Annotated in this window: 50 protein-coding genes and 1 pseudogene; 33 read left to right on the top strand and 18 right to left on the bottom strand. The window is 59.9% G+C overall.

All coding sequences use genetic code 11. The features are described 5' to 3' along the window. Window positions 1-110 precede the first annotated feature (110 nt). Window positions 111-1124, bottom strand: coding sequence for an RHS repeat-associated core domain-containing protein (locus QLG10_RS22525; RefSeq protein WP_282488052.1), 1014 nt, complete (start codon window positions 1122-1124; stop codon window positions 111-113). Window positions 1125-1639: 515 nt separating this feature from the next. Then, a complete protein-coding gene (locus QLG10_RS22520) occupies window positions 1640-2344 on the bottom strand; it encodes a transposase (RefSeq protein WP_110746165.1) in 705 nt (234 codons plus the stop codon). Window positions 2345-2564: 220 nt separating this feature from the next. On the opposite strand from QLG10_RS22520, the pseudogene QLG10_RS22515 reads away from it, so the two are divergent. Further along, window positions 2565-2726 (top strand): annotated as a pseudogene (locus tag QLG10_RS22515) (flagellar biosynthetic protein FlhB); the annotation flags it as partial. A 15-nt stretch (window positions 2727-2741) separates the two neighbouring features. On the opposite strand, the gene QLG10_RS22510 reads toward QLG10_RS22515, so the two are convergent. Next, window positions 2742-3833, bottom strand: a complete 1092-nt coding sequence (locus QLG10_RS22510; protein ID WP_110746167.1) for an RHS repeat-associated core domain-containing protein — start codon at window positions 3831-3833, stop codon at window positions 2742-2744. 357 nt (window positions 3834-4190) lie between these two features. On the opposite strand from QLG10_RS22510, the gene flhA reads away from it, so the two are divergent. The 15 genes from flhA (at window position 4191) to QLG10_RS22435 (ending at window position 19306) form a co-directional block, all read left to right on the top strand. After that, complete coding sequence (flhA, locus tag QLG10_RS22505) at window positions 4191-6320, top strand: flagellar biosynthesis protein FlhA (protein WP_033043326.1); 2130 nt, start codon at window positions 4191-4193, stop codon at window positions 6318-6320. A gap of 11 nt (window positions 6321-6331) precedes the next feature. After that, window positions 6332-7663 carry a flagellar biosynthesis protein FlhF gene (flhF, locus tag QLG10_RS22500; RefSeq protein WP_110746171.1) on the top strand — a complete coding sequence of 444 codons (1332 nt, stop codon included), beginning with the start codon at window positions 6332-6334 and terminating at the stop codon, window positions 7661-7663. Window positions 7664-7779: 116 nt separating this feature from the next. After that, window positions 7780-8610 (top strand): flagellar synthesis regulator FleN, encoded by an 831-nt coding sequence (fleN, locus tag QLG10_RS22495; RefSeq protein WP_007975361.1) that lies wholly within the window; start codon window positions 7780-7782, stop codon window positions 8608-8610. After that, on the top strand, window positions 8607-9347 hold the full coding sequence (gene fliA / locus QLG10_RS22490; RefSeq protein WP_008001745.1) for an RNA polymerase sigma factor FliA: 741 nt from the start codon (window positions 8607-8609) through the stop codon (window positions 9345-9347). The genes fleN and fliA overlap by 4 nt, the downstream gene beginning before the upstream one ends. Before the next feature lie 166 nt (window positions 9348-9513). Next, window positions 9514-9885, top strand: a complete 372-nt coding sequence (locus tag QLG10_RS22485) for a chemotaxis response regulator CheY (RefSeq protein ID WP_003183998.1) — start codon at window positions 9514-9516, stop codon at window positions 9883-9885. Window positions 9886-9904: 19 nt separating this feature from the next. Then, window positions 9905-10693, top strand: a complete 789-nt coding sequence (locus tag QLG10_RS22480; protein ID WP_110746173.1) for a protein phosphatase CheZ — start codon at window positions 9905-9907, stop codon at window positions 10691-10693. A 45-nt stretch (window positions 10694-10738) separates the two neighbouring features. Further along, on the top strand, window positions 10739-13003 hold the full coding sequence (locus tag QLG10_RS22475; protein ID WP_282488051.1) for a chemotaxis protein CheA: 2265 nt from the start codon (window positions 10739-10741) through the stop codon (window positions 13001-13003). Between the two features lie 51 nt (window positions 13004-13054). After that, the gene (locus tag QLG10_RS22470; RefSeq protein ID WP_248677035.1) at window positions 13055-14203 is read left to right on the top strand and encodes a chemotaxis response regulator protein-glutamate methylesterase; all 1149 of its coding nucleotides are present in this window, start codon (window positions 13055-13057) and stop codon (window positions 14201-14203) included. After that, window positions 14203-14943 (top strand): flagellar motor protein, encoded by a 741-nt coding sequence (locus tag QLG10_RS22465; RefSeq protein WP_282488050.1) that lies wholly within the window; start codon window positions 14203-14205, stop codon window positions 14941-14943. The genes QLG10_RS22470 and QLG10_RS22465 overlap by 1 nt, the downstream gene beginning before the upstream one ends. Window positions 14944-14958: 15 nt before the next feature. Next, window positions 14959-15849 (top strand): flagellar motor protein MotD, encoded by an 891-nt coding sequence (motD, locus tag QLG10_RS22460; protein WP_110746179.1) that lies wholly within the window; start codon window positions 14959-14961, stop codon window positions 15847-15849. Window positions 15850-15891: 42 nt separating this feature from the next. Further along, window positions 15892-16680, top strand: a complete 789-nt coding sequence (locus QLG10_RS22455) for a ParA family protein (RefSeq protein WP_046819343.1) — start codon at window positions 15892-15894, stop codon at window positions 16678-16680. Between the two features lie 117 nt (window positions 16681-16797). After that, window positions 16798-17721 carry a chemotaxis protein CheW gene (locus QLG10_RS22450; protein ID WP_282488049.1) on the top strand — a complete coding sequence of 308 codons (924 nt, stop codon included), beginning with the start codon at window positions 16798-16800 and terminating at the stop codon, window positions 17719-17721. A gap of 42 nt (window positions 17722-17763) precedes the next feature. Then, a complete protein-coding gene (locus QLG10_RS22445) occupies window positions 17764-18249 on the top strand; it encodes a chemotaxis protein CheW (RefSeq protein WP_007980742.1) in 486 nt (161 codons plus the stop codon). Further along, window positions 18250-18642 carry a DUF2802 domain-containing protein gene (locus QLG10_RS22440; RefSeq protein ID WP_020796980.1) on the top strand — a complete coding sequence of 131 codons (393 nt, stop codon included), beginning with the start codon at window positions 18250-18252 and terminating at the stop codon, window positions 18640-18642. A gap of 394 nt (window positions 18643-19036) precedes the next feature. Beyond that, window positions 19037-19306 carry a hypothetical protein gene (locus tag QLG10_RS22435; RefSeq protein WP_282488048.1) on the top strand — a complete coding sequence of 90 codons (270 nt, stop codon included), beginning with the start codon at window positions 19037-19039 and terminating at the stop codon, window positions 19304-19306. 64 nt (window positions 19307-19370) lie between these two features. Here the strand turns inward: QLG10_RS22435 and QLG10_RS22430 are convergent, their stop codons facing one another. Beyond that, a complete protein-coding gene (locus tag QLG10_RS22430; RefSeq protein ID WP_282488047.1) occupies window positions 19371-19700 on the bottom strand; it encodes an EscU/YscU/HrcU family type III secretion system export apparatus switch protein in 330 nt (109 codons plus the stop codon). Then, complete coding sequence (locus tag QLG10_RS22425) at window positions 19697-21265, bottom strand: flagellar hook-length control protein FliK (protein WP_282488046.1); 1569 nt, start codon at window positions 21263-21265, stop codon at window positions 19697-19699. The genes QLG10_RS22430 and QLG10_RS22425 overlap by 4 nt, the downstream gene beginning before the upstream one ends. Window positions 21266-21463: 198 nt before the next feature. On the opposite strand from QLG10_RS22425, the gene ccmA reads away from it, so the two are divergent. The 11 genes from ccmA to phnN all read left to right on the top strand — a co-directional run bounded on the left by ccmA (window position 21464) and on the right by phnN (window position 29446). Beyond that, entirely contained in the window at window positions 21464-22099 is a 636-nt protein-coding gene (ccmA, locus tag QLG10_RS22420) for a cytochrome c biogenesis heme-transporting ATPase CcmA (protein ID WP_110746188.1), read from the top strand. Continuing rightward, a complete protein-coding gene (gene ccmB / locus QLG10_RS22415) occupies window positions 22096-22764 on the top strand; it encodes a heme exporter protein CcmB (RefSeq protein WP_007980754.1) in 669 nt (222 codons plus the stop codon). The genes ccmA and ccmB overlap by 4 nt, the downstream gene beginning before the upstream one ends. A gap of 80 nt (window positions 22765-22844) precedes the next feature. Continuing rightward, on the top strand, window positions 22845-23600 hold the full coding sequence (locus QLG10_RS22410) for a heme ABC transporter permease (RefSeq protein WP_110746190.1): 756 nt from the start codon (window positions 22845-22847) through the stop codon (window positions 23598-23600). Beyond that, on the top strand, window positions 23597-23773 hold the full coding sequence (ccmD, locus tag QLG10_RS22405; protein ID WP_008055370.1) for a heme exporter protein CcmD: 177 nt from the start codon (window positions 23597-23599) through the stop codon (window positions 23771-23773). The genes QLG10_RS22410 and ccmD overlap by 4 nt, the downstream gene beginning before the upstream one ends. Beyond that, the gene (gene ccmE, locus QLG10_RS22400) at window positions 23770-24225 is read left to right on the top strand and encodes a cytochrome c maturation protein CcmE (protein ID WP_110746191.1); all 456 of its coding nucleotides are present in this window, start codon (window positions 23770-23772) and stop codon (window positions 24223-24225) included. The genes ccmD and ccmE overlap by 4 nt, the downstream gene beginning before the upstream one ends. A 3-nt stretch (window positions 24226-24228) precedes the next feature. Then, the gene (locus QLG10_RS22395; RefSeq protein WP_110746193.1) at window positions 24229-26217 is read left to right on the top strand and encodes a heme lyase CcmF/NrfE family subunit; all 1989 of its coding nucleotides are present in this window, start codon (window positions 24229-24231) and stop codon (window positions 26215-26217) included. Further along, a complete protein-coding gene (locus tag QLG10_RS22390; protein ID WP_110746194.1) occupies window positions 26214-26750 on the top strand; it encodes a DsbE family thiol:disulfide interchange protein in 537 nt (178 codons plus the stop codon). The genes QLG10_RS22395 and QLG10_RS22390 overlap by 4 nt, the downstream gene beginning before the upstream one ends. After that, entirely contained in the window at window positions 26747-27217 is a 471-nt protein-coding gene (locus QLG10_RS22385; RefSeq protein ID WP_110746197.1) for a cytochrome c-type biogenesis protein, read from the top strand. Before QLG10_RS22390 ends, QLG10_RS22385 begins: the two co-directional genes overlap by 4 nt. Continuing rightward, window positions 27214-28416: a c-type cytochrome biogenesis protein CcmI gene (ccmI, locus tag QLG10_RS22380; protein WP_110746199.1), complete on the top strand. Its 1203-nt coding sequence runs from the start codon at window positions 27214-27216 to the stop codon at window positions 28414-28416. The genes QLG10_RS22385 and ccmI overlap by 4 nt, the downstream gene beginning before the upstream one ends. A gap of 28 nt (window positions 28417-28444) precedes the next feature. Then, on the top strand, window positions 28445-28852 hold the full coding sequence (locus QLG10_RS22375) for a hypothetical protein (RefSeq protein ID WP_110746201.1): 408 nt from the start codon (window positions 28445-28447) through the stop codon (window positions 28850-28852). A 27-nt stretch (window positions 28853-28879) separates the two neighbouring features. Beyond that, window positions 28880-29446: a phosphonate metabolism protein/1,5-bisphosphokinase (PRPP-forming) PhnN gene (gene phnN, locus QLG10_RS22370; protein ID WP_282488045.1), complete on the top strand. Its 567-nt coding sequence runs from the start codon at window positions 28880-28882 to the stop codon at window positions 29444-29446. Between the two features lie 95 nt (window positions 29447-29541). On the opposite strand, the gene QLG10_RS22365 is transcribed toward phnN, so the two are convergent. Then, a complete protein-coding gene (locus QLG10_RS22365) occupies window positions 29542-30747 on the bottom strand; it encodes an MFS transporter (protein ID WP_282488044.1) in 1206 nt (401 codons plus the stop codon). 224 nt (window positions 30748-30971) lie between these two features. Here QLG10_RS22365 and QLG10_RS22360 point away from each other — a divergent pair, with 224 nt between their 5' ends. Then, the gene (locus tag QLG10_RS22360; protein ID WP_020797000.1) at window positions 30972-31415 is read left to right on the top strand and encodes a hypothetical protein; all 444 of its coding nucleotides are present in this window, start codon (window positions 30972-30974) and stop codon (window positions 31413-31415) included. A gap of 120 nt (window positions 31416-31535) precedes the next feature. On the opposite strand, the gene QLG10_RS22355 is transcribed toward QLG10_RS22360, so the two are convergent. The 8 genes from QLG10_RS22355 to gcl all read right to left on the bottom strand — a co-directional run bounded on the left by QLG10_RS22355 (window position 31536) and on the right by gcl (window position 41176). Beyond that, window positions 31536-32531, bottom strand: a complete 996-nt coding sequence (locus QLG10_RS22355) for a sulfate ABC transporter substrate-binding protein (RefSeq protein ID WP_282488043.1) — start codon at window positions 32529-32531, stop codon at window positions 31536-31538. Window positions 32532-32719: 188 nt separating this feature from the next. Further along, window positions 32720-33544, bottom strand: a complete 825-nt coding sequence (locus tag QLG10_RS22350) for an ion transporter (protein WP_282488042.1) — start codon at window positions 33542-33544, stop codon at window positions 32720-32722. A 21-nt stretch (window positions 33545-33565) separates the two neighbouring features. Continuing rightward, window positions 33566-34480 carry an urea transporter gene (locus QLG10_RS22345; RefSeq protein WP_188265348.1) on the bottom strand — a complete coding sequence of 305 codons (915 nt, stop codon included), beginning with the start codon at window positions 34478-34480 and terminating at the stop codon, window positions 33566-33568. Window positions 34481-34617: 137 nt separating this feature from the next. Continuing rightward, window positions 34618-36033: a pyruvate kinase gene (gene pyk, locus QLG10_RS22340; protein ID WP_110746210.1), complete on the bottom strand. Its 1416-nt coding sequence runs from the start codon at window positions 36031-36033 to the stop codon at window positions 34618-34620. Next, window positions 36023-37303: a glycerate kinase gene (locus QLG10_RS22335; protein WP_248677027.1), complete on the bottom strand. Its 1281-nt coding sequence runs from the start codon at window positions 37301-37303 to the stop codon at window positions 36023-36025. Before QLG10_RS22335 ends, pyk begins: the two co-directional genes overlap by 11 nt. Before the next feature lie 155 nt (window positions 37304-37458). Further along, on the bottom strand, window positions 37459-38352 hold the full coding sequence (locus QLG10_RS22330) for a 2-hydroxy-3-oxopropionate reductase (RefSeq protein ID WP_282488041.1): 894 nt from the start codon (window positions 38350-38352) through the stop codon (window positions 37459-37461). 131 nt (window positions 38353-38483) lie between these two features. After that, window positions 38484-39266 (bottom strand): hydroxypyruvate isomerase, encoded by a 783-nt coding sequence (gene hyi / locus QLG10_RS22325; RefSeq protein WP_008026777.1) that lies wholly within the window; start codon window positions 39264-39266, stop codon window positions 38484-38486. Between the two features lie 134 nt (window positions 39267-39400). Beyond that, a complete protein-coding gene (gene gcl, locus QLG10_RS22320) occupies window positions 39401-41176 on the bottom strand; it encodes a glyoxylate carboligase (RefSeq protein WP_020797010.1) in 1776 nt (591 codons plus the stop codon). A 268-nt stretch (window positions 41177-41444) separates the two neighbouring features. On the opposite strand from gcl, the gene QLG10_RS22315 reads away from it, so the two are divergent. Next, entirely contained in the window at window positions 41445-41885 is a 441-nt protein-coding gene (locus QLG10_RS22315; RefSeq protein WP_110746218.1) for a heme-binding protein, read from the top strand. A 187-nt stretch (window positions 41886-42072) separates the two neighbouring features. Then, window positions 42073-42531: a transposase gene (locus QLG10_RS22310; RefSeq protein WP_282488040.1), complete on the top strand. Its 459-nt coding sequence runs from the start codon at window positions 42073-42075 to the stop codon at window positions 42529-42531. Between the two features lie 123 nt (window positions 42532-42654). Here QLG10_RS22310 and QLG10_RS22305 read toward each other — a convergent pair whose 3' ends face one another. Continuing rightward, a complete protein-coding gene (locus QLG10_RS22305; RefSeq protein ID WP_033043606.1) occupies window positions 42655-43260 on the bottom strand; it encodes a TetR/AcrR family transcriptional regulator in 606 nt (201 codons plus the stop codon). Window positions 43261-43394: 134 nt separating this feature from the next. Here QLG10_RS22305 and QLG10_RS22300 point away from each other — a divergent pair, with 134 nt between their 5' ends. Further along, entirely contained in the window at window positions 43395-44309 is a 915-nt protein-coding gene (locus tag QLG10_RS22300; protein ID WP_282488039.1) for a DUF808 domain-containing protein, read from the top strand. A 107-nt stretch (window positions 44310-44416) separates the two neighbouring features. Here QLG10_RS22300 and QLG10_RS22295 read toward each other — a convergent pair whose 3' ends face one another. Beyond that, window positions 44417-45205 (bottom strand): VacJ family lipoprotein, encoded by a 789-nt coding sequence (locus tag QLG10_RS22295; RefSeq protein ID WP_282488038.1) that lies wholly within the window; start codon window positions 45203-45205, stop codon window positions 44417-44419. Further along, window positions 45198-46496 carry a hypothetical protein gene (locus QLG10_RS22290; protein WP_020797017.1) on the bottom strand — a complete coding sequence of 433 codons (1299 nt, stop codon included), beginning with the start codon at window positions 46494-46496 and terminating at the stop codon, window positions 45198-45200. The genes QLG10_RS22295 and QLG10_RS22290 overlap by 8 nt, the downstream gene beginning before the upstream one ends. 223 nt (window positions 46497-46719) lie before the next feature. Between QLG10_RS22290 and QLG10_RS22285 the strand changes: the two genes are divergently transcribed. Continuing rightward, window positions 46720-47088 (top strand): hypothetical protein, encoded by a 369-nt coding sequence (locus QLG10_RS22285; RefSeq protein ID WP_282488037.1) that lies wholly within the window; start codon window positions 46720-46722, stop codon window positions 47086-47088. A gap of 124 nt (window positions 47089-47212) precedes the next feature. On the opposite strand, the gene QLG10_RS22280 is transcribed toward QLG10_RS22285, so the two are convergent. Next, entirely contained in the window at window positions 47213-48808 is a 1596-nt protein-coding gene (locus QLG10_RS22280; protein ID WP_282488036.1) for a beta (1-6) glucans synthase, read from the bottom strand. 288 nt (window positions 48809-49096) lie between these two features. Here QLG10_RS22280 and QLG10_RS22275 point away from each other — a divergent pair, with 288 nt between their 5' ends. Continuing rightward, window positions 49097-49948, top strand: coding sequence for a glycine betaine ABC transporter substrate-binding protein (locus QLG10_RS22275; RefSeq protein WP_008061176.1), 852 nt, complete (start codon window positions 49097-49099; stop codon window positions 49946-49948). Window positions 49949-50018: the final 70 nt, after the last annotated feature.

Below are 50018 nucleotides of genomic sequence, written 5' to 3'. Positions count from 1 at the left end.
CCCCCCCCCCCCCCCCCCCCCCCCCCCCCCCCCCCCCCCCCCCCCCCCCCCCCCCTCTATTTTCTGTTTCAGACGATCGCGATAAACTGATGGATGGCTTTGTTTCAAGCCTAAACAAAATATTTCTTGCGAATGCGGGCCTGTTCAGTTTTGAGTGCGTCTATTTCAGGTGTGCTGACTGACTCAAGTCTTTTTCTATAGCTGGCAACTAACTCTCTATCTTTCATTGGTCTTGCCGCGTATTCGAAAATATGGAGTATATCGTTTCTGAGAAAGGGGGCGTGTTGAAGAGATTGCCTGGCTGCATACATTGACTCGAATAGGGGGGTATATCGTGCCCGGTCAATTGCCATGGCACTTTCACTCGCGGAAAGCAGGGGGTTTCCCACTGCATACGCAAGGGTTCTGTCTCGCAAGAACGTTGATATCAGCGCAGCCTCCTGTAGTTTTTCGATTTGTTCTCCTATTGCGCCTATTCGTGAATAAGCATTTTCCGCTAGTCGGGTGGGAACTATTGCCTTGGGTCGATAGTGATCAGATAGATAAATGGGGTGCATTCCCAATTGTCGCTGCAACCACTTGACTGCGGAATGTCCCGTCGAGTCGATCAAGTTGATGGGGTCTCCCATGCAATATGTATAGGCATTCAACCCGCCTTTACTAAACGGACTCAAGCTGTCCGGACTGTCAAATCGCATCAGCGCAGGGTTGAACGCCCGATAGCCATTCCCCAGCAAATAACATCGCGTCACCGGATCCGGCCGTTCGCCGTTAAAACCGAGAAGGCTGACTAACCCGCTTTCAGCAGAGCAGTGACCATAGGGCGAATAAGCGATGGGCTGCGGTGGCTGATTGGCCTTGACCGTCTGCAGCACCGAACGCTGCTGATCGGTGGCCATCAGCGTGGTGTCAGGTGCATCAACCCCACTTTGTTGTTGCGCCAACAACTGGTCGCCCTGCTGCATGATCGAATAGCGCATCGCACCCTGTATCTCGGTGGTCAGCCTGCTTTTGCAGTAGAAGGTTTGGTGAGCGGGGGTATCTGCCAGTGCATGACTGATCAGTCGATCGAGGGGGTCATAGTGGTAATGGCGGAGCACGGTTTCGCGCGGTGCTGATGTCATGGGCGGTTATCCCGGGTCCGAAGTGCGGTGGGTTCAGTATTGGCGCCTCTGCAACAGTTGGGAACTAGCAGAACTGATAGGTGAGTTGGGCTTTCGCGTTCGATTGGCTGATCAGCATTGTGTTTTTCAAGAAAATCGTTGGCAGTGCCGGCCTCTTCGCGAGCAGGCGCGCTCCCACATTCTTGATCGGTGTCGTATTGCCAGGGCCGATCCCCTGTGGGAGCGAGCCTGCTCGCGAAGACGGTCGTCCATGCGACTTGAATCTTTCCGGCCAATCCCTCTGTTTCAACCCCTTAGACCAAAAAAGGAAGAAAAAAGAAAGAAAAAAGGGGACAGATTTATTTAAAGAAAAAAGGGGACAAATTTATTTAAAGGCAGCAAGGTGGTTGCAGAAGTGAGGGGCGCATTGAAAAGAGCGGATTCTGACTGCCTCGCTAATTCTTGTTGAAATTTTTTAAAGGAAAAAGGGGACGGATTTATTTAAGAGTATTGAAAGGAGCGGATTCTGACCTTCGCTAATCTTTGTTGATATTTTTCGTGGGCCTGCCTCGACCTCGATCTATTATTCGAAGTCCTGTGATTTGCTCTATTTCGTCCACAAAGCGCGATGCTCCTGTCAGTTGTCCTCGTTGCAGTGCACTTCTAATTAGGTCCAGTTCTCCACTCGGAGCAACCTGCGCTACAAATTCTTTATAACGATCTCGTCGAGCGACTTCTGTTGTGCCAAGTGCTTCAAAGCATGGATCAACGTCCAGCCAATTATTTTCTGCTGGCTCTACTACGCGAAGACGATAGCTCGACCACGGATAGTTTTCCGCTCTCGACACAATAAGAGCTCTCACGGGGTTTAACTCAATGTATCGGCTACACGCTAGAAGGTAAGTGTCCGATTGAACGACGCTGGACTTGTAACGACTCTCCCATAGAGTGCCTGAGCGTCCTTCCAGCTTATTTCGATAACGAGTCATGCGAGCGGCGAGGGCTTTCATCAGTTGCCCTAAGCTTGCGGGCGTGTCGCCAGGTGAGAGCAAAAGATGGACATGATTGGTCATCAAACAATAGGCATAAACCCTCAAACCGAGGGCCTCTTTTAGCTCGCGCAGGTCTGCGAGATAGTACTCAAAATCACGGGCGTCAGCGAATACGACTTGCCGATTGTGGCCCCGCTGTACGACATGGTGGGGGTGGTTGGGCAATACTACGCGTCCGACTCTCGGCATATGTCCTCCTACGTCCTTTCGATGACGTCGAAAGCCTAGTCGTAGCGGAAAAAATAATCCGTGTTTGTTGTAAGCAAATCTATCCTTCTTTGTTGTGTATGGCGCTTAAATAGATCCGTCCCCTTTTCTCTCCCTTTTCTCTCTTTCTTAAATAAATCCGTCCCCTTTTCTTTCTCTCCTTTTCTTTCTTTTCTTTGAGAATCATCTGGCCGGCCTCCCCACCTCACGGATCTAGCAGGAAGTCTTTGGCGGCCTGCACCTCGCCGTCACCTAGGTATTGGCCTACGTCTATCAAATTCGCCAATACCGCGCGGGCAAGGGCAAGCGCCCGGATCCGCTCAAGAATGATCTGCCGATCCCGCCGGATTTGCGGCGGGATTAGGGCTCCATGTTTTAATTAATAATCCTTGCGAATGATGTTTGCGTTAAATGCAAGGTTGCTGGTGCTTCGGGACGAACTTGCAACTGGTAAGGCAGTCAAGTGTCCCTCCATAATTGCTGTGGGTAAATAAATTGTTTCTGTACTTCTCCACCTAGGTGAACTTGCAATGTGCTCCCGTCGCATTGAAATGACCTTGTTAAGCTGCGCAAGCCTGTCATCTCTCTCGTTGAGGGCTCTTATTTTAGCAAAAGAATTTTTGTCAACGGGGTCCATGTAATGCCCAAATGGTGGTGGGTCCATAACCTCCGAATAGGTCGGTGGAGGGTTTCTTCTCAGCGGATCCCATCCCACCATTGTATCGGTTGATGAGAATGAAGCACTTGAGGAAGGGGAATATGGCGGAGGTGGGGTAGACGGGGTAGATGGTGTAGATGCGGTGCTCAATGCAGGCGACGCCGGGGTATTTATCAGGGAATTTCGTGGTGCTGTCACGGTGGCCGGATTGGCTCTGGCGCTTCTCGAAGTGTTATTAAGTAAGCTTCGAACCGCATTTCTGCCCCACTTGAAAATATTAAAGTGCCCAGTAGGGTCACTTCCAAGAATCGGCTCTCCCAAACAATATAGGTATGAGTTGGCTCCCCCCTTTCCAAACGGGCTCAGGCTGTCTGGACTATTAAACCTCATCAAAACCGGATTAAACGCCCTATACCCATTCCCCAGCAGATAACGCCCGGTCACTAAATCCGGCCGTTCGCCATTGAAACCGAGCAGGCTGAGTAATCCGCTTTCACCAGTGCGGTGGCCGTAGGGCGTATAGGCAATGGGCGGTGTTGGATGATTGACCTCGACCGTCTGCAGAACCGAACGCTGCTGATCGGTGGCCAGGAGTGTGGTGGCAGGTGCATCTCCCTCACTTCGCCGTTGCGCCAACAACTGATCGCCATGCTGGACGATCGAGTAGCGCATCGCACCCTGGATTTCGGTGGCCAGTCTGCTTTTGCAGTAAAAACGCTGGCGCTCGGGGATGTCTGGCAATGTGTGATTGATCAGGCGATCAAGGGGATCGTAGCGGTAGTGACAAAGAATGGTTTCGCCCGGCGATGTCATGGGTGGTTGCTCCGAAGGTCCGAAGAGCGGGAGCTCAGTATTGGTGGCTTTGCGAGAGTTGGGTACTAGCAGAACTGATAGGCCGCCGGTGTAGGGCGGTTCGATTGGGCAATTGACCGAGCGTAAACCATCCGATCTGTGGAGTGCTTCTCGGACTGAAGATCAAAAGATCGCAGCCTTCGGCAGCTCCTACAGGGGATCGATGTACACCTGTAGGAGCTGCCGAAGGCTGCGATCTTTTTGCCTGCGAAAATCCCTGATTCAACCCTCCGCAAAAAGTTGGAAGGCTTCTTGCAATAGCCGCTTTGCGCCAGCTTCCGGCGTCAAAAGTTTGCTTCAAAGGAACGGGGAATACCGGTGGATCGCTCTCAGTTAATCAACAGTGCCCGCACGAACATGGCAGACCTCAGTCGAGGCAATCTGGGCGTGCCGCTGTTGCTGCTGGTGATGCTGGCGATGATGATGTTGCCAATGCCGCCGTTCCTGCTCGACGTGTTCTTCACGTTCAATATCGCGTTGTCGATCGTCGTCTTGCTGGTCTGCGTCTACGCCTTGCGACCGCTGGATTTTGCCGTGTTCCCGACCATCCTGCTGGTGGCGACGCTCTTGCGCCTGGCGCTCAACGTGGCGTCCACCCGAGTGGTGATGCTCCACGGCCAGGACGGCCACGCCGCCGCGGGTAAGGTGATCCAGGCCTTCGGCGAGGTGGTGATCGGCGGTAACTACGTGGTCGGTATCGTGGTGTTCGCCATCTTGATGATCATCAACTTCGTCGTGGTGACCAAGGGCGCCGGGCGTATTTCCGAGGTGAGCGCGCGGTTCACCCTCGACGCGATGCCCGGCAAGCAGATGGCCATCGACGCCGACCTCAACGCCGGCCTGATCGACCAGAACCAGGCCAAGGCACGGCGGTCGGAAGTGGCGCAGGAGGCCGAGTTCTATGGCTCGATGGACGGTGCCAGCAAGTTCGTGCGCGGTGACGCCATCGCCGGCCTGCTGATTCTGTTCATCAACCTGATCGGCGGCATGGCGGTCGGTATCTTCCAGCACAACATGACCTTCGCCGATGCCGGCAAGGTCTACGCCCTGTTGACCATCGGTGACGGTTTGGTGGCGCAATTGCCATCACTGTTGTTATCCACAGCGGCGGCGATCATGGTAACCCGTGCTTCGGGCTCCGAAGACATGGGCAAGCAGATCAATCGGCAGATGTTCGCCTCGCCCAAGGCGTTGGCGGTGTCGGCGGGCTTGATGGCGGTGATGGGGCTGGTGCCCGGCATGCCGCACTTTTCCTTCCTGTCCATGGCGGCCCTGGCCGCGGGCGGTGCGTACCTGTTCTGGAAAAAGCAGAACAGCGCCAAGGTGCAGGCCCTGCAGGAGGTCAAGCGCCAGCAGGAACTGTTGCCATCGCCGGCCCGCGCCCAGGAAACCAAGGAGTTGGGTTGGGATGACGTGACGCCGATCGACATGATTGGCCTGGAAGTGGGCTATCGCCTGATTCCGTTGGTGGACCGCAACCAGGGCGGGCAATTGCTGGCGCGGATCAAGGGCGTGCGCAAGAAGCTGTCCCAGGACCTGGGCTTTCTCATGCCGACGGTGCACATCCGCGACAACCTCGACCTGGCACCCAGCGCCTATCGCCTCACTCTGATGGGGGTGATCCTGGCCGAGGCGGAGATTTACCCGGATCGCGAACTGGCGATCAACCCGGGGCAGGTCTACGGCACGCTCAACGGCATTACCGCCAAAGATCCGGCTTTTGGCCTGGAGGCGGTGTGGATCGAAATCAGCCAGCGCGCCCAGGCGCAATCGCTTGGCTACACCGTGGTCGATGCCAGTACCGTGGTGGCCACGCACTTGAACCAGATCCTGTACAAGCACTCCAGCGAGCTGATCGGCCACGAAGAAGTCCAGCAACTCATGCAATTGCTGGCCAAAAACTCGCCGAAGCTGGCCGAAGAGCTGGTGCCGGGCGTGCTGTCACTGTCGCAATTGCTCAAGGTGTTGCAAGCGCTGTTGGCCGAACAGGTACCGGTACGCGACATTCGCAGCATTGCCGAAGCCATCGCGAACAATGCCAACAAGAGTCAAGATACCGCCGCGCTGGTCGCCGCGGTGCGTGTCGGCGTATCCCGTGCAATCGTGCAAAGCATTGTAGGCACTGACTCCGAGCTGCCAGTGATCACGCTGGAACCCAGGTTGGAACAAATATTGCTCAATAGTCTGCAGAAGGCGGGACAAGGCTCCGAGGAGGGTGTTTTGCTGGAGCCAAGCATGGCTGAGAAGCTGCAGCGCTCGTTGATCGATGCGGCGCAGCGGCAGGAGATGCAAGGTCAACCGGTGATTCTGCTGGTGGCCGGTCCGGTTCGCGCGATGCTCTCGCGATTTGGCCGGCTCGCAGTCCCGGGTTTGCATGTGTTGGCTTACCAGGAAATTCCTGACAACAAGCAAGTGACCATCGTTGCGACAGTAGGGCCCAACGGCTGAGGTAGTGATTCATGCAAGTTAAGCGTTTCTTCGCCGCCGATATGCGTCAGGCCATGAAGCTGGTTCGCGATGAGCTGGGCGCCGATGCCGCGATCATTGGCAACCGCCGCATCGCCGGTGGCGTCGAGATTACGGCTGCCCTGGATTACCAACTGTCGGCGCTGGCCCCGCGCGTTCCGAACATGGAACTCGAGGACGAGCTGCGCAAGACCCAGTCGCGCATCGTCAACGCCCAGGCCGAATTGAGCCTGCGAGGCGACGGCGAAGGCGATAGCGACAAGAGCACTAATCGCCAGTTGTTTGCCGGCCTGCCGCTGACGGCTGCCGAGCCGCTGATCGAACCGACCCTGGCCGAGCCGCGCCGTCCCGCGCCCACACCGGCCCCGGCGGCGACTATCGATACGCGGGTCTTCGACTCGATGCGTTCGGAGCTCAACAGCCTGCGCGAACTGATGGAAGTACAGCTCGGCTCCCTCGCCTGGAACCAGCTGCAGGGTAGCCGCCCGGACCAGGCGAACCTGTGGCGTCGCCTGCAGCGCATCGGCCTGTCCGGCCCGTTGTCGCGGGACCTGCTGGCGCTGGTCAGCGAAATTGAAGAACCCCGCCAGGCCTGGCGCATGTTGCTGGCGCACCTGGCGCGGATGATCGTCACGCCGGAAATGGAACCGCTGGAAGAGGGCGGCGTGATTGCCATGGTCGGCCCGGCCGGCATGGGCAAGACCACCACCCTGGCCAAGCTGGCGGCCCGTTATGTGCTCAAGTACGGCGCGCAGAACATTGCCCTGGTAAGCATGGACAGCTTTCGCATCGGTGCCCAGGAGCAGCTCAAGACCCTCGGGCGGATCCTCAATGTGCCGGTGACCCACGTCGATCCGAACCAGTCACTGGTCCAGGCGCTGGAGCCTTTGTTGCGCAAGCGCGTGGTGCTGATCGATACCGCCGGCCTGCAAGCCAGCGACCCGGCCCTGCGCATGCAGCTCGAAAGCCTGGCCGGTCGAGGCATCAAGTCAAAAAATTACCTGGTCCTGGCAACCACCAGCCAGAAACAGGTTCTAACCGCTGCTTATCACAGTTACAAGCGTTGCGGGCTCGCTGGCTGCATCCTGACTAAACTGGATGAAACGGCAAGTCTGGGCGAAGTGTTGAGTCTGGCCATCAGCCATGAATTGCCGGTGGCCTACCTGACCGATGGCCCGCGGATTCCAGATGATCTGCATCTGCCGCGTCGTCATCAACTGGTCAGTCGGGCCGTCAGCGTGCAAATGCAGGAAGAACCCAGCGAAGAGGCCATGGCTGACATGTTCGCTGATATCTACCACAGTCCGACCAAGCAGGTTGGCTGAGGTAACAATGAATAGTTTTTGTACCCTACATCGATGGCCTGCCATGCATTGTTCCGGTTGTGAACGCGCAGCCAGTTATGTGGCCCCGTCTATGCAGAACAAGGTAAAGAAATAACATGGGCAGCATGCATCCTGTACAGGTGATCGCGGTGACCGGCGGCAAAGGTGGCGTCGGCAAAACTAACGTGTCAGTGAACTTGTCCCTGGCTTTGGCTGAGCTTGGCCGGCGCGTCATGCTGCTGGACGCTGACCTTGGGCTGGCGAATGTCGACGTTCTGTTGGGGCTGACACCCAAACGTACCCTGGCCGACGTGATTGAAGGCCGCTGTGAATTGCGCGACGTGCTGTTGCAGGGCCCCGGTGGTATCCGCATCGTCCCGGCGGCGTCCGGTACCCAGAGCATGGTTCACTTGAGCCCTGCCCAGCACGCCGGCCTGATCCAGGCCTTCAGCGACATTGGCGACAATCTCGACGTGCTGGTGATCGACACCGCTGCGGGCATTGGCGAGTCGGTGGTCAGCTTCGTGCGCGCGGCCCAGGAAGTGTTGCTGGTGGTCTGCGACGAGCCGACCTCGATCACTGACGCCTACGCGTTGATCAAGTTGCTCAACCGCGATTACGGCATGAACCGTTTCCGGGTGCTGGCCAATATGGCGCAGAGCCCCCAGGAAGGGCGCAACCTGTTCGCCAAGTTGACCAAGGTCACCGACCGCTTCCTCGACGTCGCCTTACAATATGTCGGTGCGGTGCCGTACGACGAAAGCGTGCGCAAGGCCGTGCAGAAGCAGCGCGCGGTCTACGAGGCCTTCCCGCGCTCCAAGTGCTCGCTGGCATTCAAGGCGATCGCGCAGAAGGTCGATACCTGGCCACTGCCGGCCAACCCGCGTGGGCACCTGGAATTCTTCGTCGAGCGCCTCGTGCAACAGACGGCAGGACCCGTGCTATGACCGCAAGCGGTTACAACCTCTACAAGGCATCGGCGCGTGACGCGCAGTACGAGTTGATCGAGCGTTACGCGCCGCTGGTTAAACGCATTGCCTATCACTTGCTGGCGCGTCTGCCGGCCAGTGTCCAGGTCGAAGACCTGATCCAGGCCGGGATGATCGGCCTGCTCGAAGTCTCGACCAAATACGACGCCAGCAAAGGCGCGAGTTTCGAAACCTACGCGGGCATCCGCATCCGCGGCGCCATGCTCGATGAAGTGCGCAAGGGCGACTGGGCGCCTCGTTCGGTCCACCGCAATACGCGGATGGTCAGCGACGCGATTCGCTCGATTGAAGCTAAAACCGGGCGTGACGCTAAAGATCACGAAGTTGCGGCCGAACTCCAATTGAGTCTTGACGATTACTACGGGATTTTGAACGACACCCTCGGCAGTCGGCTGTTCAGTTTCGACGACCTGTTGCAGGACGGCGAGCACGAAGGGCTGCACGAGGATGGCGCCAGTGCTCATCTGGAACCGTCTCGCGATCTGGAAGATGAACGCTTCCAGGCGGCGCTGGCGGACGCGATCGCCAACTTGCCGGAGCGTGAGCGATTGGTGTTGGCGTTGTACTACGACGAAGAATTGAATCTCAAGGAAATCGGCGAGGTCCTGGGGGTCAGCGAATCCCGGGTCAGCCAGTTACATAGCCAGTGCGCGGCCCGTTTGCGGGGGCGTCTGGGAGAGTGGCGAGCGCGCTGAAGGCAGTGTGGGGGCACTGCGACGCGGCGGGTGGGGTGATGAACCGCGCCGGTCTCGATCCGTTGTATCCCAAACAGTCATCGAGTGTTTTGCCAGATTGATAGAAATGGCGTGTCCAGGTGCTGGGCGCGTTTTAGTCTGCTTGGAGGTCGAATTGGACAAGAACATGAAAATCCTCATCGTTGATGACTTCTCAACGATGCGGCGGATCATCAAGAACCTGTTGCGTGACCTTGGGTTCACCAACACGGTCGAGGCCGACGATGGCACTACCGCCATTCCGGTACTCAACAGCGGGAGCATCGACTTTCTGGTGACGGACTGGAACATGCCTGGCATGACCGGTATCGATCTGCTGCGTCACGTGCGCGCCGATGAAAAACTCAAGCACCTGCCAGTGCTGATGGTGACTGCCGAAGCCAAGCGCGAGCAGATCATCGAAGCGGCCCAGGCCGGCGTAAATGGCTATGTGGTCAAACCCTTCACGGCCCAGGCGTTGAAAGAAAAAATCGAGAAGATTTTCGAACGCATCGGTTGAACTGCGCCACGGGGGAGCTATGGAGCATAACGAGTCATCCCAGGGCGATTTTGAATCGACCCTGAAAAAACACGCCGTTGAATTGGTCGCGAGCCTTGAAAAGGGCAGGTTCGGCGATGCTGTGCAATTGATCCATGAGCTCAACCAGACCCGTGACCGTGGCCTGTATCAGGAAGTGGGCAAGCTCACCCGCGAGCTGCATAGCGCGATCGTCAATTTCCAGATTGACCCGCACATGCCGCAAGCCGAGGAAGTGTCACAGATCACCGACGCCACCGAGCGCCTGGGGTATGTGGTCAAGCTGACGGAAGCCGCCGCCAACCGCACCATGGACCTGGTGGAAAACGCCACGCCATTGGTCAACAGCCTGGCTGAAGAGGCGCAGGGCTTGAGCTCAGACTGGGGACGGTTCATGCGGCGCGAAGTCGGGGCCGAAGAGTTTCGCGAGCTGGCCCGGCGTGTCGACGGTTTCCTGGCGCGCAGCAGCGCAGACAATCGCGCCGTGTCCAGTAACCTCAACGACATTCTGCTCGCCCAGGATTACCAGGACCTCACCGGCCAGGTGATCAAGCGTGTGACCCAGTTGGTCACCGAAGTGGAAAGCAACCTGCTCAAGCTCGTGCTGATGGCCAGTCAGGTGGACCGCTTTGCGGGCATCGAACATGACCGTGCGGCAATGCTTGCAGAAAAAGATCCACAAAAACATCTCTCCAAGGGTGAAGGTCCGCAGATTCATGCCGATAAAAGAGAAGACGTTATGTCCGGTCAGGACGATGTGGACGATTTGCTATCCAGCCTGGGTTTTTAGAGTTCAGGTTTTTTGGGTTTTTAGACCTGTAGGAGCACCCCCTTAATGAGCTTCGGCGCCGATGAAGAGATCCTTCAGGATTTCCTGGTTGAGGCCGGCGAGATTCTAGAGCAACTGTCCGAGCAACTGGTCGAGCTGGAAAGCCGTCCGGATGATGCGGACTTGCTCAATGCAATTTTTCGCGGTTTCCACACTGTAAAAGGGGGCGCCGGCTTCCTCCAGCTCAACGAGCTGGTGGAGTGCTGCCACATCGCCGAGAACGTGTTCGACATCCTGCGCAAGGGCGAACGTCGCGTCGACTCGGAATTGATGGACGTGGTCCTCGAAGCACTGGATGCGGTGAACGGCATGTTCAGCGAAGTGCGCGAGCGTAGTCCGGTCACGGCTGCAACACCTGAGCTGCTGGCGGCACTGGCGCGTCTGGCCGAGCCGCAATCGGCCGACGAAGTGGCTGCTGCGCCCGTTGTTCCAGAGGATGAAGCGCCTGCGGCTGCCGCCGATTCAGGCGATATTACCGATAACGAATTCGAACAATTGCTGGACTCGCTGAACGCCGTGAAGGCTCAGGCCGAGGCACCGGCAGTTGTTCCAGCACCCGCCAACGAAGTGCCTGCCAGCGACGAAATCACCGACGCCGAATTCGAGTCGTTGCTCGACCAGTTGCACGGCAAGGGCAAGTTCGCCGTCGATGCAGTGGCCCCGGCGCCCGCCGCACCGGCAGAGCCGCCAGCGGCGAAAGAGGCGGGCGATAGCGCCGACATCACCGACGAAGAATTCGAGGCCTTGCTCGACCAACTGCACGGCAAGGGCAACTTTGCCGTCGAGGCGCTGGAGTCGGCCATTGCCTCGGTGCCAGCACCGGCTGCGCCAACCGCAGCGGCGGCCGGCAGTGATCTGATCAGCGATCATGAATTCGAGGCACTGCTCGACGAATTGCACGGCAAAGGCAAGTTCAGCGAAGTCGGCACCGCGACAACGGCCAGCAGCTCGAACGCCTCCGTGGCAGTATCGACCGCCAAGGTTGACGCACCCAAGCCCGTGGCCAAGGCGCCCGAACCGCAAGCCAAAGCGCCGGCAGCGGCAGCACCAGTCGCGGCCCGAGCTCCGGCCGCGCCGCCTGCGGAAAAGCCGGCCAGTGAAGCCGAGACCACCGTGCGGGTCGATACCGCGCGGCTCGACGAGATCATGAACATGGTCGGCGAGTTGGTGCTGGTGCGTAACCGCCTGGTGCGCCTGGGCGCCAACAGTGCCGACGAAGCCATGTCCAAGGCCGTGTCGAACCTCGACGTGGTCACGGCCGACCTGCAGACGGCGGTCATGAAGACCCGGATGCAGCCGATCAAGAAAGTGTTCGGACGCTTCCCGCGCCTGGTTCGCGACCTGGCGCGCCAGCTCAAGAAAGAGATCAACCTGGAACTGGTCGGCGAAGACACCGACCTCGACAAGAACCTTGTCGAGGCCCTGGCCGACCCGCTGGTCCACCTGGTGCGCAACGCGGTCGACCACGGCATCGAATCGCCGCAAGAGCGCGAAGCGTCGGGCAAGGCCCGTGGCGGCAAGGTGATCCTCGCGGCCGAGCAGGAAGGCGATCACATCCTGTTGTCGATTTCCGATGACGGCAAAGGCATGGACCCCAACGTCCTGCGTGCCATCGCGGTAAAGCGCGGTGTGATGGACAAGGACGCGGCCGACCGCCTCAGCGATACCGAGTGCTACAACCTGATCTTCGCCCCGGGCTTCTCGACCAAGACCGAGATCTCCGACGTGTCGGGTCGAGGCGTGGGCATGGACGTGGTGAAAACCAAGATCTCCCAGCTCAACGGTTCGATCAACATCTACTCGGCGAAGGGCCAGGGATCGAAGATCGTCATCAAGGTGCCGCTGACCCTGGCCATCATGCCGACCCTGATGGTCATGCTCGGCAACCAGGCGTTCGCCTTCCCGCTGGTGAACGTCAACGAGATTTTCCACCTCGACCTGTCGCGCACCAACGTGGTGGACGGCCAGGAAGTGGTGATCGTGCGGGACAAGGCACTGCCGTTGTTCTACCTCAAGCGTTGGCTGGTCAGCTCCGCCGCTCATGAAGAGCAGCGCGAAGGCCATGTGGTGATCCTTTCGGTGGGCACCCAGCGGATCGGCTTTGTCGTCGACCAGTTGGTGGGCCAGGAAGAAGTGGTCATCAAGCCATTGGGCAAAATGCTCCAGGGAACCCCGGGCATGTCGGGCGCCACCATTACCGGTGACGGCCGCATCGCGCTGATTCTCGATGTTCCGAGCATGCTCAAGCGTTACGCCGCACGGCGTATTTGATTCTGGCGCAGCGGTGGCGGCTGACGCCCCGCTGCGTCTAATGGAGTGTTTATGGCAGTCAAGGTCCTGGTGGTGGACGATTCGGGTTTTTTCCGCCGCCGCGTCTCGGAAATTCTTTCCGCGGATCCGAATATCCAGGTCGTCGGCACGGCGACCAACGGCAAAGAGGCGATTGATCAGGCGTTGGCACTCAAGCCGGACGTGATCACCATGGACTACGAGATGCCGATGATGGACGGCATCACCGCGGTACGGCACATCATGCAGCGCTGCCCGACCCCGGTCCTGATGTTTTCCTCGCTGACCCACGAAGGCGCCCGGGTCACCCTGGACGCGCTGGATGCCGGTGCGGTGGACTTCCTGCCGAAGAATTTCGAAGACATCTCGCGCAACCCCGAGAAGGTCAAGCAACTGCTGTGCGAGAAGATCCTCAGCATCTCGCGCAGTAATCGTCGCATCAGCAGCTACAGCGCGCCGGCGCCGGTGGTAGCACCGACTCCAGCGCCAACGCCAACTCCGACGCCAATGCCATCGAGCAGCATCGGTTATGGCGGCGGCGCACCTGTGCGCCCGTCTCCCGCACCGATCCCGGCCCGTGCGCCTGCGCAGGCTCCGTCGTCGCCAGCGCCGAAACGCAAAGCCTACAAATTGCTGGCCATCGGTACGTCCACCGGCGGCCCGGTGGCCTTGCAGCGGGTATTGACCCAGCTGCCAGCCAACTTCCCCGCACCGATCGTGCTGGTCCAGCACATGCCGGCGGCCTTCACCAAGGCGTTCGCCGAACGCCTGGACAAGCTTTGCCGGATCAGCGTCAAGGAAGCCGAGGACGGCGACATCCTGCGTCCGGGACTGGCGTTGTTGGCGCCCGGTGGCAAGCAGATGATGATCGACGGCCGGGGTGCGGTGAAAATCCTGCCGGGCGACGAGCGCTTGAACTACAAGCCGTGCGTGGACATCACCTTCGGTTCGGCGGCCAAGTCCTATGGCGACAAAGTTCTGGCGGTGGTCCTGACCGGCATGGGCGCGGACGGTCGCGAAGGCGCGCGCCTGCTCAAGCAGAGCGGCAGTTCGATCTGGGCCCAGGATGAAGCCAGCTGCGTGATTTATGGCATGCCCATGGCCATCGTCAAGGCCGAACTGGCCGACGCGGTGTATGCACTGGACGACATCGGCCGGCACATCGTCGAGGCCTGCATCTGATGGACGTTTTAAGTCTCATCGGCATCATCATGGCGTTCGTCGCCATCATTGGCGGCAACTACCTCGAAGGCGGGCATATCGGTGCGCTGGCCAACGGACCGGCCGCGTTGATCGTGCTGGGCGGGACCATTGGCGCGGCGTTGTTGCAATCGCCCATGAGCGCCTTCAAGCGGGCCATGCAGATTCTGGCGTGGATCCTGTTTCCTCCGCGGGTCGACCTGGCCGGCGGCATCGATCGCGTCGTCAACTGGAGCCTGACCGCCCGCAAGGAAGGCCTGCTCGGGCTCGAAGGGGTGGCCGATGCCGAACCCGACAGCTACTCGCGCAAAGGCCTGCAGCTGCTGGTCGATGGCGCGGAGCCGGAAGCGATCCGCAGCATCCTGGAGGTGGACTTCTACACCCAGGAAAGCCGCGACATCGAAGCCGCCAAGGTCTTCGAAAGCATGGGCGGTTATTCGCCGACCATCGGCATCATCGGTGCGGTGATGGGCCTGATTCACGTCATGGGCAACCTAGGCGATCCGTCGCAGCTGGGCAATGGCATCGCCGTGGCCTTCGTCGCCACCATCTATGGCGTGGCCAGTGCCAACCTGGTGTTGCTGCCGATTGCCGCGAAGCTCAAGTCCATCGCGTTGCGCCAGTCGCGTTATCGCGAAATGTTGCTGGAAGGAATCCTGTCGATCGCCGAAGGCGAAAACCCGCGCTCTATCGAGTTGAAGCTCCAGGGCTTCATGGATTGATGGGGGTAATGGACTATGGCTCGTCGTCGTCAACATGATGAACATGTCAATCATGAACGTTGGCTGGTTTCCTACGCCGACTTCATCACCTTGCTCTTCGCGTTTTTCGTGGTGATGTACTCGATTTCGTCGATCAACGAAGGCAAGTACAAGGTCATTTCCGAGGCGTTGATAGGCGTCTTTACCGATAGCGATCGTGCGCTCAAGCCGATCCCCATCGGTGACGAGCGGCCGAAGACCGTGACCCCGGCCAAGCCGTTGGTCAAGGACAGCGACCAGGTCGATGCCGGTGTCTCGGGTGCCAGCGATCCGCTCAAAAGCATCGCCGATGACATCAGCGCGGCCTTTGGCGACCTGATCAGCTCCAATCAAATGACCGTGCGCGGCAACGAGTTGTGGGTCGAGATCGAACTCAATTCCAGCCTGTTGTTCGGCAGCGGCGATGCCATGCCCAGCGACATTGCCTTCAACATCATCGACAAGGTGGCGGCGATCCTCAAGCCGTTCGACAACCCGATCCACGTCGAAGGCTTCACCGATGACCAACCGATTCGCACCGCGCAGTATCCCACCAACTGGGAACTGTCTTCGGCGCGCTCGGCCAGTATCGTGCGCATGCTCGCGATGCAAGGGGTAAACCCTGGTCGCCTGGCATCGGTGGGGTATGGCGAGTTCCAGCCCGTGGCCAATAACGCCACGGCCGAGGGGCGCGCGCGCAACCGTCGGGTGGTGCTGGTGGTGTCACGCAACCTGGACATACGTCGCAGCCTCACCGCAACCGGAGCGGCCAATGCAAAACCGGATGCCGCGTTGAAGCGTGCTGGCACACAAACTGCACCGACCAAGGTCATGTCGCCGGTACGAGAGAACGCCGTCAATTCTCCGTCACCCGCATTAACACGTTGAGCTAATTCCCGGTCGATCCGTTCGGGCGGGAGGAACAATCGAATGAGAGTCTGGGCAGTCGCCAATCAAAAGGGTGGTGTCGGTAAAACCACTTCCTCCATCGCTCTAGCCGGGTTACTGGCCGAGGCGGGCAAGCGCGTGGTCGTGGTCGACCTCGACCCCCACGGCTCCATGACCAGCTATTTCGGTTACGACCCCGACAGCCTGGAACACAGCAACTACGACCTGTTCCTGCATAAAGGCAGCGTGCCCCAGGGCCTGCCCGGTCAGCTGTTGCTGCCCACCAGTCACGAGTCCATTTCGCTGTTGCCATCGAGTACCGCGCTGGCCACCCTTGAGCGCCAGTCGCCGGGCCAGAGTGGTCTGGGCCTGGTGATTGCCAAGAGCCTCGCGCAGTTATGGCAGGACTTCGATTACGCCGTGATCGACAGCCCGCCACTGCTCGGGGTACTGATGGTCAATGCCTTGGCGGCGAGCCAGCAACTGGTAATTCCGGTGCAAACCGAACACCTGGCGGTCAAAGGCCTGGAGCGCATGGTCAATACCCTGGCGATGATCAATCGTTCGCGCAAGCAGGCCTTGCCGTTCACCATCGTGCCGACCCTGTTCGATCGCCGCACCCAGGCGTCCCTCGGTACGCTGCGGGTGTTGCGCGATAAGTTTCCAGAAGAAATCTGGCAGGGCTACATCCCGGTCGACACACGCCTGCGCGATGCCAGTCGGGCGGGGCTGACGCCTTCGCAATTCGACGGCAAGAGCCGTGGTGTCGTTGCCTATCGCGCGCTGCTCAAGCATCTGCTGGCGGCCCAACTCGTCGCGCAGGTGGCATGAAATGAACACGATCCCTGTAGGAGCTGCCGCAGGCTGCGATCTTTTGATCTGGCTTTGCGGCGCGTCTGAAATCGCTAAAAGATCGCAGCCTGCGGCAGCTCCTACAGGTGCGCGCCCATGAACCGGCCATTGAAGATCACCTCACGGCCACAGCTGGCGCTTCAGTCTTATCTGGACAGCCTGCTGCAAGACATCACTGAGGAACTTGCGCCGCCCTTCGAAGCCCCTCCCGAGGTGGTCGAGGTTGAAGCTGCGCTGGACGAATTCCAGGCTGCGGTGCTTGAAGAGCAAGCTCGCGATGCCGTAGTGGCGACCTCACAGGTGGCAGCGCCTATTGCGCAGGCACCCGTCGCCGTGGTCGACAGCCCGGCACCCGTTCTGGCACCGGTCTCGACTATCGCACCCTTGCTGCAAGCCTTGGCGCCGCCGGCCATGGACGAACCAGAAATTTTGGTTCCTGCCCCTGCCGAAGTGCAACAGGTGCGGGTACCACCCGTGGTCGAAGTCCATCTGCCACCCGCCAACACGCCGCCACCGGCAGAAACCGACGGTCGTCCGGCCTGGGCGGCCGAGCCCTTCGAATGCCTGTTGTTCGATGTCGCCGGGTTGACCCTGGCAGTGCCGCTGGTGTGCCTGGGCTCGATCTATCCACTGGCCGGACACGAGCTAACGTCGTTGTTCGGCCAGCCGGAGTGGTTCCTTGGCATCCTGCCGAGCCAGGCGGGCAACCTCAAGGTGTTGGACACGGCACGCTGGGTCATGCCCGATCGTTACCGCGAGGACTTCAAGCAGGGCTTGCAATACGTGATTTCCGTCCAGGGCTACGAGTGGGGGCTGGCGGTGCACCAGGTCAGTCGTTCGTTGCGCCTGGACCCGAACGAAATCAAATGGCGTAGCCACCGTGGCCAGCGGCCATGGCTGGCGGGCACGGTGATCGAACACATGTGTGCATTGCTCGATGTTTCCGAACTGGCCGAATTGATTGCCAGCGGTGGAGCCCGGCACATGGGCGGCAGCAAGCCGCCGCATAAACCTACATAACAGAACAATACCGCCAGGGCGGTTTCTTGAGGGGATCAGGGTATGAATGACAAGGCGACGGCGGCAAAGGGTTCCGAAGATCCGATCCTGCAATGGGTCACCTTCAAGCTGGACAACGAGACCTACGGCATCAACGTGATGCGCGTCCAGGAAGTCCTGCGCTACACCGAAATCGCCCCGGTACCGGGCGCTCCGAGCTATGTGCTGGGCATCATCAACCTGCGCGGCAACGTGGTCACCGTGATCGACACCCGCCAGCGCTTCGGCTTGATGAATGCCGAAATCAGCGACAACACCCGCATCGTCATCATCGAAGCCGACAAGCAAGTGGTCGGGATCATGGTCGACAGCGTGGCCGAAGTGGTTTATCTGCGTCAGTCGGAAATCGAGACAGCGCCGAACGTCGGTAACGAAGAGTCCGCCAAGTTCATTCAAGGCGTGTGCAACAAGAACAACGAACTGCTCATCCTGGTCGAACTCGACAAGATGATGAGCGAAGAAGAATGGTCGGAACTGGAGAGTATCTGATTGATTCTAGAGGTGGCGGTGATTGTCCTGTTCCTGTTCTGGGCAGGCACGCTGGCAATGTTCTTGTCCTACATCCGTGGGCAAAAGCTGATCGCCGCGCAACAGGCCCAGGGCGATGCGCAGCGTGACCAGCGCATCAAGGACCTGGGCCGGCGCGTCGACAACTACCAGGACGGCAATGTGCGCATGGGCGAAGAGCTGCATGAATTGCGCACGCTCGTCGCGCCATTGCCGGACAAACTCACCCGGCTGGAACAACGCGATCCCAAGAGCCTGTCGTTTGACCAGGCGGCGAAGCTGGTCGGAATGGGCGCCAGTGTCGACGAACTGACCCAGTCTTGTGGCCTGACCCAGGCCGAGGCGGAGTTGATGAGCAAGGTGCACAAGAACTGAGGGCGGATCGTTCCCACGCTCTGAGCAGATCGTTCCCACGCTCTGCGTGGGAATGCTCCAAGGACGCTCCGCGTTCCGCTTCCAGATGTGACGCAGAGCGTCACGGGCTGCATTCCCACGCAGAGCATGGGAACGATCATAACCGCCCGCTGGCGGGCGTACGCAATATCTTCAGGCGCTGGTTTGCCAGTGTAGACAATCGAATTATCATCGCTGTTTATCGTTATTTAACGGCGCAAGTTTTTATTCGATGCAAGTTAATTCGGATCGAAGTTATCTGCGTCCCGTTACTTCTGATAGTTGTGCTCTTTTTGCGAGTTCTTTACTTTGAATTCTAACTTGCATTGCAAGTTTGATAATTCATGTATAAGTTTCGAATCAAGGAGTGCATTTCATGGAGCAACAATCAAATCGTCATACTGGAATCATCGAGTCTTTTGAATTGGAAGCTCCGGGTTGGCCAGTCATAACGCCCAGGGCGAAGGGTGCGGTTCGGTCCGCACTTGATGGTCATCTCTATGACCTGCTCGGGCGTGACTTCGTGGGGATGGGGCATTTGTTACCCCTTGTAGGATTGCGCATCTCTTTTATTCTTGTCAGATGGAACGGCGGCAAAGTGACCGCGGGTGACATTCGGCTGGAAACCAGTGATCGCGCAGCCTGATCAGGGTTTAGCACGTTATGGTGTTGGCTGTCTCTCTAAATGAGGGCGGTCAACACCTCGCCCGTCAATAATCATCTCCCTGTTCCGTGATATCTCGTTCCACTGCCACTGTATAAAGATCCTGCCCCGCCGGAAACTTGCCCTTCAAATTCCAAGCAAACGCAATAATCTCGGCAACCGTCAGATAAAGCTCCTGCGGAATACTGTCCCCCAACTCCATCCGCGCCAGCAGGCTCACCAGTTCGGCGTTCTCATAGATCGGCACTTCGCAGTCACGAGCAATGCGCAGGATTTCTTCCGCCAGTTCTTCATCGCCCTTGGCTGTGAGGGTAGGGGCGTGAGTGCCGTCGTACTTGAGGGCAATGGCCTGGCGGGGGGCGTTGGGGTTTTTCATGCGTTTTCATCGACCCAGCGTTGTTCGAGACGGGTTTGCGGACCTTGGGGTGGTTTTCCTTGGTGGCAGTCGAGATCGCCGACGTTCAGCCCGGCTGCCAGCATTCTCTGGCGCAATGCCGCCAGGTTGCTTTCAATCAGGCTGGCGGTGAAGGCGCGTTCGGCCCACAGCTGGCTGCTGAGGCTGCCCTGGATTAGCTGCGCCTGCACCTGCAACGGCCCGAGCGGTTCCATATCGAACGCCAGTTCGATGCGCCACAGTTGTTGCTTGGGTGCTCGTTCTTCCTGGCGTTCCTTGGGCTGTTCTCTTTCGGGAGCCTCTTCGCGCTGGAACTTGATCTGCAACGGCACGATGTCCTGCAGGTTGCGCATCGGGATCTCCAGCTGCCAGGTACTCATAAATCGCCCATCCGGCGTGACGCCGGTCTGCTCAAGGCTCGACAACTGGTGGCTTTGCAGGCGTGAGACTGCTGCAGCGGCCAGGCGCAACAGATGCTCCAGGTCGTCTTCGCCGTCGGCGCTTTGCAACAGCCGCTCAGGCAACGGAAAGCCGGTCGGCGATGGCTTGGCGCTGACCTGGCCAAGCATGCCCAGGGCATTGCGCACGAAACTCGGCATGGCCTGGGCCAGGGTGTTGGCGGCGATGATCGCACTGAGTTGGGGGCTGGCCGGTAGTCCGGAGGATAACTGGCCGATCAGTTTGAGCAGGTCGCCTTTCATGTCGGGCGCCTGGTTCTGGCCGCCCAGCAATTTCGACTCCAGGAAGGCTCCGCTGCTGGCCAACGCCTGGGCCAGGCCTTTGGCACTGCTCAATTGCTGGATGTCCGGCAGCCCGGCGAGCAATCTGTCCACGGCCGTGCGCAGCTCGCTGGAAGTCTGCGTCGAGGCTGGCAGGTTTTGCAGCTGTTTGAGCAAACTATCCAGCGAACCCTGGCGGCTTTGTTGGCTGAGCAATTGCTGGGTCACGGCCAGTTGCTCCTGGCGGCTGCTCAAGGGCACGAACTTGAGGGTCTGACCATCCTCTACCTGTGCGCTGAGCAACGTGCCGATGCGCAACGGTTGCGTGCTGTCGATGCTGAGGGTGCTGCCGCTCAGCGCTGTATTGAGCAGGCTGACCATCGAGCGAAATACCGTGGCTTGCCCCGGTACAGTCGGCAACACCTGGGAGGTCAGCACCTTACCCTGCAGCAGGGTGCCCACCGGCATTTTCGCAGTGTCGATACGGGTGAGGGTGGCGACGCTGGCGGCGATGGCTTGCTGCACGGTGACCGCCAGGTTGCCCGCCGAAGGCTGGGTAACCGCGATGCTGCTGCCTTGGGCCAGGGGTTGATTACTGAGGGCCTGGAGCGTGGTCTGCCGGCCGCTCTCGAGAGTGAGCTTGAGCAGCAATTGAAAGGCCTGATCCGCCTGCTTGAGCGACAGCACTTCAGCTTTGGCGGTCTGGCCGGCGCTGATCAGGCCCTCCATCGGCGTCAGCAGCTTGAGCAACTCGCCACTGACCGCTGGCGCACGCGGGGTCGTCGCGGTGGCCTGCGGTAGGGGGAGGATGTTCATTTCGCCTGTCATACGCGGTCACAACCTTGGGAAATTGCACGCTTGAGAGTAGGAAATGGCATGTATAATGCCGCCCCGTTGTATACAGAATGCGGAAAATTTCCCAGTTAGTTGACGCAGCTCTCTCGTCCGGGCCGCCAATACCTTTATTCTGCATCTCTTTAACGGCCGCGCCAGCGCCGACTTGAACCGTATAAGGCCCGTGAACCCTTGACCAGTCCAGTCTTGCAAACCGTTGCCCTTGCTTGTGAGCGAGACCTTCGGCTGCTCTTCGAAAATCTCGATTTGAGAATGGCCAGTGGCGAAATGGTACAAATCAGCGGCCCCAACGGCAGTGGCAAGACCAGCCTGTTGCGCCTGTTGTCCGGCCTGATGCACCCAACCGCCGGTCAAGTACTGCTTAACGGTCAGCCGCTGAGCGAACAACGCACAGAACTTGCGCGCAATCTCTTGTGGATCGGCCATGCCGCCGGCATCAAGGATTTGCTGACGGCGCAAGAGAACCTGAGCTGGCTGTGTGCCCTGCATCAACCGGCTTCCCATGATGCAATCTGGCAGGCCCTGGCCGCAGTCGGGCTGCGCGGTTTCGAAGATGTTCCCTGCCATACGCTGTCCGCGGGTCAACAGCGCCGAGTGGCGCTGGCGCGGCTTTATCTGGACAGCCCACCGCTGTGGATACTCGATGAGCCCTTTACCGCCCTCGACAAGCAAGGCGTGGCGCAGCTCGAAGAACACCTGGCAGGCCACTGCGAGCGCGGTGGCATGGTGGTCTTGACCACTCACCACACGCTGAGCCGCGTGCCGGCCGCGTACCGTGACATTGATCTGGGGAACTGGGCCGTATGAGTGTTTTTGGCCTGTTGGTTGCCCGCGAAGCCCGTCTGTTGTTCCGCCGTCCGGCTGAACTGGCCAACCCGCTGGTGTTCTTCGCCATCGTCGTTTCGCTGTTCCCGCTCGCGGTCGGTCCCGAGTCGCAATTGTTGCAAACCTTGTCTCCGGGACTGGTCTGGGTGGCGGCGCTTTTATCGGTCCTGCTCTCGCTGGACGGGCTCTTCCGCAGTGATTTCGAGGACGGATCGCTCGAACAGTGGGTCCTTTCGCCGCACCCCCTGGCTCTTCTGGTTTTGGCCAAGGTACTGGCACACTGGGCGTTTTCCGGCCTGGCACTGGTTTTGCTCGCGCCTTTGCTGGCGTTGATGCTCGGTTTGCCTGCCGCCTGTCTGCCGGTGTTGCTGCTTTCTTTATTGCTGGGTACACCGGTACTGAGCCTGCTCGGTGCGGTGGGCGCGGCGTTGACGGTAGGTTTGAAGCGTGGCGGCCTGTTGCTGGCGTTGCTGATCCTGCCGTTGTACATCCCGGTGTTGATTCTTGGCAGTGGCGCCTTGCAGGCCGCCTTGCAGGGCATGCCGGCGACCGGTTATCTGTTGTGGCTTGGGAGCCTGACCGCCCTGGCGATAACCCTGACACCCTTTGCAATAGCCGCTGGCCTGAAGATCAGCGTCGGCGAATAATGAGGTCTGGTCAAAATTTGACCAGTAAAGACCCTTTGGCTGTCTCGTGATGGCGAGCAGCAACCGTGATGGAAACAGCAATGAACTGGACCTGGTTTCATAAGCTCGGCTCACCCAAATGGTTTTACGGCATCAGCGGCAGAATGCTGCCATGGCTGAGCATGGCGGCGTTGCTGCTGATCGGCGTTGGCGTGGTCTGGGGCCTGGCCTTCGCGCCGCCGGACTACCAGCAGGGCAACAGCTTTCGCATCATCTACATCCACGTTCCGGCCGCCATGCTGGCACAGTCCATCTACGTGATGCTGGCGGTGTGTGGCGTCGTCGGGCTGGTGTGGAAAATGAAGCTGGCCGACGTCGCCTTGCAGTGCGCGGCGCCCATCGGTGCCTGGATGACCGCCGTGGCGCTGGTCACCGGGGCGATCTGGGGCAAGCCGACCTGGGGCTCGTGGTGGGTCTGGGATGCACGACTGACGTCCATGCTGATTCTCTTGTTCCTGTACTTCGGTCTTATTGCGCTGGGCAACGCCATCAGCAATCGTGACAGTGCGGCCAAGGCTTGTGCGGTGCTGGCCATCGTCGGCGTGATCAACATCCCGATCATCAAGTACTCGGTGGAGTGGTGGAACACCCTGCATCAGGGTGCAACCTTCACGCTCACGGAAAAACCGGCGATGCCCGCCGAGATGTGGCTGCCGTTGCTGCTGACGGCGCTGGGTTTCTATTGTTTCTTCGGCGCGGTCTTGCTGCTGCGCATGCGCCTTGAGGTGCTCAAGCGCGAAGCCCGGGCCAGTTGGGTCAAGGCCGAAGTTGAAAACAGCCTGGAGGTTGCTCGATGAGTTTTGCTTCATTCGGCGACTTCCTCGCCATGGGCCATCATGGCCTGTATGTCTGGTCGGCCTATGGCATTTGCCTGGCAGTGCTGGCCCTCAACGTGGCGGCGCCGATCCTGGCCCGCAAGCGGTATCTGCAACAAGAGGCGCGCCGTCTGCGCCGGGAGAACGGCAAGTGAATCCGCTGCGTAAAAAGCGTCTTATCATCATTCTGGCGATCCTGGTTGGGGTCGGCGCCGCCGTGGGCCTGGCCCTGAGCGCCCTGCAGCAGAACATCAACCTGTTTTACACACCGACCCAGATCGCCAATGGCGAAGCCCCGCAGGACACGCGCATTCGTGCCGGCGGCATGGTCGAGGCCGGTTCCCTGCAGCGCTCCGGCGATTCGCTGGACGTTAAGTTCGTCGTCACCGACTTCAACAAGTCCGTGACCATCAGCTATCGCGGTATCCTCCCGGACCTGTTCCGCGAAGGGCAGGGCATCGTCGCCCTGGGCAAGCTCAATGCCGATGGCGTGGTGGTGGCCGATGAAGTGCTGGCCAAGCACGATGAAAAGTACATGCCGCCGGAAGTGACCAAGGCCTTGAAAGACAGTGGTCAATCCGCCCCAACACCCGCTAAGGAGGGTTGATCCATGACTTCCGGCATCTTTATTCCCGAACTGGGTCATTTGGCGATGATCCTGGCCCTGTGTTTTGCGCTGGTTCAGGCCGTCGTGCCATTGGTTGGCGCCTGGCGCGGTGACCGATTCTGGATGAGCCTGGCCCAGCCGGCGGCATGGGGACAATTCACCTTCCTGCTGTTCGCTTTTGGCTGCTTGACCTATGCGTTCATGGCCGACGATTTTTCCGTCGCTTATATCGCCAACAACTCCAACAGTGCCTTGCCCTGGTACTACAAGTTCAGCGCCGTATGGGGCGCGCACGAAGGTTCGTTGCTGTTGTGGGCGTTGATCCTCGGCGGCTGGACGTTCGCGGTGTCGGTGTTCTCCCGACAGTTGCCGCAAGTCATGCTGGCACGGGTGCTGGCGGTGATGGGCATGATCAGCACCGGTTTCCTGCTGTTCCTGATCCTCACCTCGAACCCGTTCAAGCGCATCCTGCCGCAAGTGCCCGGCGACGGTGCCGACCTTAACCCGTTGCTGCAAGATATCGGCCTGATCGTGCACCCGCCGATGCTGTACATGGGCTATGTCGGCTTCTCGGTGGCCTTCGCCTTCGCCATCGCCGCGCTGATGGGCGGTCGCCTGGACGCCGCTTGGGCGCGTTGGTCGCGGCCGTGGACCATCGTCGCCTGGGCCTTCCTCGGTATCGGCATCACCCTCGGTTCCTGGTGGGCCTACTATGAACTCGGCTGGGGCGGCTGGTGGTTCTGGGATCCGGTGGAAAACGCCTCGTTCATGCCCTGGCTGGTGGGCACCGCGCTGATTCACTCGCTGGCCGTCACGGAAAAGCGTGGCGTGTTCAAGAGCTGGACCGTGTTGCTGGCCATCGCTGCCTTTTCGTTGAGCCTGCTGGGCACTTTCCTCGTGCGTTCCGGCGTGCTGACCTCGGTGCACGCCTTTGCCTCGGACCCCGAGCGCGGCGTATTCATCCTGATCTTCCTGCTGTTCGTGGTTGGTGGTTCGCTGACGCTGTTCGCCTTGCGCGCACCGGTGGTCAAGAGCCAGGTCGGCTTCAATCTCTGGTCCCGGGAAACCCTGTTGCTGGGCAACAACCTGGTGTTGGTGGTGGCGGCTTCGATGATCCTGCTGGGCACCTTGTATCCGTTGATTCTCGATGCCATGACCGGAGCCAAGCTGTCGGTCGGCCCGCCGTACTTCAACGCGCTGTTCATTCCATTGATGGCCTTGTTGATGCTGGTGATGGCGGTCGGCGTGATCGTGCGCTGGAAAGACACCCCGGTGAAATGGCTGCTGGGCATGCTCACCCCGGTGCTGCTCGGCAGCGCCGCGCTGGCGGTGGTGGCGGGCGTGGCTTACGGCGATTTCAACTGGGCGGTGCTGGCGACCTTCATGCTCGCTGCCTGGGTGTTGTTGGCCGGTGTGCGTGACATTTTCGACAAGACTCGCCACAAAGGCCTGATCAAAGGCCTGCCGACCCTGACCCGCAGCTACTGGGGCATGCAGGTTGCACACCTGGGCATCGCCGTCTGCGCCCTAGGCGTGGTGTTGTCGAGCCAGAACAGTGCCGAGCGCGACCTGCGCCTGGCGCCTGGCGAATCCATGGCCCTGGGCGGTTATCAGTTCATCTTCGAAGGTGCCAAACACTTCGAAGGCCCGAACTTCACCTCCGACAAGGGTACCGTGCGGGTGATCAAGGACGGCAAGGAAGTCAGTGTCCTGCACCCGGAAAAACGTCTCTACACCGTACAGAATTCGGTGATGACCGAAGCCGGGATCGACGCCGGTTTCACCCGTGACCTCTACGTCGCACTCGGCGAGCCCTTGGGGGATGGCGCCTGGGCAGTACGTGTGCACGTCAAGCCGTTCGTGCGCTGGATCTGGTTCGGTGGTTTGCTCACAGGTCTGGGCGGGTTGCTGGCAGCGCTGGACCGGCGTTATCGGGTCAAGGTGAAAAGCCGTGTGCGGGAAGCACTTGGCATGACGGGAGCGACTGCATGAAGCGTTGGTTGATGTTGTTGCCACTGGCAATTTTCCTGGTGGTGGCTGTTTTCCTGTATCGCGGTCTGTACCTGGACCCGGCCGAGTTGCCCTCGGCAATGATCGGCAAACCCTTCCCGGAGTTTTCCCTGCCAGCGGTGCAGGGCGACAAGACCCTGACCCGCGCCGACCTCCTCGGCAAACCGGCATTGGTCAACGTCTGGGGCACCTGGTGCATTTCCTGCCGGATCGAGCACCCGGTGTTGAACAAACTGGCCGAGAAGGGCGTGGTGATCCACGGCATCAACTACAAGGACATCAATGCCGACGCCTTGAAGTGGCTGGCGGATTTCCATAATCCGTATCAGCTGGATATTCGCGACGACGCCGGCACCCTGGGCCTGAACCTCGGTGTGTATGGCGCCCCGGAAACCTTCTTCATCGACGCCAAGGGCATCATCCGCGATAAATTCGTCGGCGTGATCGACGAACAGGTCTGGCGCGAAAAACTGGCGGCCAAATACCAGGCGCTGGTCGACGAGGCCAAGCCATGAAGCGCTGGATCGCCGCGGTAGTCCTGGGTTTGAGCCTGGCCGGCGTGGCCCACGCTGCCATCGACACTTACGAGTTTGCCAAGGAAAGTGATCGCGAGCGCTTTCGGGAGTTGACCAAAGAGCTGCGTTGCCCCAAGTGCCAGAACCAGGACATCGCTGACTCCAATGCACCGATCGCCGCCGACCTGCGCAAAGAGATCTTCCGCATGCTCGGCGAGGGCAAGGACAACCAACAGATCATCGACTTCATGGTCGATCGCTACGGTGATTTCGTCCGCTACAAACCAGCCCTGAACGCCAAGACCGCACTGCTCTGGTTCGGCCCCGCCGGCCTGCTGCTGGGCGGTGTGGTGATCATCGCGGTGATCGTGCGTCGTCGTCGCGTGCAACGCGCCGAAACGCCAGGCTCGCTTTCTGCCGAGGAGCGCGAGCGCCTCGACCAACTGTTGGATAAAAACCAAGAATGATTGATTTCTGGCTCGCTGCAGGTCTGCTGCTTCTGGTGGCCCTGAGTTTTCTTCTGATCCCCGTCCTGCGTAGCCGTCGCGCCCAGCTCGAAGAGGATCGTACTGCCCTTAACGTGGCGCTGTATCAAGAACGCGTGGCTGAGCTGCAGGTTCAGCAGCAAGAGGGCGTGCTCGATGCCGCGCAAATGGACGCCGGCCGCGCTGAAGCCGCCCGTGAATTGCTCGCGGACACCGAAGGCGTTGCCGCGCCTCGGGTGACGCGCCTGGGCAAGGCGGCACCGTTGCTGGCAGCCATCCTGGTCCCGGTGCTGGGCCTGGGTTTGTACCTGCATTTCGGTGCCAGCGACAAAGTCGAGCTGACCCGGGAGTTCGCCCAGGCGCCGCAGTCGATGGAAGAAATGACCCGGCGCCTGGAGCGCGCGGTGGCGGCGCAGCCCGATTCCGCCGAAGCGCTGTACTTCCTCGGTCGCACCTACATGACCCAGGATCGTCCGGCTGATGCGGCGAAGATCTTCGAGCGCACCGTCAACCTGGCCGGGCGCCAGCCTGAACTGTTGGGACAATGGGCCCAGGCCCAGTATTTCGCCGATGGCAAGAAGTGGTCGGACAAGGTCCAGGCCCTGACTGACGAAGCGCTCAAGGCCGACCCCAAAGAAGTCACCAGCCTGGGCCTGCTGGGCATCGCCGCCTTCGAAGGCCAGCGTTATCAGGAAGCGATCGACTACTGGAATCGCCTGCTGGAGCAACTGCCGCCGGATGACCAGTCCCGTATTGCGCTGCAGGGCGGTATTACCCGCGCCAGCGAGAAACTGGTGGCCAGCGGTGGCAAGGTGGCCCAGGCGCCCGCGGCCAAGCCGGCAGCGCTGCTCAAGGTCCGGGTTGACCTGGCGGCCGACTTGAAGGCCAAGGTCCAACCGGGCGACAGCGTGTTCATCTTCGCTCGCGCCACCTCTGGCCCACCCGCGCCGTTGGCGGCCAAGCGCCTGACCGTGGCCGATCTGCCGGCCACCGTCGAATTGGGCGATGGCGATGCAATGATGCCGCAGTTGAAACTGTCGAACTTCCCTGAAGTCCAACTGGTTGCGCGCATTTCCCGTGCTGGCAAGCCAACGGCAGGCGAGTGGATCGGTCGCAGCCAGCCCCTGGCCAGCAGCACCACCGCGCCGCAACAACTGACCATCGATAGCCCGGATAAGTAAACCCGGATCAATAACAGGAAACGCCACCATGACCGCCATTGCTCGAATCACCCTGCTCAGCGTTGTTTTGGGGCTGAGCGCTTGTGCGGTCCAGCGGCCACCAGAACAGCCGACGCGCCCACCGATTCCGCCGTCGCAACCCAGTACCAAACCGACGCCGTCGACGGTGCCGAGTAAGCCGACGACTCCCGCCAAACCGGCCAAGCCGCTGCCACGCACCTCGGCCAGCTTCGCCCCGCCACCTGGTGGCAATAGTCATTGGGACCCGAAACTGGGCGTGTATGTGCTCGACGATCAACCGAACACCTTCTATCGCCAGCGCACCTACTACCGTTGGGATAACGGCTGGAGCCGTTCAATCAGCCCGAAAGGACCCTGGGAAGAGACCGATATCCATGGCGTACCGGGTGGGTTGGGGCGCCAGTTCGGGCAATAACGCAAAGTGCGACCCTCGGGGGATTGGATGGCAGGCAGGTTGATCTACCTCATCGGGCCTTCCGGTTCGGGCAAGGACAGCCTGCTCGATGCCGCGCGTGCGCGGTTGGCCGAGCGTGGCTGCCGAATCGTGCGCCGAGTCATCACGCGTTCCGCCGAAGCCGTGGGCGAGGCGGCACTGGGCGTGAGCCCGCAGCAGTTCGTCCAGATGCAGGCCCAGGGCGCGTTTGCCCTGAGCTGGCACGCCAATGGTCTGTCCTATGGCATCTCGCGGGAAATCGACGATTGGCTCGCCGCTGGACAGGACGTGCTGGTGAACGGCTCGCGGGGGCATTTGCAGGATACTCGCGAGCGTTATCCGAATGTGTTGGCGATATTGCTGACCGTGGACCAGGCAGTGCTGCGCCAGCGCTTGCTGGCGCGTGGACGTGAGTCCTTGGCCGAGATCGACCAGCGCCTGGCGCGCAATGCCCGTTTCGGTGAGCGCCTGCTGGCCGAGGATCCGACAGTGCATGTGCTCGACAACTCCGGGCCACTGGAGCAAACCGTTGAAAAACTCTTGGCCTTTCTCGACGAGCCGGCAGCATGCGCCTGATTGCGGTGCCGGCTATTTTGGCGATTTAGAACCGGGCGACGAGCACACCGCCGCCTTGGCGGGCGATCCTACTGGCCCGCCAGACGCTTGGATCTTTACGCCGTCGCCAACGAAGCCTTCTGCGAAACACTCAGGAAGCGCAACAACGCCAACAGTGGAAACGCACTGCCAACCACCACGATCCACAGCCAGCCGCCGTGCTCATATACCGCGCTGGCCACGGATGAGCCGAACGCACCGCCGATGAAGATGCTGGTCATGTACAACGCATTCAGGCGGCTGCGGCTCTTGGCGTCCAGGGCGTAGACCGCGCGTTGACCGAGGACCATGTTCATTTGTACGCAGAAATCCAGCACCACGCCGGTCACGGCCAAGCCGATCACGCTGTAGACGGGGTGGATGAACGCGGGCAGGAAGCTCAGGCTGGCGAACAGCAGGGCCAGCAATGAAGCGATGCGGGTATGGCCGGCGTCGGCCAGGCGTCCGGCAATAGGCGCGGCAATGGCGCCGATTGCGCCGACCAGGGCGAAAATCGCGATCTGGCTTTGCGACAGGCCGTGATTGCGCGCCAGTTCCAGCGGCACGGCGGTCCAGAACAAGCTGAACGTGGCGAACATGCAGCCTTGATAAAACGCCCGCTGACGCAATACCGGTTGCTGACGCAGCAGCGTCCAGAGCGAACCCAGCAATTGGCCATAGGACGCGCTGTGGTCAGGCTGGCGCTTAGGGATGGTCAGCGCCAATACGATGCTGATCGCTGCCATCAATAGCGCGGCAATCACAAACATTGCCCGCCAGCCAAAATGATCCGCCACCACGCTGGACACCGGTCGCGCCAGCAAGATCCCCAACAACAAACCGCCCATGATCCCGCCGACCACGCGGCCGCGAGATTCTTCCGGCGCCAGGTGTGCGGCCAGCGGTATCAGGATCTGCACCGACACCGAACTGAAGCCCACCATTAGCGAAATCAGCAAGAACACGTTCGGCTGATCGGTGAGCGCCGCGCCCAGCAGACTGGCAATGGCCACCACGGTCGTGATGATCATCAGCCGACGGTTTTCCAGCAGATCACCCAAAGGCACCAGGAAGAACAGGCCCAGGGCATAACCGATCTGCGTCAGCGAAACGATCAGGCTGGCCATGGTGCTGGTCAGGCCGATGTCCGGTGCGATCAGGCCGATGATCGGTTGCGCATAGTAGATGTTGGCGACAATCGCACCACAGCAGAAGGCGAACAGCAGCACCATGCCTCGGGTCATTGTCGCGGTGCCATGGGGCAGCTGGGTCGCTGGATTCATCACGTGTCTCACTGGATATAAGGGAATGCGCGCAGGCTAAACGGCTGGTTGAAACGGCGGAAGTGGATTTGGAGTGATAGTAATCATTCTTCTGCGCAATGAGTGACGAATGCGGGCGTGCTGCAGGGACCACCGGCCATCCGAAGAACTGCCCGTTTTGCCGTGACAGCTAGAATCTACAGGGGGATCACTTCAACGTGTCCTTACAAAGCGGGAGTATCACGATGAAAATCGTATCTTCGCTGGCGTTGGTGGTAGCGGTTGGGTCGATCTTCGGGTGCTCGACAGTGCCAGATGCTCAGGTCACCAACGTTCCCATGAACGCCACTGCCATCAATGCCGGCAACATCGCCCGGCCAATCATGATGCCTGACGGGCAAGCAACAGTGTTCTGGTTTGCTGTCAGTGGAGAATCCATGGGTAGCGCGTTACCAGGCCGTTTGCAGGCCTACATCTACCCGGGCAGCTGTGGAAGTCTGGGTGCCAAACCCGCCTATGACATGAATGACGGCCCGAATGCGCGGTTCTATTCGCAAGCGTCCATGCAATATTTCTGGAAAAGCGCGCCCGTACCGGTCGAGACACTTCGAGCGGGGGGCTATGCGTTAGTGGTGCGAGAAAGCCCGGCCGATGGTCACCAGGCGATTTTCTGCGGCAATCTGAGCTAGCGGCATACCCCTGTAGGAGTTGCCGAAGGCTGCGATCTTTTGATTTTGCCTTTTGAAAAACAAGATCAAAAGATCGCAGCCTTCGGCAGCTCCTACAGGGGATCGCGTTTGCTCAGTGGGTTACTGGGCGTAAATCTGGTCGAAGATCCCGCCATCATTGAAGTGGGTCTTCTGCACGGTGCGCCAGTCGCCGAAGGTTTTCTCCACCGACAGGAAGTCGACTTTCGGGAAGCGGTCGGTGTACTTGGCCAGCACGGCCGGGTCACGTGGACGCAGGTAGTTGGCGGCGGCGATTTCCTGGCCTTCTGGCGACCAGAGGTACTTCAGGTATTCCTCGGCGGCGGCGCGGGTGCCTTTCTTGTCGACGGTCTTGTCGACCACCGATACCGGTGGCTCGGCTTCGGCGGATACGCTTGGGTAGATGACCTCGAACTGATCGCGGCCAAACTCGCGGGCGATCATTTCCGCTTCGTTTTCGAAGGTCACCAGCACGTCGCCGATCTGGTTGGTCATGAAGGTTGTCGTCGCGGCGCGGCCCCCGGTATCCAGCACTGGAGCCTGCTTGAACAGCTTGCCGACGAACTCCTTCGCCTTGTTTTCGTCGCCGCCATTTTTCAACACGTAGCCCCAGGCGGAGAGATAGGTGTAGCGGCCGTTACCTGAAGTCTTCGGGTTTGGCACGATGACTTGCACACCGTCCTTGAGCAGGTCCGGCCAGTCTTTCAGGGCTTTGGGGTTGCCTTTGCGGACGATGAACACGGTGGCCGAGGTGAATGGCGCGCTGTTGTCCGGCAGGCGGGTGACCCAATTGTCCGGCACCAGTTTGCCGTTATCGGCCAGGGCATTGATGTCGGCGGCCATGTTCATGGTGATCACGTCAGCGGGCAGGCCATCGATGACCGAGCGCGCCTGCTTGCTGGAGCCACCGAAGGACATCTGCAAAATGATGTTTTCGTTGTGCTCGGCTTGCCAGTGTTTCTGGAACGCAGTGTTGTAGTCCTTATAGAAATCGCGCATCACGTCGTAGGAAACGTTGAGCAGGGTCGGTGCGGCCTGGGCTACGCTGGTCAGTGCCAGGCCTGCGGCCAGAAGTGAGGCGCCAAAGAGTTTTTTCACTGCGAATTCCTTGTTCTATGTAGGAGCTGCCGCAGGCTGCGATCTTTTGATTTTGATCTTCAAAAGCAAGATCAAAAGATCGCAGCCTGCGGCAGCTCCTACGGGTTATGTGTATTGAACGCGATACTAATTTGCCAGCGACTATAGCCGGCCCCGCATAGTCGTTTAAAGATTAAAAAGCTCTTTGCTTATTCCAGTTTCTTGAACAATGCATTACCGCAGCGAGAGCAGAACGCGGCGCCGTGTTCGTGGTGGTTTTTCTTGCACACCGGGCAGTCATGTTGCAACTGTTCGCCACGCATGGCGTTGGCCAGCTCGGCAGTGAAAATACCGGTGGGCACCGCAATGATCGAATAACCGGTGATCATGACCAGCGAGGAAATCACCTGGCCCAAGGGGGTCTTCGGCACGATGTCGCCGAAGCCCACGGTGGTCAGCGTCACGATGGCCCAATAGATGCCTTTGGGAATGCTGGTAAAACCGTGTTCCGGGCCTTCGATCACATACATCAACGTGCCGAACACCGTTACCAGGGTGCAGACACTGACCAGGAACACCACGATTTTCTGCTTGCTGCCGCGCAACGCGGACATCAGGTAGTTGGCTTGTTTCAGGTAGGGGCTGAGCTTGAGCACGCGGAAAATCCGCAGCATCCGGATGATCCGGATAATCAACAGGTACTGCGCATCGGCGTAGTACAACGCAAGGATGCCGGGCACGATCGCCAGCAAGTCCACCAGTCCATAGAAGCTGAAGGCGTAGCGCAGCGGCTTGGGGGAACAGTACAGGCGCAGGCCATATTCAATCACGAAGATGACGGTGAAGCCCCACTCGATATACGCCAGCACGTCGGCGTAGTTGCGGTGAACGGAGTCGATGCTGTCGAGCATCACGATCACCAGGCTGGCGAGGATGATCAACAGCAAAATGCCGTCGAAGCGTCGACCCGCCTTGGTGTCGCTCTGGAAAATCATGACGTAAAGGTCTTCACGCCAGTTTTTGCTGCTGTCCATGGAAAACGCCTGAATCGGGAATCAGCGCAGCCTAGGTTGATTCTCCCCAGAAGCGCAAGGCGTAGTGGCCCCTGTCGCCTTGCCGAGCACCTGAGCCACCGTACGAATCAGCCAGCAGGCGAGGATGAACGGCGCGGTCAGCGTGGGCAGGCCAACAGCGGCAAACATCGGCGTCAACAGCAGCGCGCAGGCAATGCCCACCAGTGGCAGCCACGGCTGCTGGCGCTGGGCGCTGAAGGCGAGGGCGGCGAGCACGGCGTTGTAGCCACCCAGGCCCAGCAGTGCGGTGTAGAAGTCGTGGTTGAGCAGGCTCCAACCCATGCCGGTAACAGACGCCAGCAACGCCCAGCAGAAGGCGCGACGATCAGCCACCAGCAAACCGGCGGCAATCATCGCACCGGCCAGCGGATGACCGAGGAACATCACCTGGCCGAGGCCCTTGAGGGGGGCGGCGAGCATGTTCAGCGTGCTGACTTCGATCAGGTGCGCCTCGGTCGAGGGCGTGGCGAAGCACAGCAACACCCAGCTCAACCCCACAAAGGGCGCCGTGTAGGCGGGCAGGTACTGGCTGAAGCGAGCGCGCTTGAGCCACTGTTGCGTGAGCATGGCACTCAGGCCGCCAGCAGCGAGGATCAGCAGTGGCAACATTGCTGACCATGGGAAATACAGACTCAGCAGCAAGCCAAGCAAGACGCCGTTGTAACTGAAGAGCCCGGCCTGGCGATCGGCCTTGGCGTAGCCGCGACGTTGCGCGGTGAGCAGCCCGGCGACGCCGCCAAGCAACGCACCGCCGAGCAAGGCGGGTGCGGTCAACAGAATGGCGAGCAGGCACGCCAGACCAAACAGCGGATGGCGTTGGAGGAATATCTGGCTGAAGCCGTTGAGCAAGGCTTCGGCCCAGTCGGGGCAGTGGGTGTTGAAGTGGTTGGCAGGCATGGCAAGGGTCGTTTCAGTACAGATCGTTCCCACGCTCTGCGTGGGAATGCCTCAATGGACGCTCTGCGTCTGCTCTGGGGACGCGGAGCGTCCCGGGCTGCATTCCCACGCAGAGCGTGGGAACGATCATGTAGGGGTTAAATCAATGTTTCGATACGTAAAGAGTTAGTCGACCCCGGCTGCCCAAACGGCACACCTGCAGTGATCAATAACGTATCGCCCCGCTGCGCCATGCCTTGGGCCTGGGCAATTTCCAGCGCCGTAGAGCACACCTCGTCCACCTGGCGCAGGCGATCGTTGACCACCGAGTGCACCCCCCATGCCACGGTCAGGCGCCGAGCGGTTTGCCGGTTCGGCGTCAGGTTGAGGATCGGCACTGTCGGCCGTTCCCGGGCCGCACGCAAACTCGAGGTGCCTGATTCGCTGTAGTTGACCAGGACCGCCACCGGCAACACGTTGCTGATACGGCGAATCGCGCAGCTGATCGCATCGTTAACAGTCGCTTCGGCTTTTGGCCGGCTCACGTCCAGCTGGGTCTGGTAGTCCGGGCCGTTTTCCACCTGGCGGATGATCTTGCTCATCATCTGTACGGCTTCGAGGGGGTATTCGCCAGAGGCGGTTTCCGCCGACAGCATCACCGCGTCGGCACCTTCGGCCACCGCATTGGCGACATCGGTGACTTCGGCGCGGGTGGGCGCCGGGGAGAAACGCATCGATTCGAGCATCTGCGTCGCCACCACCACCGGCTTGCCCAACTGACGACAGGTGCTGATGATGTTTTTCTGGATCTGCGGCACGCTTTCGGCCGGTACTTCCACGCCCAGGTCACCGCGAGCGACCATGATCGCGTCGCTCAATTCGGCGATTTCGCGCAACTGCGTCACCGCTGACGGCTTTTCGATCTTGGCCATCAGGAACGCCTTGTCACCGATCAGGGCACGGGCTTCGCGGATGTCTTCAGGACGCTGCACGAACGACAGCGCCACCCAGTCCACCCCCAGTTCGAGGCCAAAGCTCAAGTCGCGACGGTCCTTGGCGGTCAGCGGGCTCAGTTCGAGCAGCGCTTGCGGCACGTTCACGCCCTTGCGGTCCGACAGCTCGCCACCATTGAGCACGGTGGTGTCGATGGCGTCGGCATACTTGGTGACCACTCGCAGGCGCAGCTTGCCGTCGTCCAGCAACAGGTCCATGCCGGGCTCCAGCGCAGCGATGATTTCCGGGTGCGGCAGGTTGACCCGGCGTTCGTCACCCGGCGTGGCATCGAGATCCAGGCGCAGGGCTTGACCGCGATGCAGTTGGACTTTGCCTGCGGCAAATTTGCCGACCCGCAGCTTCGGCCCTTGCAGGTCCATCAGAATGCCCAGCGGATAATTCAGCTGGCGCTCGACTTCGCGGATCCACTGGTAGCGCTTGGCGTGGTCGGCGTGATCGCCGTGGCTGAAGTTCAGGCGAAAGATATTGACCCCGGCCTGCACCAGTTCACGAATGTCGTCGATCCCGTCGGTAGCGGGGCCGAGGGTGGCGAGGATCTTGACCTTTTTGTCAGGCGTCATGTTTAGGGCTCTCAAGAATCAGGATGGCGCGGAAGTCGTTGACGTTGGTGCGGGTCGGCTCGGTGACGATCAGTGCGTCCAGCGCCTCGAAATAGCCGTAGCCATTGTTGTTGTCCAACTCGTCGCTGGCGCTCAAACCGAGGGCCGCGGCACGGGCATAACTGTCCGGGGTCATGATTGCCCCGGCGTTGTCTTCGGAACCGTCGATGCCATCGGTGTCCCCGGCCAGGGCGTAGACGCCGGGCAAGCCCTTGAGGCTGTCGGTGAGGCTGAGCAGGAACTCGGCGTTGCGCCCACCACGGCCGTTACCGCGAACGGTCACCGTGGTTTCGCCGCCAGAAAGAATCACGCAGGGCGCCGCCAGCGGCTGGCCGTGCTGGACGATCTGCCGAGCGATACCGGCATGCACCTTTGCCACTTCGCGGGACTCACCTTCGAGGTCGCCCAGGATCAACGGACTGTAACCGGACTGACGGCACTTCACCGCCGCAGCTTCCAGTGATTGCTGCGGGCGCGCGATCAGCTGGAAGTGACTGCGGGCCAGGCTCGGGTCGCCAGGTTTCACAGTCTCTGATTCCGGGCTTTGCAGCCAGTTACGCACGGAGGCGGGCACGTCGATGGCGTAGCGCTTGAGGATTGCCAGCGCTTCGGCCGAGGTGCTCGGGTCGGCCACCGTGGGGCCGGAGGCGATGACCGTGGCGAGGTCTCCCGGCACATCGGAAATCGCATAGGTATAGACAGTGGCAGGCCAGCAAGCCTTGCCGAGGCGGCCACCCTTGATCGCCGAGAGGTGTTTGCGTACGCAATTCATCTCGCCAATGGTCGCGCCGGATTTGAGCAGGGCTTTGTTGATCGATTGCTTGTCGGCCAAGGTGATGCCTTCGGCCGGCAGGGCGAGCAGCGCCGAGCCACCGCCGGACAGCAGGAAAATCACGCGGTCTGTTTCGTCGAGGTCGCTGACCAGTTCCAGAACGCGTTTGGCAACGGCCAGACCGGCTGCGTCCGGAACCGGATGCGCGGCTTCGACCACTTCGATTTTTTCGCAGGGGGCGCCATGGCCGTAGCGCGTCACCACCAGGCCGGACACTTCGCCCTGCCAGCAGCGCTCGACCACCTGGGCCATGGCGGCCGCGGCTTTGCCGGCACCAATGACGATCACTCGACCGCTGCGGTCGGCAGGCAAATGGGCTTCAAGGACTTGCTGCGGGTGGGCCGCGTCGATGGCTGTGGCGAACAGCTCACGCAGCAATTGTTGCGGATCGACCGACATGGCGGGCTCCCGGAATTCTTGTTATTCGAAAGGGCAACTCGGTCCAGTGTGGGAGCGGGCTTGCTCGCGAAAGCGGTGGGTCAGTCAGCCAATATGTTGCTGACACTCCCACTTCGCGAGCAAGCCCGCTCCCACATTGGGGGTGGGGGCAGGGCTTAGTTCTTGTCGCGAATCGAGAAATTCGCCATGTGTTCCAGGCCCTTGATCAGTGCCGAGTGGTCCCAGTTGCTGCCACCGATGGCCGCGCAGGTGCTGAACACTTGCTGGGCGTTGGCGGTGTTCGGCAGGTTGATGTTCAGCTCCCTGGCGCCTTGCAGCGCCAGGTTCAGGTCCTTCTGGTGCAGGCTGATGCGGAAGCCTGGATCGAAGGTGCCCTTGATCATGCGCTCGCCGTGTACTTCGAGGATCTTCGACGAGGCGAAACCGCCCATCAGTGCTTCACGCACCTTGGCTGGATCGGCACCGTTCTTGGCAGCGAACAGCAGGGCTTCGGCCACGGCCTGGATGTTCAGGGCGACGATGATCTGGTTCGCCACCTTGGCGGTTTGACCGTCACCGTTGCCACCCACCAGGGTGATGTTCTTGCCCATGGCCTGGAACAGCGGCAGCGCGCGTTCGAAGGCATCGGCATCGCCGCCGACCATGATGCTCAGGGTCGCCGCCTTGGCACCGACTTCACCGCCGGACACTGGCGCGTCGAGGTACTGGGCGCCTTTTTCGTTGATCCTGGCCGCAAATGCCTTGGTGGCGGTGGGCGAGATCGAGCTCATGTCGATCACCACCTTGCCTTTGCCAAGACCGGCGGCAACGCCGTCGGCACGGAACAGCACGTCATCGACCTGCGGGGTATCCGGAACCATGACGATGATGAATTCGGCTTCCTGGGCGACTTCTTTCGGGTTCGCCAGGGCGACGGCGCCGGCGGCAACCAGGTCAGCAGGAGCGGCGTCGTGGTGCGCCGACAGGAACAGGCTGTGACCGGCTTTTTGCAGGTTCGCCGCCATTGGGTGGCCCATGATGCCGGTGCCGATGAATCCGATTTTAGCCATGAGAAAATCCTCTTTTTTGTGTGTCTCCCTGTAGGAGCTGCCGAAGGCTGCGATCTTTTGATCTTGATCTTGAAAAGCAAAGTCAAAAAGATCGCAGCCTTCGGCAGCTCCTACAGGGATGTCATGTTCAATTAGATCGCGTTATGGGTCTTGAGCCAGCCCAAACCCGCTTCGGTGGTGGTCAGCGGCTTGTATTCGCAACCGACCCAACCCTGATACCCGATGCGGTCCAGGTGTTCGAACAGGAAGCGGTAGTTGATTTCACCGGTACCCGGTTCGTTGCGCCCCGGGTTGTCCGCCAACTGCACATGGTTGATTTCGCCCAGGTGCGATTGCAGGGTGCGGGCCAGGTCGCCCTCCATGATTTGCATGTGATAGATGTCGTATTGCAGGAACAGGTTGGCGCTACCGACCTGTTCGCGAATCGACAGGGCTTGCGCCGTGTTGTTCAAATAGAAGCCCGGGATGTCGCGGGTGTTGATCGCTTCCATCACCAGCTTGATACCGGCTGCCTGCAGCTTGTCGGCCGCGTACTTGAGGTTGGCGACGAAGGTTTTTTCCACGGTGGCATCGTCAACGCCTTGTGGGCGGATGCCGGCCAGGCAGTTGACCTGGGTGTTGCCCAGCACTTGTGCGTAGGCGATCGCCAAATCGACACCGGCGCGGAACTCTTCAACCCGATCCGGCAGGCAGGCGATACCGCGCTCGCCCTTGGCCCAGTCGCCGGCCGGCAGGTTGAACAGCACTTGGGTCAGACCGTTGGCATCGAGCTTGGCCTTGATTTCGGCAGAGCTGAAGTCGTAAGGGAACAGGTACTCGACACCACTGAAACCGGCCTTGGCGGCCGCTTCGAAACGGGCAAGAAAGTCCTGTTCGGTGAACAGCATGGACAGGTTGGCTGCGAAACGCGGCATGGTGGTCTCCCGTAAATATGTGAGGGCGGCCCCTGTGGGAGCGAGCCTGCTCGCGAAAGCGGTGTGCCAGCCAACATTGTTGTTGGATTTGAAGCCGCCTTCGCGAGCAGGCTCGCTCCCACAAGGGGGAACGATCAATCGAGCAACGAAATCGCCGTTGGGGCGTCGTTGCCAACCAGCGCCAGGTCTTCGAATTCGTTGACGGCGTTGATCTCGGTGCCCATGGAAATATTGGTCACGCGCTCCAGGATGATCTCGACGATCACCGGAACCTTGAACTCTTCGATCATCTGTTCGGCCTTGCGCAGGGCAGGGGCGATGTCAGCCGGTTCGAACACACGCAGCGCCTTGCAGCCCAGGCCTTCGGCTACTGCGACGTGATCGACGCCATAACCGTTGAGTTCCGGAGCGTTCAGGTTGTCGAAGGACAGCTGCACGCAGTAGTCCATCTCGAACCCGCGCTGCGCCTGACGGATCAGGCCCAGGTACGAGTTGTTCACCACCACATGAATGTACGGCAGCTTGAACTGCGCACCCACCGCCAGTTCTTCGATCATGAACTGGAAGTCATAGTCCCCCGACAGGGCCACGACTTTGCGGTTCGGGTCAGCCTTGACCACGCCCAGCGCAGCAGGAATGGTCCAGCCCAGCGGGCCTGCCTGACCGCAGTTGATCCAGTGGCGCGGCTTGTAGACGTGCAGGAACTGCGCGCCGGCAATCTGCGACAGACCGATGGTGCTGACGTAGCAAGTGTCCTTGCCGAACACCTGGTTCATCTCTTCGTATACGCGTTGCGGCTTGACCGGCACGTTGTCGAAGTGGGTCTTGCGCTGCAGGCTGGCTTTACGCTGCTGGCAGTCTTGCAGCCAGGCGCTGCGGTTTTTCAGCTTGCCGGCAGCTTGCCACTCGCGAGCGACTTCGATGAACACGGTCAGCGCGGAAGCGGCGTCGGAGACGATGCCCAGGTCCGGGGTAAATACGCGGCCGATCTGCGTGCCTTCGATGTCGACGTGAATGAACTTGCGGCCTTCGGTGTAGACGTCGACCGAACCCGTGTGGCGGTTTGCCCAACGGTTACCGATGCCCAGTACCACGTCCGATTTCAGCAGGGTCGCGTTGCCATAGCGGTGCGAGGTCTGCAGGCCGACCATGCCCACCATCAAGGGGTGATCGTCCGGGATGGTGCCCCAGCCCATCAGGGTCGGGATGACCGGGATGCCGGTCAGTTCGGCAAATTCCACCAGCAGGTCGCTGGCGTCGGCATTGATGATGCCACCACCGGCCACGAGCAATGGGCGCTCGGCCTGGTCCAGCAGCGCCAGGGCTTTTTCCACCTGAACGCGGGTAGCGCTGGGCTTGGCCAGTGGCAGTGGCTGGTAGGCATCGATGTCGAATTCGATTTCGGCCATCTGTACATCGAACGGCAGGTCGATCAGCACTGGGCCTGGACGACCAGAGCGCATTTCATAGAACGCTTTCTGGAACGCGTAAGGCACCTGGCCCGGCTCCAGAACAGTGGTGGCCCACTTGGTCACTGGCTTGACGATGCTGGTGATATCGACAGCCTGGAAATCCTCCTTGTGCATACGGGCGCGGGGTGCCTGGCCGGTAATGCAGAGGATTGGAATCGAGTCGGCCGAGGCGCTGTAGAGCCCGGTGACCATGTCGGTACCGGCCGGTCCCGAAGTGCCGATGCACACGCCGATGTTGCCGGCCTTGGTGCGGGTGTAGCCCTCGGCCATGTGCGAGGCGCCTTCAACGTGGCGAGCGAGTACGTGATCGATGCCGCCGACCTTTTGCAGGGCGGAGTACAGCGGGTTGATGGCGGCACCGGGGATGCCAAAAGCGGTATCAACCCCTTCACGGCGCATCACCAGAACGGCGGCTTCGATTGCTCTCATTTTGCTCATGGTTTTGTGCCTCTTTACGTTTTGTAATTGTATACAAGTGGCTTTGCGCAGAGTGTATTCACGGCGGACGGCGCAGGTCAATCCATTTTCTCAAGCGCTCGTTTCATTCGTCGGAAGCCCGGTCTACTGTGGCTTTTCGTCGCATGTGGCGCTTTTCGAGAATTATTGTATACAAAAAAATAATCCATTGTGTTCTATTTGTTGCATCGGCCTGCGGCACAACGAAGCAGGCCACCGGCTTTCCGAAAAACAAAATGAGGACGGCACCATGAGCGCTTTAACCTTGAAAGTCGCAGTCAACCTGGTCAACGAGGCCATCAACGCCGCACGGGCAATCTCTGCAGCGCCGCTGGCCATCGTGGTACTGGATGCCGGCGGGCATCTGGTCACTTTGCAACGCGAGGACGGCGCCAGCCTGCTGCGCCCGCAAGTCGCCATCGGCAAGGCCTGGGGCGCCATCGCCCTGGGCAAAGGCTCACGCCTGCTGGCGCTGGACGCCCAACAGCGCCCGGCGTTCATTGCCGCGCTGAACAGCCTGGGACAGGGCAGCGTCGTGCCGGCCCCGGGCGGTGTGCTGATCCGCGATCAGGATGGGAATGTGTTGGGGGCGGTGGGGATTAGCGGGGATCTATCGGATGTTGATGAGCAGTGTGCGATCAATGCGATCGAGGCGCTGGGGTTGAGGGCGGATGCTGGGGTGGCTGCTTGATTGATGGTTGACTGAACTTCCGCCTTCGCGAACAAGCCCGCTCCCACAGGGGAATGCAATCCAAATGTGGGAGCGGGCTTGCTCGCGAAGGCGATCTAGCGGAAACATTAAGCCAAAAGTCTACGCTGCGATTTTGCAGTCGCTGATCTAACCTTTCCTTGATTTCAACATGAGGAAGGGCAATGGAATGCCTGAACTGTCGGCTTCACACCGCCTGCGTATCGGCCGATATACCGAGCAAAACCGCATCTACCTGCTGACTACCAATACCCTGAGGCGAGAACCTGTTTTCAGGGATTACACCTTGGGACGCTTGGTGGTCCACCAATTTAAGCAAGCACAGAATGATGGCTTCGCCGATTCCTTGGCCTGGGTAGTCATGCCCGATCATTTTCATTGGTTGATTCAGTTGAACAAAGGCTCATTGGGACAGCTGATGTGTCAAACCAAATCCTTGAGTACTCGAGCAATCAATGCGGCAAGTGGCAGAACAGGCAGTCTCTGGCAGCAGAGTTTCCATGATCATGCTTTGCGCAAAGAAGCAGATCTGGTGAAATTGGCTCGATATGTGGTGGCCAATCCGTTGCGGGCTGGATTGGTTGAGAAACTCGGCAACTACCCATTGTGGGATGCAATCTGGGTTTGACAGGTGTAACGAGTTGTCTTCATTCGCGAGCAAGCCCGCTCCCACATTTGACCGCTTTCTTCCTAGCGAAACTCGATCAAATGTGGGAGCGGGCTTGCTCGCGAATGGTCGCGCCGCGGTGTATCAGTCCGGCTCACATCCCTTGAGCACCAGCCGGATAATCGTCTGCGCCGCCGCTTCATAATCCTCTTCATCCAGCTTGGCCTTGCCCGTGATGGCGGTGATCTGCCAGTCGAAGTCGGCGTAGGTCTGGGTCGCGGCCCAGATGCTGAACATCAGGTGGTTGGGGTCGATTGGCGCAATCTGTCCACGATCGATCCAGGTCTGGATGCAATCGATGTTGTGCTTGGCCTGGCCGTTGAGCTGTTCGACCAGGTCGGAACTCAGGTGCGGCGCGCCATGCATGATTTCGCTGGCGAAGACCTTGGAAGCGAAGGGCAGGTCGCGAGAGATGCGGATTTTCGAGCGGATATAGCCGCTCAGCACTTCACTGGGCACGCCGTCGGGATTGAACGGTGTCGAAGCCTGCAGAATCGGTTCGATGATGCTTTCCAGGACCTCGCGATAGAGGTTTTCCTTGGATTTGAAGTAGTAGTAGACGTTGGGCTTGGGCAATCCCGCCTTGGCTGCGATATCACTGGTTTTGGTCGCAGCGAAGCCCTTGTCGGCAAATTCTTCGCTGGCGGCACGCAGGATCAGTTGTTTGTTGCGCTCGCGGATGGTGCTCATAAACCAGGGGGTTCCTTGCCTGTACTGGCGGTGGCGCATGGTAGCACCGGCCTTCGGCGAGGCTCAAGAATGCTCCGTGCGGCGTCAGGCCGCGCTATGCTGCACGGCATTCATTCAAGAAGGAAAGCCGATTCATGGCAGGAAGCAGTTTGCTCGTGCTGATCGACGACATCGCAGCCGTACTGGACGATGTGGCGTTGATGACCAAAATGGCCGCCAAGAAGACCGCCGGTGTGCTGGGCGATGATCTGGCGCTCAATGCCCAGCAGGTCAGCGGCGTGCGTGCCGATCGGGAAATCCCGGTGGTCTGGGCGGTCGCCAAGGGCTCGTTTATCAACAAGCTGATCCTGGTGCCGTCGGCACTGGCCATCAGCGCATTCATCCCGTGGCTGGTCACGCCATTGCTGATGTTGGGGGGCGCTTACCTGTGTTTCGAGGGGTTCGAAAAGCTCGCCCATAAATTCCTCCACAGCAAGGCTGAAGACCAGGCCGAACATGCCGAACTGGTCGAGGCAGTGGCGGACCCGGCGGTCGATCTGGTGGCGTTCGAAAAGGACAAGATCAAGGGCGCGATCCGCACCGACTTCATCCTCTCGGCGGAAATCATCGCCATCACCCTCGGCGTCGTGGCCGATTCGGCGCTGACCCAACAAGTGGTCGTGCTCTCGGGCATCGCCATCGTCATGACGATCGGCGTCTACGGGCTGGTGGCCGGCATCGTCAAGCTCGATGACCTGGGCCTGTGGCTGACCCAGAAGCCGGGGCAGATGGCCAAAAGCATCGGCAACGGCATCCTGCGCGCGGCGCCGTACATGATGAAAAGCCTGTCGGTGATCGGTACGGCGGCCATGTTCCTGGTCGGTGGCGGCATCCTCACCCACGGTGTTCCGGTGGTGCATCACTGGATCGAAAGTGTCAGTGCGGGGGCGGGCGGTGCCGGGTTTATCGTACCGACGCTGCTCAATGGGGTGGCGGGGATTGTGGCGGGGGCGGTGGTGTTGGTGGGGGTTATGGCCGTCAGCAAGATCTGGCGAGCAGCCAAAGGTTAAAGCTGTAGGAGCCAGCTTGCTGGCGATTAGCGCTTGAGTCTTGTGTAGACCTTTCGAGCGCTATCGCTGGCAAGCCAGTTCCTACAGGGTGTTTGTGGCCGATGGTATTACTCGGCGATCTGCAATTTGCGCGACTCGGTGTACACGTACCGCACTTTCTCGTACTCGAACGGCGAGTTCAGTTGGCCATAACGGAAGCTGGTCTGGTTGCGTTTGTCGATGCCGCGCAGGATCCAGACTTCTGGATGGTTGGAGCTGACTTCGGACACGTTGAGGAAGTTGATTGCATTCTCGGCGCTGAAGTCGACTGCCAGCCCGCCCGTGTCACGCAGGTTGGACGGTCCCAGGATCGGCAGTACGAAATAGGCGCCGCCCGGTACACCATAGAAGCCCAGGGTCTGGCCGAAGTCTTCGTTCTGACGCGGCAGGCCCATGGCGGTGGCCGGGTCCCACAGGCCGGCGACGCCGACAATGGTGTTAAGCAGGAGCCGACCGGTGATTTCCATCGAACGCTGGCCCTTGAACTGCAACAGGCTGTTCAGCAAGTTCGGTACATCGCCCAGGTTGTTGAAGAAATTGCTGACGCCAGTGCGCAAGAAGCTCGGCGTGATATAGCGATAGCCGTCGACCACCGGCAGGAACACCCACTGATCGAACCGGTAGTTGAAGTGGTAGACACGGCGGTTCCACTGCTCCAGCGGGTCGTAGACATTCAGGGCGCCGAGTGTCGAGCGTTCGAATTCGCGCTGGTCCAGGCCCGGGTTGAACTTGAGTTTGCTCAGGGGTTCCTTGAAACCGTCGCTGTCGATGACGACAGGGGCGTTGGCTTTGCTGTTATCTGCATGGGCAATGCCTGCACTGAGTAACGCGGCGATAAGCAGGAGGTATTTAGCCACGGAAGAACTCCAGCATGGCGTCGCTGTTGACGCGATAGTTAAGGTTGCCGCAATGGCCGCCCAGCGGGTAAACGGTCAGGCGATCGCCAAATGTCTTGCGCAGGAAACCCAGGTCTCCAGGGCCGAGAATCACATCGTCGGCATTGTGCATCACGGCGATTTTCGGGCTGTCATGCAGGTAGTCCTTCAGTGCATACAAGCTCACCTGGTCAATCAGTTGCAGCAGGCTGCCGCCGTCGGTGCGGGCGCGCCACATCGGGATGACCTGTTCAGTGATGTAGCAGTCGAAATCGCACTGCAGTGCTCGCTTGAAGTACGGCGAGAGGCTGGTGCCTTCGGTGATGGGCGTCTTGGGCGGAGTGATCAGGCCACGACGGTTGATCAGGTCCGACGTAAAGGCGATATCGGCGGCTGAAAAGCGGAACGAGGTGCCGATGAGCATGGCCATCTGTTCGTTGCTCAGGTGCTGCTTGGACTGCTGGAAGTCGTAGAGCAGCGCGTCGTTGAGATCGATGTAGCCCTTCTGCTGGAAGTAACGGGTCAGTTTGTTCAGCACCAGCTCATAGAACGTGGTGGTGTTGGTGATGCCCTTGACCTCGGTCTGGACCAGTCGGTCCAGGTTGGTGATCGAGGTGTAGAGATTGACCGGAGGATTGAGCAGCAGCACTTTCTTGAAGTTGAAGCTGCGGCGGGTTTCGTCCAGGTGCGCAACGAATGCCGCATCCAGCGCGCCCAGGCTGTAGCCGGTCAGGTAGTAATCGGTCACCGGCAGTTTAGGGTTTTGCGCCCGCACCGCCTGCATCACCCGATACATGTCTTCGGCGTCGTCCTTGGTGATACCGGGCGTGGCAAAGCGTGAGGCGGCGCTCATGAAGTCGAAGCTGGTGGGCGACGACAATTGCACCACGTGGTACCCGGCCTTGTAATAAAGCTTTTTCAAGTATTCGTTAAGGCTGCTGTCATAGCGCGCGCCCGTGCCGGCGATCAGGAAAATCAACGGCGCGGCTTTATCCTGGGTGGCAATGCGATAGGTGAGCTTCTTCACTGGCCAGAAGTTGTCAGGCAGTTCGAATGCGCGTTCCGGGCGCAAGGTGACGCTGCGATCGGCCTGATCGATGTCGTCGTCCAGAGGCAGCTCGGGGCGCAAATCCGGCGGCGTCGTGGCAATCGTTGCCTCGAACGGGTTGGTCAAGGGGTAGCCATAACTGGCAGCGTCGATATCGACCGCCAGTGCGGACGCACTCAAGATAAGGCCGCCAAACAGGGCGGCGAAGCGCAAGGAACGGAGCATGACTAGATCCCTTAGAGAAGGTGCCGAATGAAGTTCGCAGGCTATGACCACTGGATCCGGGCCAAAGTGCCACGCATCGGCACCAAACAGGCCTTAATTCCGAGTAATAGTAGCGCGACGATACACTTTGCAGTGATTGAATGACCAGTTATCAGTTGTTATTGCTTGCGTCGGGCTGCCGGGGGATTAAGCTGGCCGCCGTTTTTGCGTATTGGAGCGCCCCATGTCCCGCCGTCTGCCCGTGATTCTGTTGCTTGTCCTGTTGCCACTCTGGCTGGCCGCCAGCTATGGCGCGCGTTATGGCTTCATGGAAGATGCGCAGTGGGTCGGTATTTGCGTGGATGAGGCAAGCCGTTGGGAATGCCAGGTGCGTTCGAACCTGGGGCTGATGATTCACTTCCAGGTATTGGGCTGGGGCGCGTTGGCTGCCGCCGTGATCGGCTTTGTGCTGCCCGGGCGGGCAGGCTGGTGGTTGGCGGTGCTGGCGCTGGTGTTCGGGTTTCCGGCATTGGCGTTGTACAACACGACGATGGCGGTGTTTGCGGTGGTGATTGCGGGGTTGCGGTTGGTCAGGGCCTCCCGTAGCACGTGATAGTGAGCTTTCGCGAGCAGGCTCGCTCCCACAGTAGATTTTCAATGAACACAGATTTTGTGTACTGCGAAGATCACAATGTGGGAGCGAGCCTGCTCGCGAAGAGGCCGGATGCAGCGCCAAATCAGCCCTTGCGAACCCGCAAGCTGCGCCACAACGCCGCTACCATCAATCCACTCACCGCCGCCCAACCCCAGGCCTGCTGGTTGTGCAAACCTTCCTGATAAAGCTGAGGTGCAATACCGGCGCCAATGATGAAGGTCAGCAAGGCAATCTCCCGACGCGGCACACTGACCGGGCGGCATAGATAAACCAGCGCCGGCACGATGAACGCAACGCTGGGGAAGCTGCGATAGCGCGGATCAAATACCAGTTCAAGCATCGTTACCGCCGCGGCAAATCCTGCCACTGCCAGTATCCAGCCAGCGCGGCGCTCCAGCGCATTGAACGCCCAGCCACGCCAACCGGAGCGAGGACTCAAGGTTAGCGCGGCGTGGGCCAGCACCAGCACATTCAACGCGGTCAGCAACGCGACCCACAACCATTCGCTGGTAAAGCGCGTGGTGACCCGTGCCAGGTCGCCCCAGGCGCCTATCGCGCAAGCCGCCAGTGCACCGAGCAGTGGCAGGACCAGGGCAGAGCGCGTGTTGTTCACGCGTCCGCCAAGAAACAGTGTGCCAAGGAAGATGAACCCACCCACCACCAGCCACTGCGACCAGTACGGCACATTGGTCACCGGTCCTGCGAGCACGCCCTTGTCCTGGCGATCGGCATCGAACAGTCCCCAGTAACCGCCGACCGCGCCCTCGCTGGCACGTTTCCACGGCTGGTCGAAGGCTTCGATGAGGTTGTAGTGCCAACCATTTTGTTCGGCCATGGCGACAAAACCACGAATGAACCTGGCTTCGTTGACCCGGCTCGGCAGGGCGGTTTCACGCTGGCGGCCTTCGCTTGGCCAGCCGGTTTCGCCAATCATCACGTCCTTGGGTGCGAACTTGTTGCCGAACACCTGGCGCACTTGCGCTACATGTTGCAGTGCGGCATCGATGTTCGACGGATCATCTTCCCAGTAAGGCAGCAAATGGATAGTCAGGAAGTCCACGGCCGGTGCGATCTCCGGGTGCTTGAGCCAGAACTCCCAGACATCGGCATAGGTAACGGGTTGCTTGACCTGGCTTTTGACCTTGTTGATAAGCCTGACCAACTGAGCGCCGGTGACTTCCTTGCGCAGCAGGGTTTCGTTGCCGACGATCACAGCACTGACCACGTCTGCGTTGGCGTTGGCCGAGGCGATCAGCAGGTCGACTTCTTTTTCGGTGTCCGCCGGGTTGCTGTTGATCCAGGCGCCGATCATCATTTTCAACCCATGCTTGCGCGCCAGATCGGGTAGCGCCTCGAGCCCCGTCATCGAGTACGTGCGGATGCATTCGAAGCGCGTTGCCAGCAGTGCGAGGTCCGCATCCATGCGCTCGGGACGCAGGTTGAATGGCACGTCGAATGGCGACTGGTCCTTGTCGAACGGGGTGTAGGAAGCGCATTGCAGCTTGTGCGTGGCACTGGCGACGTCCGGCAGGATCACCGGTTTGCCCAGGCCATACCAGAAGCCGCCGAGGGCAAACAGCCCCAGCAGGCAAGCAAATAGATAAGCAAAAAAAGGAAAACGGGATGTCGCGGACATGGTCAGGCCGTGTGGGAGCAAAGCGGCGCATGTTACCTGCATTTATCTCCCGCTTGGTGGCCTGCATGATTTTGACATGCAAAGTTCGGGCGGATTGCCCGGAACGGTTGTCTGGCGCGGGATTAATGGCGTTCTGATGTCGTTTCTCGCTGCCTTGAGGTCGCTGGCAGAGCAGGTCGCCGATAGCGTCAGGTTGATGATCGCAACTGTCAGTACTCCACTGATGATCGAACGAGTTTGCGGTGGGGCGTGATGGGGGCGCTGTGCACTATAACTATACGTTGACGCGACTCGGCATCCGTCGAGCGCAGCACTTTCGGGGAAGTAACGATGAAGATGCGACGACTTTTAGGCGCAGGTGCCGCTCTGGTGCTTGCGATGGGCTCCACATTCGCCAATGCCGAGAACAAGACCCTGAGCATCGGCTACGTTGACGGCTGGTCCGACAGCGTTGCTACCACTCACGTGGCCGCTGAGGTGATCAAGCAGAAGCTGAATTACGACGTGAAGCTGCAAGCCGTCGCCACCGGGATCATGTGGCAGGGCGTGGCCACCGGGAAACTCGACGCCATGCTGTCGGCCTGGCTGCCAGTGACCCACGGCGATTACTGGGCCAAGAACAAGGACCAGGTCGTCGACTACGGTCCGAACTTCAAGGACGCCAAGATCGGCTTGATCGTGCCGGAGTACGTCAAGGCCAAGTCGCTTGAAGACCTGAAGACCGATGACAGCTTCAAAAAACGCATCGTTGGCATCGACGCCGGTTCAGGCGTGATGCTCAAGACCGAGCAGGCGATCAAGGACTACGACCTGACCGGTTATCAACTCAAGGCCAGTTCCGGCGCCGGCATGATTGCCGAGCTGACCCGCGCCGAGAAGAAAAACGAATCCATCGCCGTGACCGGCTGGGTGCCGCACTGGATGTTCGCCAAGTGGAAACTGCGCTTCCTGGAAGACCCGAAAGGCGTGTACGGCGCGGCTGAAACCGTGAACAGCATCGGCAGCAAAGAGCTGGCGACCAAGGCACCGGAAGTGGCCAAGTTCCTGAAGAACTTCCAGTGGGCTTCGAAAGACGAAATCGGCGAAGTCATGCTGGCGATCCAGGAAGGTGCCAAGCCTGAGGCAGCGGCGAAGGATTGGGTAGCCAAGCACCCGGAGCGCGTGGCTGACTGGATCAAGTAATAGCTGCACCGCCGTACCCTGTGGGAGATTCTATGGTTGAGGTGAAGCCCTCAACTTGTTTTCGGTTGGT

The sequence above is a fragment of the Pseudomonas sp. V98_8 genome (genome assembly GCF_029967975.1).
GTDB lineage: Bacteria > Pseudomonadota > Gammaproteobacteria > Pseudomonadales > Pseudomonadaceae > Aquipseudomonas > Aquipseudomonas umsongensis.
This window is presented reverse-complemented; position numbering and strand designations above follow the sequence as displayed.

Coding starts and splice junctions, on each gene's coding strand:
- QLG10_RS22335 (WP_248677027.1), bottom strand. CDS start 37,303: ATGTCGGTCGATCCGCAACAATTGCTGCGTGAGCTGTTCGCCACAGCC.
- QLG10_RS22520 (WP_110746165.1), bottom strand. CDS start 2,344: ATGCCGAGAGTCGGACGCGTAGTATTGCCCAACCACCCCCACCATGTC.
- fliA (WP_008001745.1), top strand. CDS start 8,607: ATGACCGCAAGCGGTTACAACCTCTACAAGGCATCGGCGCGTGACGCG.
- QLG10_RS22480 (WP_110746173.1), top strand. CDS start 9,905: ATGGAGCATAACGAGTCATCCCAGGGCGATTTTGAATCGACCCTGAAA.
- QLG10_RS22435 (WP_282488048.1), top strand. CDS start 19,037: ATGGAGCAACAATCAAATCGTCATACTGGAATCATCGAGTCTTTTGAA.
- ccmI (WP_110746199.1), top strand. CDS start 27,214: ATGATTGATTTCTGGCTCGCTGCAGGTCTGCTGCTTCTGGTGGCCCTG.
- QLG10_RS22300 (WP_282488039.1), top strand. CDS start 43,395: ATGGCAGGAAGCAGTTTGCTCGTGCTGATCGACGACATCGCAGCCGTA.
- QLG10_RS22275 (WP_008061176.1), top strand. CDS start 49,097: ATGAAGATGCGACGACTTTTAGGCGCAGGTGCCGCTCTGGTGCTTGCG.
- QLG10_RS22375 (WP_110746201.1), top strand. CDS start 28,445: ATGACCGCCATTGCTCGAATCACCCTGCTCAGCGTTGTTTTGGGGCTG.
- QLG10_RS22430 (WP_282488047.1), bottom strand. CDS start 19,700: ATGAAAAACCCCAACGCCCCCCGCCAGGCCATTGCCCTCAAGTACGAC.
- QLG10_RS22410 (WP_110746190.1), top strand. CDS start 22,845: ATGAACTGGACCTGGTTTCATAAGCTCGGCTCACCCAAATGGTTTTAC.
- QLG10_RS22360 (WP_020797000.1), top strand. CDS start 30,972: ATGAAAATCGTATCTTCGCTGGCGTTGGTGGTAGCGGTTGGGTCGATC.
- QLG10_RS22330 (WP_282488041.1), bottom strand. CDS start 38,352: ATGGCTAAAATCGGATTCATCGGCACCGGCATCATGGGCCACCCAATG.
- QLG10_RS22285 (WP_282488037.1), top strand. CDS start 46,720: ATGTCCCGCCGTCTGCCCGTGATTCTGTTGCTTGTCCTGTTGCCACTC.
- QLG10_RS22290 (WP_020797017.1), bottom strand. CDS start 46,496: ATGCTCCGTTCCTTGCGCTTCGCCGCCCTGTTTGGCGGCCTTATCTTG.
- QLG10_RS22365 (WP_282488044.1), bottom strand. CDS start 30,747: ATGAATCCAGCGACCCAGCTGCCCCATGGCACCGCGACAATGACCCGA.
- hyi (WP_008026777.1), bottom strand. CDS start 39,266: ATGCCGCGTTTCGCAGCCAACCTGTCCATGCTGTTCACCGAACAGGAC.
- QLG10_RS22310 (WP_282488040.1), top strand. CDS start 42,073: ATGCCTGAACTGTCGGCTTCACACCGCCTGCGTATCGGCCGATATACC.
- phnN (WP_282488045.1), top strand. CDS start 28,880: ATGGCAGGCAGGTTGATCTACCTCATCGGGCCTTCCGGTTCGGGCAAG.
- QLG10_RS22390 (WP_110746194.1), top strand. CDS start 26,214: ATGAAGCGTTGGTTGATGTTGTTGCCACTGGCAATTTTCCTGGTGGTG.
- QLG10_RS22465 (WP_282488050.1), top strand. CDS start 14,203: ATGGACGTTTTAAGTCTCATCGGCATCATCATGGCGTTCGTCGCCATC.
- QLG10_RS22475 (WP_282488051.1), top strand. CDS start 10,739: ATGAGCTTCGGCGCCGATGAAGAGATCCTTCAGGATTTCCTGGTTGAG.
- QLG10_RS22445 (WP_007980742.1), top strand. CDS start 17,764: ATGAATGACAAGGCGACGGCGGCAAAGGGTTCCGAAGATCCGATCCTG.
- QLG10_RS22455 (WP_046819343.1), top strand. CDS start 15,892: ATGAGAGTCTGGGCAGTCGCCAATCAAAAGGGTGGTGTCGGTAAAACC.
- QLG10_RS22305 (WP_033043606.1), bottom strand. CDS start 43,260: ATGAGCACCATCCGCGAGCGCAACAAACAACTGATCCTGCGTGCCGCC.
- flhF (WP_110746171.1), top strand. CDS start 6,332: ATGCAAGTTAAGCGTTTCTTCGCCGCCGATATGCGTCAGGCCATGAAG.
- QLG10_RS22280 (WP_282488036.1), bottom strand. CDS start 48,808: ATGCAGGTAACATGCGCCGCTTTGCTCCCACACGGCCTGACCATGTCC.
- QLG10_RS22345 (WP_188265348.1), bottom strand. CDS start 34,480: ATGCCTGCCAACCACTTCAACACCCACTGCCCCGACTGGGCCGAAGCC.
- pyk (WP_110746210.1), bottom strand. CDS start 36,033: ATGACGCCTGACAAAAAGGTCAAGATCCTCGCCACCCTCGGCCCCGCT.
- QLG10_RS22510 (WP_110746167.1), bottom strand. CDS start 3,833: ATGACATCGCCGGGCGAAACCATTCTTTGTCACTACCGCTACGATCCC.
- QLG10_RS22450 (WP_282488049.1), top strand. CDS start 16,798: ATGAACCGGCCATTGAAGATCACCTCACGGCCACAGCTGGCGCTTCAG.
- gcl (WP_020797010.1), bottom strand. CDS start 41,176: ATGAGCAAAATGAGAGCAATCGAAGCCGCCGTTCTGGTGATGCGCCGT.
- QLG10_RS22485 (WP_003183998.1), top strand. CDS start 9,514: ATGAAAATCCTCATCGTTGATGACTTCTCAACGATGCGGCGGATCATC.
- QLG10_RS22395 (WP_110746193.1), top strand. CDS start 24,229: ATGACTTCCGGCATCTTTATTCCCGAACTGGGTCATTTGGCGATGATC.
- QLG10_RS22315 (WP_110746218.1), top strand. CDS start 41,445: ATGAGCGCTTTAACCTTGAAAGTCGCAGTCAACCTGGTCAACGAGGCC.
- ccmD (WP_008055370.1), top strand. CDS start 23,597: ATGAGTTTTGCTTCATTCGGCGACTTCCTCGCCATGGGCCATCATGGC.
- QLG10_RS22525 (WP_282488052.1), bottom strand. CDS start 1,124: ATGACATCAGCACCGCGCGAAACCGTGCTCCGCCATTACCACTATGAC.
- motD (WP_110746179.1), top strand. CDS start 14,959: ATGGCTCGTCGTCGTCAACATGATGAACATGTCAATCATGAACGTTGG.
- QLG10_RS22350 (WP_282488042.1), bottom strand. CDS start 33,544: ATGGACAGCAGCAAAAACTGGCGTGAAGACCTTTACGTCATGATTTTC.
- QLG10_RS22425 (WP_282488046.1), bottom strand. CDS start 21,265: ATGACAGGCGAAATGAACATCCTCCCCCTACCGCAGGCCACCGCGACG.
- ccmB (WP_007980754.1), top strand. CDS start 22,096: ATGAGTGTTTTTGGCCTGTTGGTTGCCCGCGAAGCCCGTCTGTTGTTC.
- fleN (WP_007975361.1), top strand. CDS start 7,780: ATGGGCAGCATGCATCCTGTACAGGTGATCGCGGTGACCGGCGGCAAA.
- QLG10_RS22470 (WP_248677035.1), top strand. CDS start 13,055: ATGGCAGTCAAGGTCCTGGTGGTGGACGATTCGGGTTTTTTCCGCCGC.
- QLG10_RS22385 (WP_110746197.1), top strand. CDS start 26,747: ATGAAGCGCTGGATCGCCGCGGTAGTCCTGGGTTTGAGCCTGGCCGGC.